Origin of the sequence: Streptomyces sp. NPDC003300, assembly GCF_040610915.1 — a bacterium.
GTDB lineage: Bacteria > Actinomycetota > Actinomycetes > Streptomycetales > Streptomycetaceae > Actinacidiphila.
On sequence record NZ_JBEXNE010000023.1, the window covers coordinates 1 to 57,671 of the forward strand.

Sequence of the window (57,671 nt, forward strand, 5' to 3'; positions counted from 1 at the left end):
GACCTGCTCGGCGAGTTCGCCGTAGCTGACGGTGCGGTCCTTGAAGGTCAGCGCCGGGCGGTGGGTCGCGCCGCGCGCGATCAGCCGGTCCAGGCTACCGCGAGGACCCGTCGGGCGTGAACGTCCCCGTCGCCGAGCGGTTCGACGGCGCCCGGTGGAACGCCACCGGCCCGCTCGCCCACCGGCCGTCCGGCGGCGCGGCGGCGAACGGCAAGCTCGACGCCGTACTGCCGCTGTCCGCCCGTGACGTCTGGGCTGTCGGCTCCTGGAACGACGCCGCGGCGTTCCAGGACCGCTCGCTGGCCGAGCACTTCGACGGCCGCCGCTGGCAGGAGGTCCCGCTGCCCGCGGAGGCCGCCGACCGGTCGGCGTACCCGTCGGCGCTAGCGGGCACCGGCCCGGACGACCTCTGGACGGTCGGCGTCACCGCGCAGGACCGGATCGGCGCGCCGCGCCCGCTGGCGTACCACTGGAACGGGCGCGCCTGGTCGTCAGTCGCCACCACGGAGCCGGGCGGCGACGCGCTGCTGTCGGGTGCGGCGGCCGACGGCGACGGTCGTGTCTGGGCCGTCGGCGTCGTCTACGACGCGTGGGGTGAGGGCCGCCCGCTCGTCGAGCGCTGGGACGGCGCGGCCTGGCGGATCGTGCCGACGCCGCACACCGCCGGCCGCGGCGAGTCGCTGGAGAGCGTCGCCGTGCTCGGCCCCGACGACGTGTGGGCGGTCGGCGGGAGCAGCACGCCGGACGGCACGAACTCCCCGCTGACCCTGCACTGGGACGGGCGTACGTGGACGGAGGTCGCGGCGCCCGCGGTCCACGCGGACCTGCACGGCGTCACCGCGTACGGCGAGCACGGCCTGATCGCCGTCGGCGAGCAACAGGGCGTGGCCACACCGGCGTTCACCATGCGCTGGGACGGGGCGGCCTGGCACGCCGAGCCCGCGGCGACCGACGCGGCGGGCCAGGGTGCCTCGCTCTTCGGCGTGGCCGCCGTGCCGCACCCGCTGCCCGGCACACCCACCGCGTGGGCGGTCGGCTCGACCCTTCCCCAGTTCCAGCCGACCTGGCGGCCGATCGTCCAGGGCTACGGCGGGGTGCCGGTGCGCTGAGCGGCAGGGGCCGCCTCCGGCGCGGGACGGCCCCCTTGCTGGCCGGCTCCTCAGGTACGGCCCGTGGTCCAGGCGCCGGTTGATCGAGGCCCGGGTGTGATTGAGGTCCGAGGTGGTCGAGGTCCGAGGTGGTCGAAGCCTGGGCTGGTCGCGGCCCGGGTGTGTTCGAGGCCCGAGCCCTGGCTGGTCGAGGTCCGAGGCGGTCGGGGTCCGGGTTAATCGAGTGGTCCGGCAGACGGCCTGCGGCGATGATGCCGGGATGGAACGTGACTTCGACGCGCTGGTGGCGGAGGCCGACTCGGTGTCGGTCGACGGGTGGGACTTCTCCTGGCTGGACGGGCGGGCCACCGAGCAGCGGCCGTCGTGGGGGTATCAGCGGCGGATGGGCGAGCGTCTCGGCCGGGCGTCGGCCGCGCTCGACATCCAGACCGGCGGCGGCGAAGTGCTCGCCGGGGTGCCCGCGCTGCCGCCGCTGATGGCCGCGACCGAGTCGTGGCCGCCGAATGTGGCCAAGGCGACCGCGCTGCTGCACCCGCGCGGCGCGGTCGTCGTCGCGGACACGGACGAGCCCCCGCTGCCCTTCGCCGACGAGACGTTCGACCTGGTGACCAGCCGCCACCCCGTGACGGTGTGGTGGGACGAGATCGCGCGCGTCCTGCGCCCCGGCGGCACGTACTTCTCCCAGCAGGTCGGCCCGGCCAGCGCGTTCGAACTCGTGGAGTTCTTCCTCGGAGAGCAGCCCGACGCGGTGCGCGGCGCGCGCCACCCCGACCTGGCGCGCGCGGGCGCCGCCGCGGCCGGACTCGAGGTGGTCGACCTGCGCGCCGAGTCGCTGCGGATGGAATTCCACGACATCGGCGCGGTCGTCTACTACCTGCGCAAGGTCATCTGGATGGTCCCCGGCTTCACGGTCGCCGAGCACCGCGACACCCTGCGCGCCCTGCACGAACACATCACGTCCGAGGGGTCGTTCACGGCCACGGTGACCCGCTTCCTCATCGAGGCGCGGAAGGCGGCCTGACGCCGGGACCGCCCCCCGCGACGCCCGTCGCGGTTACGCGCGGGGCCGGTCGGTGTGGAAGGTGCCGAACGCCCCGTCGTGGTGGACCAGCGGCGAGTCCGCGCCGGGACCGCCCGCGTCCTCCACATGGCCGACCACGAGGAAGTGGTCGCCGACATCGTGGACGTGCACGGTACGGGCGGTCAGCCAGGCCGGCACCCCGGACAGCAGCGGCAGCCCGCCCGTGTCCGGTGTCCAGTCCACCCCGGCGAACCGGTCCACTCCACTGCGCGCGAAGCCCCGCGCCAGGTCCTCCTGGTCGGACCCGAGCAGATGCACCGCGAAACGGTCGGCCGACCTGACGGCGCCCGCCGTGGACGCCGTGGTGGACAAGTAGAAGGACACCAGGGCCGGTTCGAGGGACGCCGAGGTGAAGGACGTCGCGGTGAATCCCGCGGGACCCGGCACGGTCACGACGGTCACCGCCGTCGCCTGCCGCCGCAGCGTACGCCGCAGCAGATCGGCCGGACGTACCGCTCCGGCGGCGGAACGGGTGTGATCCACGGGTGAGTTGGTGGCAGCGGCGAGCGACGGGGTCGCGGTCATGACGGGCGGTCCTTCCGGGTCGGATGCCAGGGGAGTGGCCGGACCCCTTACGGGGCCCGGCACATGGCGGGGCGTCAGGGCGCGGCGACCGGGGTCACCGTGAGGATCGGCGGGAGCGAGGGAGCGATACGCAGCCGCTCCAGCCACTGGACGACGAGGGCGGCGACACTGCGATGCTGGATGTCGTTGAGCACGTCGTGCCTGCCGTCCGTCACCGTGGCCAGGGTCGCCGCGGGCAGCCGCGCGGCCAGGGAGTGGGCGACGGACGGCGCGGAGACCGGATCGGCCGCGCCGTGCAGCACGAGGGCCGGGAACGGGAGCCCGGCTGTGAGCGCCGCGTCGGCGGCCTCGGCCAGCGCGCCGGGGACGGGGGCGGCGAGGGCGCCGGCGACGAACAGCGGATCGGCGTCCAGCCGCCCCCGGTGCGTCGGGCACGCCGTGCGTACGGCCAGCTCGTCGTCCCACCCGGCCGCCGCGCCCGGTTCCGGCGCCCCGGCGAGCAGCAGCGCGTCCGGTGCGACGCCCGTACGCCCCGCGGCTGCCAGCGCGTGCAGGGCCCCGCTGTCGGAACCGGCCAGCACCAGCGGCCTGGCCGCGCCCGCCGCGATCGCTTCGACGGCGCCCGCGACCGGCTCGGGATCGCCGTCCTCGGGCACGTCGAGGACGTGGACGACATACGCGTCGGCCGCCAGCCGTCGGCCGAACCGCTCGTACACGCCCGGATGTTCACCGCGCCCGGGGAGCAGGACGACGGTGCCGCGGTGCGCCAGGCCCGCGGCCGGGTACCAGTCCGCGACCGGCGCGGCCTCCTCCGCCGGGCTCGGGACTCGCGGGTGCACCGGGTCGCCGGTGGCCTCGGCGAGGCCGACCGGGGCGCTCATCGGGCACCGCTCACGGCGGCGACCGCGGGAGCGGAGCCGGACACGCCCGTCGCGTCCGCGTCGCGCCGGGCCACCTCGGCCCGGACCAGCGGCAGCAGGTCGCGGCCGTAGTCGATCACGTCGTCCAGCGGGTCGTAGCCGCGGATCAGCAGCGTGGTGACGCCGATGTCCACGTAGTCCAGCAGCGCCTGGGCGACGGTCTCCGGCGTGCCGACCAGGGCGGTCGAATTGCCCGCCGCCCCGGTCGCCTTGGCGGTGGGGGTCCACAGCGCGCGGTCGTGCAGCTCCCCCTTGGCCGCGGCGGCGAGCAGCCGCTGCGAGCCGGTGTTCTGGGGCTGGGCGTCCGGGCCGACCGGCAGGGTCGTGCGGCGGCTGCCGACGAACGACCCTGCCGCGCCTCGGGAGTTGATGGTGTCCAGGATGCGGTGCGCGCGGTCCCACGCCTCCTCCTCGGTACGGCCGAGGATCGGCCGGAAGGAGACGCTGATCCGCGGCGGCTCGGTGCGGCCCGCCGCCTCGGCCGCGGCCCGCACGGACGCGATCTGCTCCGCCGTCTCCGCCAGCGGTTCGCCCCACAGCGCGAAGACGTCGGCGTGCTTGCCGCCGACCCGGTAGGCCGCCTCGGACGAGCCGCCGAAGTACAGCGGGATGCGGGGCTCGGTGACCGGGCGCACCTCGGAGAGGTAGTCCTCGTAGTGGTAGAAGCGGCCCTCGTGGCTGACCGGTTCCGTGCTGGTCCAGGCGGACTTGAGGATGTCGAGGTATTCGTCGGTCCGCGCGTAGCGGTCGTCCTTGCCGAGGTGGTCGCCGTCCCTGCGCTGCTCGGCGTCGTGCCCGCCGGTGATGATGTGCACCGCGGTGCGCCCGCCGGAGAACTGGTCGAGAGTGGCGAAGGTCCTGGCCGCAAGGGTCGGGGCGACGAAGCCGGGGCGGTGCGCCACCAGCAGGCCCAACCGCTCGGTGTGCGCGGCGACATGGGCGGCGACCTGCGTACCGTCGGGGCTGCCGGAGCCGTAGCCGATCAGGACGCGGTCGAAGCCCGCCTCCTCGTGGGCGAGGGCGAACCGCCGCGTGTAGTCGGGGTCGACGACCGGCCCGGACGGAGGACGGACCTCGGAGACGTCGCGGGTGCCGATCATGCCGATGAACTCAACAGGCATGGCTGCTGGGGCCTTTCGTGAGAGGGAGCGGAAGAGAAAGCGAAAAGGGGGTCAGCGGGCGGACCCGCCGAGATCGAGGGCGGCGCGCCCGGTGCCGAGCAGCACCGAGTCGTCCTGCGGGGTGTGGACGCGGGAGCACAGCACGTCCCGCAGATGGCGTTGCAGCGGGTTGTCGTTGGTCAGGCCGTTGTTGCCGATCAGCGCGACGGCCTGCTCGACCGAACCGATCGCGGCCCGGGTGCCGAGCACCTTCGCGCCGCCCGCCTCCGCGGCGGCGAGCGGATCGCCGCTGTCGACGGCCTCGGCCAGCGCCGCCACCAGCCTCTCCGCACCGGCCAGTTGGACCTCGATCTCGCCGACCGCGCTCTGGAAGCGCGGCAGCGTGGCCAATGGAGCGCCGAGCGCGCTGGGCACGCGCTCGTGCAGGAAACCGGTCAGCCACCGCTGGGCGGCGCGCGCCACGCCGAGGTAGAGCGCGGTCAGGCCCAGCGAGTTCCAGGCACCGCCCACGACGTCCCGGCCGCCGTCCTGGCCGGGCTCCGCGAGCCCGGCGGTGCGGCCGAGCGGCACACGGACCGAGTCGAACAGCACGTCGTCGCTGCGGCTGGCGCGCAGCCCCAAGTGGTTCCAGGTGGGCCGCACTTCGATGCCCGGCGAGTCGGTGCGCACCAGGAACGAACCGGTCCGCACCGGCTCCTCGTCGGTGCGCGCCCACACCATCATCCAGCGCAGCGCCACCGCGCCGGTCGAGAAGATCTTGTGCCCGGTCAGCTCCCAGTGGTCCTCGCGCCGCCGCGCGGTGGCCGCCGGAAGCCCGCCGCGTACCGGACTGCCCAGATCGGGCTCCACCCGCAGGGCGTTCACCAGCGCCGGGCGTCGCGCCGACTCGGCCAGCAGCTCGCCGTAGGTGTCCTGCGGCCAGTGGGGGGCGCGGGCCTGCGCCGCGTGCGCGAACAGCGTCATCGACGTGACCAGCGCGACCGCCGGATCGCCGCCGCCGAGCGCCCGCAGGATGCGTACGGTGTCGGCGAGACCGGCCCCCGCGCCGCCGTGGCCGCGGTCGACGGTCGCGGTGAGCAGTCCGGCGGCGTGCACGGCGGCCACGCCCTCGTGCGGGAAGCTCGCGTCCCGGTCGTGCTCACCGGCCCGCGCGGCCAGCGCCGCCGCGACCTCGGGCAGCCGGTCGTAGTCGGGTGCGGGCAGGCCGGTGGCGGCGGCGTCCGCGGGCGCGGCAGAGCCGGTGCCGGTGCCGGACGAGGACGCGAGGTCGGTGGTCACGGTGTGGCCTTCCTGTGGTGGGGCCGTTCGAAGTGGGGATCGCCGGGCTCGGGTGGTCCGAGGCGGCCGTACGGGCCGGGCGCGTACGTGTCAGCGGTGGCCGGTCCCGCGGCGGCCGTCGAGGGTGTCGCGTGCGCCGTACGGCCCGCGCGCGGATCGTCGGCGAAGGCGGGCGGCCGGCGGACGGTCACCTCGGGCGGCGGCCCTCCGGCCCACAACTCGACCTCGACCAGCGCGTGTTGGCCGGTGCAGCCCTGGGAGAGCCGGGAGCTGGGGATGTCGGCGGTCAGCACGTTCGGATTGCCGTGCGCGCACAGCGGCGGCTCGTGACCGGGTACCGGGTCGAACCACGCGCCGGTCGGCAGCCGTACGACACCGGGCCGTACCCGGTCGGTGAGCACCGCGCCCGCCAGGCAGGCGCCCCGGTCGTTGAAGATCCGCACCAGATCGCCGTCGTGGACCGAACGGGCCGCCGCGTCAGCCGGATGGATCCGCAGCGCCTCGCGCCCGGCGACCTTGGCGTCCAGGCTCGCGGCCCCGGTGTCGAGCTGACTGTGCAGCCGGTTGGCGGGCTGGTTCGCGATCAGCAGCAGCGGCAGCCGGTCCGCGGCCGGGGCGCCCGGCCACTCGTCGGGTTCGAGCCAGGCCGGGTGGCCGGGGCAGTCGGGCAGCCCGAGGGCGGCCACCGTCGCGCTGGTCAGCTCGATCCGGCCGCTGGGGGTGGCCAGGGGCGCGCCCAGCGGGTCGGCCCTGAAGTCGGCGAAGAGCGTGCGCTCGGCGGGCTGCGGCGGCAGTTCCCACTCGCCCGCCGACCAGAAGTCCGCGAAGGCGGGCGGCTCGCCGCCCCCGGTCGCCGCCAACTCCTCGGCCCACCGGGTGTACAGGTGCTCCAGCCATCCCGCCGGGTCCCGTCCCTCGGTGAACCGCTCGCCGAATCCGAGGCGTTCGGCCAGACCGGCCAGGATCGCGTGGTCGTCGCGGGCCTCGCCGACCGGCTCGACCGCGCGGTGCATGGCGATCAGATGGGTGTCGCGCCGCCCGCCGCCGATGTCCTCACGCTCCAGGGACGTGGTGGCGGGGAACACCAGATCGGCGTGGCGGGCGGTCGCCGTCCAGTGCGTCTCGTGCACCAGCACGGTGTCCGGCCGCCCGAAGGCGCGCCGCAGCCTGCCCAGGTCCTGATGGTGGTGGAAGGGGTTGCCGCCGGCCCAGTGCACCAGCCTGATGTCCGGGTAGCGGCGGCGTGTGCCGTCGTAGTCGTACTCCTCGCCGGGACGCAGCAGCAGGTCCGCGATCCGGGCGCAGGGGATGAACTCCGCGACGGGATTGGGCCCTTGGGGCAGATACGGCAGCCGGACCTGCGGACCGGTGTCGCCCACGTCGCCCATCGAGCCGTAGCCGTGGCCGAATCCGCCGCCCGGAAGTCCGATCTGGCCAAGCAGCGCGGCCAGCGCGAGCGCCGCCCACACCGGCTGCTCGCCGTGCTGGATGCGCTGCAACGACCAGGTGACGGTGACCAGGGTGCGCTGCCGCGCGGCGCTGCGGGCCAGGTCGCGGATTCGGTCGGCCGGGATGCCGGTGAGCGCCGCGGCCCACCGCGCGTCCTTCACCGTGCCGTCGTCGGCGCCGCGCAGATAGCGCAGGAAGGTGTCGGCCCCGGCGCAGTAGCGGGCGACGAACTCCCGGTCGTACAGGCCCTCGTCGACCAGGGTGTGGGCGAGCGCCAGCATCAGCGCGGTGTCGGTCGCCGGGCGGATCGGGTACCAGTCGGCGTCCAGGCCGTCCGGCAGGTCGTCGCGCAGTGGGCTGACCAGCGCGACCCGGGCACCGGCCGCGGCCAGCGCCGACAGATGGCCGGGCGTGCCGTGCCGGGTCACCCCGCCGGGGGTGACATGCACGTTCTTCGCGGGGATTCCGCCGAAGGCGATGATCAGTTCGGTGTGCCCGGTGATCGTCGGCCAGGTGGACGAGGACCGCAGCACCGACTCCGCGTCGCCGACCAGATACGGCAGCAGCACCAGCGAGGTGCCCAGGCTGTACGAGTTGCGCGAGCCCGTGTAGCCGCCGAACTGCGCCAGGAACCGGTGGAGTTGGCTCTGCGCGTGGTGGAAGCGCCCCGCGCTCGCCCAGCCGTACGAGCCGCCGAACACCGCCGTGTTGCCGAACTCGTCGCGGACCCGAGCCAGTTCGGCGGCGGCCAGGTCAAGCGCCTCGTCCCAGCCGAGTTCCACGAAGGGCTCGTCGCCGCGCCCGGAGGTGGGACCGGGGCCGTGCTCCAGCCAGCCGCGCCGGGCGGCGGGCCGCCGGATCCGGGTGGCGTGCCGGAGCGATCCCGGCACACCGCGCAGCAGCGGTGACGGCGAGGGGTCGGCGGGGTGCGGGACGGCGGTGACCGTGCCGTCCGCGTTCCGCCGTACCCCGAACGCCCCCCAGTGGGAGGTCGTCGGGGTGACCGCCCCGGCCCTCCTCCCCACCGGGGGCGCGCTCCCGGTCCCGGCGGTCATACGGCAGCCGCTCCGGTCAGCGCGGCGCCGTCGGTCTGCTCGCGGACCAGCCGCACCAGGGCGCCGTAGTCGCGGGCGTCCTCCAGCGGGCTGAAGCCGCGGATCAGGAGGGTGGACACGCCCAGGCCCACGTAGTCCAGCAGCGACTCGGCGACCTGCTCGTAACTGCCCACCAGCGCGGTGGAGTTGCCCGCGGCCCCGGTGACCTTGGCGACCGCGGTCCACAGCCGCTTGTCGTGCACGTCGCCCTTGGCGGCGTATTCGAGCAGCCTGCGCGAGCCCTCCTGCGCGGTGTGGTCGAGGTTGAACGCCTTGCGCACCTCGCCCGCCTTCTCCTTCGTCAGCCGCAGGACGTCCTCGGCGCGGCGCCACGCCTCGGCCTCCGTGGCGGCCGGTATCGGGCGCAGGCTGACGCTGAACCGCGGGTCGCGGCCGTACGGCGACGCCGCCGCGCGGACCTGCCGGATGCGCTCGGCGATCCCCGCGAGCGGCTCGCCCCAGAAGGCGTACACATCCGCGTGCTTGCCGCCGACCCGCACCGCGTCACCGGACGCGCCGCCGAAGTACACCGGGATCGGATCGGCCGGGCGGACCGACGAGTAGCCGCCACGCACGGTGTAGAACTCGCCCTCGTAGTCGAAGGGTTCGGCCGACTCCCACTCCTTGCGCACCACGTCGAGGAACTCGTCGGTGCGCCGGTAGCGGGTCGGCTTGTCGCTGAGGTCGCCGTCTCGCGCCTGGTCGGCGTCGTCGCCTCCGGTGATGACGTGCAGCGCGACCCGGCCAGGGTGGAAGGCGTCGAGCGTGGCGTACTTGCGGGCCGTGAGCGTCGGGGCGACGAAACCGGGACGGTGGGCGAGCAGCACACCGAGCCGGGTCGTACGGTTCAGGATCTGGTCGGCGACGGTGAAGCCGTCGGGGCTCGCGGAGGAGTGCGCGACCAGCACACGGTCGAAGCCGGACTCCTCGTGCGCCAGGGCCAGTTCGGTCAGGTAGCCGGGGTCGACGACAGGCCCGGACGCGGCGCCGGTCTCACTGAACTGCTGGGTGCTGGCGATGCCGATGAATTCGATGGGCACGGGGTCTCTCCCGAAGATCGTGGGGTTGCTGGTGGTGTGCGCGGGTCAGCGGGCGGCGGCGACCGGGTGGTGACAGGCGGCGGCCCGCTCGCCCGAGTGCGGAGAACTGCCCGGTTGCGCACGGCAGTCGGCGTCCGCCAGCGGGCAGCGGTGGGCGAAGACGCAGGCGCCGGGGTCGGCCGCCCAGACCGGCACCTCACCGGGCGGCCCCGGCCGTTCGCGCCGCTTCGACGGATCGCGGTCCACGCGGGGCGCGGACGCGGTGAGCAGCGCGGTGTACGGGTGCAGCGGGCGGGCCAGCACATCGGCGGTCGGGCCCTGTTCGACCAGTCGCCCCCGGTACAGCACCGCGATCCGGTCGGCGATCCCGGCCAGCGAGCTGAGGTCGTGCGAGATGACGACGACGGCCACGCCCAGGTCGCGGCGCAATTCGTCCAGCAGCCGCAGCACATGGTTGCGGTTCGAGGCGTCCAGCGCGCTGACCGGCTCGTCCGCCAGCAGCAACGCGGGCCGCGTGACGATCGCCCGCGCCAGGGACACGCGCTGACGCTGGCCGCCGGAGAGCTGGGCCGGAATCCGGCCGCCCAGGGTGCCCGCGTCGAGCCCCACCCGGTGCAGCGCCTCCGCCACCCGGCCGCGCCGCTCGGCGCGCTCCACCCCGGCGACCGCCAACGGCTCGCCCACCAGGTCGTTCACCGTCAGATCCGGGTCCAGCGACCGCAGCGGGTCCTGGAACATGTACTGCACCAGCCCGGACCGCCGGTGGTCGCGCAACTCCCGTCCGCGCAGCGCGCCGACCTCGACGCCCGCCACGCCGATCCGCCCGGCCACCACCGGCGCCAGCCCGACCACGGCCCGCGCCAGCGTCGTCTTTCCCGACCCGGTCTCGCCGATCACCCCGAGGATCTGACCGGCCGTCACCTCCAGGTCCACACCGCTCAGCACGGGGGCGCTGTGGCTGTGGCCGGGGCGCCGCTGGTAGGTGACACCGAGCCCTTCGACCTGGAGCGCGGGCGCGGACGCCCGCGTCTCGCGTTCGGCGGCGGGCACCGCGGACGGCGCGACCGGCCGCTCGATGTCCGCCGTGGGCGGGGAGACGTCGGAGACCGGCGCCGTGCGGGCCGCGGGGGTGGTGGTCATGCGGGCACCTCCTGGAGGGGCGGCGGGGACAGGGCGAGTTCCGCGGCGCGCACGCAGCGGACACGGCGGCCGTCGGCGGTCGCGGTGAGCGGCACCGGCCGCGTACGGCAGCGGTCCTCGGCGAAGGCGCAGCGGTCGGCGAACCGGCAGCCGACCGGGGCCTCGCCCGCCTCGGGCGGACGGCCGGGGATGACGGCCAGCTCGCGGCGGTTCCAGTCGCCGAGGGAGGCGACGCGCAGCAGCGCGGCGGTGTAGGGGTGCGCGGGGCGGTGGACGACGTCCTGGGTGGGGCCGTCCTCGACGATCTCGCCCGCGTAGAAGACCAGCACCCGGTCGGTGACCTCGGCGACGACGGCCAGGTCGTGGGTGACCAGCAGCAGGGCGAGACCGCGCTCGTCGCGCAACTGGGCCAGCAGATCGAGGACTTCGGCCTGCACGACGGTGTCGAGCGCCGTCGTCGCCTCGTCCGCGACGAGCAGCCGCGGATCGCAGGCGACCGCGATGGCGATCAGGACGCGTTGCAGCATGCCGCCCGACAGCTCGTGCGGGTACCGGTGGTAGACGTCGGCGGGATCGCGCAGGCCGACCGAGGCGAAGAGTTCCACGGCCCGCTCGTGCGCCCGCGCCCGCTTCAGACCGAGGCGTACGCGCAGCGGCTCCGCGAGCTGGCGGCCCACGGTCAGCGCCGGGTTGAGATACGAGGCCGGGTCCTGGAAGACCGCGCCCAGCTCCACCCCGCGCAGCCGCTCCCACTGCCGCTTGTCGAGCGCGGTCAGATCGGTACCGGACGACGGGGCGGCGCCCGACGACTTCCTGGCCGAGGACTTCGCGGCGGACGCCTTGCCGAACGACCGGCTTGCGGGCGACGGGCTTGCGGGCGACGCCTTTCCGGCCGCCGACCCACCCGCCGCCGACCCACCCGCGTCCGAGGCACCGGCCGTCGCCGTACCGACCGCTTCCGTACCGTCGGGATCCGCACCGGCCAGCACCGCGCTGCCCGCCGACACCTGGCAGCCGGGCGGCAGCACGCCGAGCAGCGAGCGGCAGGTCAGCGTCTTGCCGCTGCCCGACTCGCCGACGACGCCGACGGCCTCGCCCGCGTGGACGGTGAAGGACACGTCGCGGACGGCCTCGGCGCGACCGCCGGAGACGGTGATGTGCAGCCCGTCCACGGTGAGTACGGGTCCGGTCGCACCGACGGTGCGGGCACGGCCCGGCTCAGACAGCGACGACACGGTCATCGGCCTTCCTCCCCTGGGGTTCGCGGGCGGCTCGCGGCTCGGCCCCGACATCGGCGCCGCTGTCCCGTACGGCGTCCGCGAGCAGATTGAGCGCGCCGACGGTGATCATGATCAGGACGCCGGGCAGGGCGGGCGCCCACGGCTGCTGGGCGAGATAGCCCAGGTCGCTGGCGAGCATGCCGCCCCAGGTCGGGGCGGGCGGCTGGACGCCGACGCCGAGGAAGGTCAGCGAGGCGACGGTCAGCAGCGCCGTCGCCAGCGCGTGGGCCGTGGTCACGGCGATCGTCGGCAGCACCTTCGCGGCGATGTGGGTCCGCAGGATCCGGCCGCGCGAGGCGCCCATCAGCTCCGCGGCCTCCACGTACTGGGCCTGCTTCAGGCCCAGCGCGGCGGCGCGGGACACCCGGAAGAACAGCGGGGCCAGCAGCACGCCGAGCGCGAGCATCGCCTGGTTGAGGCCGTTGCCGAAGACGCCGATCGCGGCGATGGCGAAGAGCGTGAACGGCAGCGTCATCAGCGCGTCCACCGCGCGCAGCGCGGCCCACTCGAAGCCGCGGCCGAGCCACAGCGACGCGAGGCCCGGCACGACGCCGAGGACCATCGCCGCACCGACCGACTCGACCGCGCCGAGCACGGAGCGGCCGGTGCCCGCCAGCAGCCTGCTCAGGACGTCCCTGCCGAGGTAGTCCGTCCCCAACAGGTGCGATCCGCTGGGCCCTTGGAGCACCCGCGCGGTGTCCTGCGCGAGCGGGTCCTGCGGGGCGATCACCCCGCCGAGCACCGCGAACAGGGCGACGACGGCGAGTACGGCCAGTGCGAAACGGGCGGCGGGCACCCGTCCGGTGCGGCGCAGCGTCCTCATGAGGCACCGCCACGTGACGCGCCGTCAGCGAGCGCGGCGTCTCCCGATGCCGCGTTCGCCTTGGAACGGCCCCTGCGGGCGGCCGGGTTGAGCGCCAGCAGACCGGCGTTGATCGCGATGTTGGCGAGCAGGACCACCGCCACCGTGACCAGCAGCGTGCCCTGGATGACCGGCACATCGTGCTGTTGGGCCGCCTGGAGGGAGAGCTGCGCGATACCGGGCAGGTTGAAGATCCGCTCGGTGACGACCGCGCCGCCGATCAGCATCGGCACGCTCATACCGAGGACGGTGAGCGCGGGTCCCGCCGCGTTGCGCAGCACGTGCCCGAAGAGCACCCGCCGGGCCGACAGACCGCGCATCATCGCGCCCGTCACGTAATTCGCCCGCAACTCCCCGACCAGCGAGGCCCGTAGCTGCCGGGCCACGTTCGCGGCGGCGTCCAGGCTGAGCGCGAAGGCGGGCAGCGCCGCGAAGCGCAGCCACTGCGCCGGATCGTCGCCGAAGGCGGTGTAGCCGCCGGACGGCAGCCACCCGAGCTTCACCGACACCACCGCGATCAGACCGATCGCGACGACGAAGGCCGGCAGCGTACCGAGCACCGAGCAGGCCGCCGTGATCGCGCGGTCCAGCCGCCCGCCGTTGCTGTACGCGGCGGCGATCCCGCCCGCCGCGCCGAGCAGCACGGCGATCACCAGGGCGAGACCGGCGATCGACAGGTCCACCGGCAGCGCCCGGAAGACGCTGTCGGAGACCGGGAGCGTGGTGAACCAGGAGCGCCCGAGATCCCCGGTCAGGGCGTGGCCGAGCCAGCTCACGTACTGCACCGGCAGCGGCCGGTCCAGGCCGAAGGCGTGGTTCATCCGGTCGATGTCGGCGGGCGTGGCGGTCTCGCCGAGCACCGCCGCGCCGGGGTTGGCGTTCGACAGCGCGCCGAGCCCGAAGGTCAGCAGCGACGACAGCAGGAACACGGTGGCGGTGGTGAGCACCGCGGAACCGATCGGCCGCGGCGCGATCAGCGCCCGGCGGGCCCGTGCCGACCGCCGCCGGGGCAGCGCGGCGGCAAGCGCCGTCATCCGACGGTCACCCCTTCGAAGCGCTGCACCACCGTGGTCTCGGGCAGCGCCGACACCCCGCGGGCCCTGGCGAGGATGCGCGGCACCGTGAACAGGAAGACGTTCGGCGTGGTGCGCACCGCGGTGGCGCTCGCGGCCTGGAGGACCTTCGGGTAGTCGGGGGAGTCGAGCGGAGTGCGGGTCACCTTGTCGATGGCGGCGGCCAGCTCCGGCGGGGTGGTGCGGCCCGGATTCATCAACCCCTGCTCACCGAAGAGCACTTGGAACGCCTGCACGGCGGAGTCGCGGCCCGCGAACTGGTCGACGGCCAACTGCCGGTCGTGCTGGATGTAGATGATCTGGGTGAACTGCGCCTCGGGGATGACCTCGATCTTCGCGTTGATCCCGACCTTCTTGAGCTGCGCCTGGATCTGCTCGGGCTCGCCCTGCGCGGCGCCCGTGGTCAGCGTGAGGTCCAGGCCGCCCGCGTGCCCGGCCTCCGCGAGCAACCGCTTGGCCTTCTCCGGGTCGTACGGGAAGAGATTCGCGCTGGCCGGGTCGTACCCCGCGTAACCCTTCGGGAAGGGCTGGTAGCTGACCTCGCCGTGGCCGAACGCCTGGGTCTTCAGCAGCGCCTCACGGTCGATCGCGTACTTCAGCGCCTCGACCACCTTGGGGTCGTCGAACGGCGCCTTGCTGCTGTTCACATCCAGGGTGGCGACCACCATCGAGGGAATGACCTGCACTTCGAGCCCGGCGGCCTTGGCCGCCTCGACCTGGCTGCCCGGGATCTGCGCCACGTTGTACTGCCCCGACTGGAGCGCCGCGACGACCGTGGAGGCGTCGGGCAGCGGGTACAGCTCGAAGTTGTTCAGCTTGATTGACGCCGCGTCCCAGTACGTGGGGTTGCGCCGCAGGACGGCCTTGGCGTTCTGGGTGTACGAGGTCAGCGTGAAGGGTCCCGAGCCGGCCGGTTTGGAGGCGATGCCCGCGGCGTCCGAGGTGAAGGCGGCCGGATTGACGACCATCCCGGTCTTGCCCGCCAGCAGGTTGGGGAGCTGGTAATCAGCGTGCGTCAGGTCGATCACGACAGTCGTGGCGTTCGGCGCGGACACCGCCTTGACCGACGTGAGCTGCGGTGCGACCAGCGACTTGGGGTCGGTACGGCCGCGGTCGAGGCTCTTCTTGACGGCGGTGGCGTCCAGCGCGGAGCCGTCGGAGAAGGTCAGTCCGGGACGCAGGGTGAAGGTCACCTGCGTGCCCAGGGCGTTGTACTTCCACGCGCTGGCGAGCGCCGGTACGGCCGCGCCGTGCGGGTCGAGCTTCGTGAGGCCCGCGTAGACCAGGGAGAGCGAGTGCACGTCCCATCCGGCGGAGGAGAAGACCGGGTCCCACGAAGTGGGCAGCGCCCAGCCCCACTTGAGGACGGAGGAGCCCGCGCTGCTCCCCGAGGTACCGCTGCCACTGCCGCAGGCCGCGAGCGCCAGGGCGGCGCCCGCGCCGAGGCCGAGCCCGAGGAAGGAACGTCTGCTCGGGGAGGAGGGAAGAGAACTGGACACGGCGGCACGATTCATGACGAGGCGTCACCTTTCGAGGGTGCGTTTCGAGGGGGTGCCCTCGACGGTGAGGGCGGCGCGACGGGGGCGGCGTACAGCGTGCCGTTCCGCTCGGCGACGGCCAGGAGACCGGCGCGCCGAGGACGGAGGCGGCACGGATCGCGGTGCGGCGCCATGGCGGCGGCACTGGGCGGTGGGCGTGACGGGGGAGTGCCGCGCCGGGGGCGGGTGCCTCAGGCGGTTACGGCGGGGGTCATGGCGTGGACGTCACGGGACGACGGGGCCACGGAAAGACGAGCGGGAGGACGCGTGGGCGGGGCGCACGGGCCTGGACACAGGCCGGCCGATCGGGGGCCTGGGGCCTGGGGTCTGCGGGGCGGTCAGGCGCCGCGCGAGGGCCACGGGCGTACGGTCAGCGACAGAGAGCGCTGCTGGTACGCAGGAAGTCCACGTAGCGGCACACCACACCGGGGTGCGTCGTAAGCATGTGCCCATCCTGACTGCCGGGGTGAGCCGATGTCAATGGACACCAAAAGGTGTCTCATTCGGTGGAACGGTGACCGCGTGCGAAAGACCCGCTGGTCAACGCGGCAGCGGGGGTACGGATACGGGGGCCGGGTATGCCGCGGCCTCGGCCGGGTGGAGCCACAGCGGGCCGTTCCCGGTGGCCACCGGGACGGCAGACGCGGGCGGCGCGACCCCCGGCGCCAGCAGCTCCCACTCCGGCCCGGTCAGGCTGCGGTGGTACGCCAACAGGGCCTCGGCGGACGGCTGTTCGGCCGACACGGACACCCCGGGTGCGACCGCGAGCGCCGCCTCCAGATAGCTCGCCGCCGGGCGCCTGCCGGGCACCACGCGACGCCCGAGCGGCCCGGTCAGCACGACGGTGGGCAGCGCGTACCGCAGCTCTCCCGACGGGGTCTCCTTGGCGGTGCCCGGATGCGGCCCCGCCGCTGTGACGGTCAGCACATCGGCCAGCGGGGCGCGCGTCTCGCGGTGGTCGGCCGTCACAGCGGCGAGCACCCGGGGGGACGCGGCGTCGGCGGCCAGGCGTACGGGGTCGAGACCGGGCACGCCGTCGGCGGCGGCCAGCGCCAGGTCCAGTGTGTCGGCGGGCTCGCCGGTCACGAACATCGTCTCGCGCAGCCGCCGCAGCACCCGGTCGGCCACCTGCCCGCCCTGCGCCTCGGCCGCCTTGGCGACCAGCGAGGCGGGCCAGCTCGTCGCCGCCACCCGGCTCAGCCGCACCGCGTGCGGAGCCCCGGTGTGCCCGCTGATCTCCCGGACGAAGCCCTCGTACCACCGGGTCTCGGCCGCCGGATCGGGCGCCGGGTCGTCGTCGGTGTCGAAGAGGATGCCGAACACCCGCCGCCATGACGCCTGTTCGCCGAGCGCGGCCCGCAGCGCGCGGAAGACGGGCTCGGAGCCCCACGCCCACGGACAGAGCGGATCGGTGTACTCGGTGACCTGGAGGCGGTCGGTGCCACCGGGCGGCGGGGGACCGGTCATGCCACGCCCGCCAGGCGGTCCTCGCCCGCCGAAGGGGCGGCCGGAGCGGCGATCGGAGCGGTGTCCGGCGCGGCGGCCTGTGCGCCGCCGGCCGCGGCCGACCCGGACGGCAGCAGTGCGGCGATTGTCACCCCGGCCAGCACGGCGGCGGCGCCCTCCTCGATCGTGCGCCACACACTCGGCAGGCCCGTGGCGGGCGTCGGATAGGCCAGCTCGGCCAACGGCTCGCCGCGCAGTGTGATCACCTCGCCGTCCACGGCGCGCACCACGTCGAGCAGCGTGATCTCGGCGGCGGGTCTGGTCAGCCAGTAGCCGCCCTCACAGCCGCGCTGGCTGCGCACCAGCCCCGCCCGCCGCAGCTCGCCGACCACGGACTTCAGGAATCGGAACGGAATCTCCTGCGAGGAGGCGATGGCCTCGCAGGTCAGCGGGCGGTCGATGTCGCAGGCCAGCTCCATGAGGGCCCGCGCGGCGTAGTCCGCCTTCGCGGAGATATGCATGGCTCCAGTATGGCGCGCCGGACGGCGGAAGTCGGCACCGCGGGCGGCTCCACCGGCCACGGAAGGGTGCGTCTGTGCAGGTGAGCCGTAATGGACACCTCTTGACATCTTTTCCGGACGCCCTCTAGCGTCGTCTGCCATGAGCGATCAGCCGACCATCGCCGGTGAGGGATTCCATCCGCATCTCCCGGCCGGTTCCGACCCTTCGCACGGCTCGCTGCGCAGCCGACTGCACCACATCAAGGCCGACGGCCTCGACGGCGACACCGCGCAGACCGGCGGCATGCGGCGGTTCGCGGCGATCAGCGGAGGGACCGTCGGGTCCGAGCGGCTGTGGATGGGCCAGACCCATGTCGCCCCCGCCACCGCCTCCTCCGACCACCACCACGGCGAGTCGGAGACCGCGATCTATGTCGTCAGCGGACGCCCGGAGTTCGTCTTCGTGGACGACTCCGGCGGCGAGCCCGAGGAGGTACGGCTGCGCGCCGCGCCCGGCGACTACATCTTCGTACCCCCCTTCGTGCCGCACCGCGAGGAGAACCCGGACGACTCCGAGGAGGCCGTGGTCGTCATCGCCCGCAGCACCCAGGAGGCGATCGTGGTGAACCTCCCGAGCCTGTACGCGCTTCCGGGCGACGGCTCCTGACGAGCCGTCACCCGGAAGGCCACGCGAAGCGGTCACCGAGACCGGTCACGGAGACCGGTCACCGGGGACGGTGCCGTCACGCGTGCCCGAGACCGGCGGCCGGGGTCAGTCGTTGACCAGGTCGAACTCCTCCCAGGGGCCGATCGCCGCACGGTTGGCGATCAGGGCGGCGGCGCCCGCGTTCTCCGCCGTCACGTACTGATGGTTGGAGTGGGCGCGCAGCGTCACCGCGCCGTCCGGGTCGTGGATCAGGTCGAAGGTCTCGGCGGCGCCGATGGTACTGCTGCTCGCGATCAGCGCACCGGCCCCGGAGTTGGGGGTGGTCACGTACTTGTTGTTGGCGTGCGCCCGCAACGCGACCGTCCCTGAACCGAGGTCGATCGCGTCGAAGGTCTCCCAGGGGCCGATCGCCGTACGGTTGGCGATGAGCGCCGCCGCGCCCGCGCTTTCCGCCGTCACGTACTGGCTGTTGGCGTGCGCCTTGAGGCTGACCGTGGTGCTCTGGCCCGGATTCCCCGTCCCGCCGCCGTTGCCCGCGGGGATGGTGGTCTGGCCGGTGAGGCGGATGTCGCGGGAGGAGGAGCCGACGTAGACGGCGTTGGTGCCGGCCGCGTTGGTCCAGGTGGTGGTCCAGTACTGGAAGCTGCGGGCGTCCAGGGTGACCGTGACGTGCTGGCTCTGGCCGGGGTTGAGGCTGACCCGCTGGAAGCCGCGCAGGTTCTTGGGCGGTTCGCCGGTGGTGGCGGGCTGTCCGACGTAGACCTGGGCGACCTCGGCGCCCGCTCGTGTGCCGGTGTTGGTGACGTCGAAGCCGACGGCCACGTTGCCGTTCGCGTCGGGCGCGCCGACCGTCAGGCCCGAGTAGCCGAAGGTCGTGTAGGACAGGCCGAAGCCGAACGGGTACGCGGGCGTCTTGTTCTGCGAGTCGTACCAGCGGTAGCCGACGTTGATGCCTTCGCTGTACTGCACGGTGTTGTTCTGGCCGGGCCATTGGGCCGGGGTGTGGGCGGGGACGTCCGCGAGGGAGGCGGGGAAGGTCACCGGCAGCTTGCCGGAGAAGTTGACGTCGCCGTAGAGGAGCCGGGCGATGGCGTTGCCGTCCTCCTGGCCCGGATACCAGTTCTCGATGATGCCCCGGACGGAGTTGGCCCACGGCATGGCGATCGCCGAGCCGCTGTTGACGACCACGATGGTGTTGGGGTTGGCCGCCGCCACATCGGTGACGAGCTGGTTCTGGTCGCCGGACAGCGAGATGTCGTTGATGTCGGCGCCTTCGCCCTCGCCCTTGTTCACGAAGACGATCGCGGTGTCCGCGTTGCGCGCCGCCGTGACGGCCTCGCCGTGCAGGTCCTGGTTGGGGATCTGCCAGCCCAGTTCCAGCTCGCTGCCGCCGCCGTCCTGGAAGTAGTCGATCTCGACGCTGACCGGCTGGCCCGCGGTGAGCGTCACCGTGCCCGTCTTCGTGGTGGTCGGCTGATTCGCCCAGTTGTTGATGATCTGCTGGCCGTTGACGAACAGCCTGCTGCCGTCGTCACTGGTCAGGGCGAAGGTGTACGTGCCGGTGGTCGGCGGGGTCAGCGTGCCGGTCCACTTCGCCGACCAGCCGGTCGCCGGGACACCGGACGCCGGAGAGGCGCCGCCCCACAGGAAGTTCAGCGTCGGGTCGACCCGCGAGAGGACCGGCGTGCCGCCCATCGACGTCCCGTTGTAGAACTGCCCGTACAGGCCGTGGCCGCTGCCCGAAGAGGGCGTCAGATACGGGCTGTCGACGATCTCGCCGCTCGGGGAGGCGTACCCCTGGGCGTAGTTGACGCTCGCGCCGCTGCCCGCGCGGGTGACCAGCGCCGAGTACGGGGTCACGACCGAGGACGAGCCGACGTGCGTGCTGCCGCCGCCCGCCGTCATGGCGTTGGGACCCGCGTCGTCGCCGATCACGGCGATCTTCTTGTTCGCGGAGCCCAGCGGCAGCGCGGCGGAGGCGTTCTTCAGCAGGACGCTACCCTCCTCGGCGACCTGCCGGGCCGTGGTCCGGTGCGCGTCCGTGCTGACCGGCGTCGTGATGGTGCCGGTCTGCGTGGTGTCGAAGAGCCCGGAGGCGAACATCGCGGTGAGGATGCGGCGGACGTGCCCGTCGAGCGTGGCCTGCGAGACCTGGCCGGAGGCCACCGCGTTGGTGAGCGCCGTGCCGTAGAAGTCGCTGCCGTTCATCTCCATGTCCAGGCCGTTGTTGGCCGAGGCGACCGTGGAGTGGGTGCCGCCCCAGTCGGAGGTGACGAAGCCGGTGAAGCCGAGGTCGCCCTCCAGCACCTGCTGGATCAACTGGGCGTTCTCGCAGGCGAAGGTGCCCGCGACCGAGGCGTAGGAACACATCACCGAGTACGCCTGGCCCTGCTTGACGGCGGCTTCGAAGGCGGGCAGGTAGATCTCCCGCTGGGTACGGTCGGACATGATGACGTTGTCCGAGGCGTTGTTGCGGTTGGTCTCCTGGTTGTAGTCCGCGTAGTGCTTGACCTGGGCCATCGGGCCCTGGCTCTGGATGCCCTGGATGTCGGCTGCGCCCAACTGGCCTGTCAGATACGGGTCTTCGCCCAGTGACTCGAAGGCGCGGCCCCAGCGCGGGTCGCGCACGATGTTGATCGTCGGGCCGAGCACCACGTTGGCGCCCTTGCCCCACTCCTCGTTGCCGATCACTTGGCCGTAGCTCTTGGCCAGATCGCGGTCCCAGGAGGCCGCGGCGGCCACCGGGGCCGGGAGCTGTGTGACACCGCCCGCGCCGTCCGCGACGCCCGCCGGGCCGTCCTGGAGGCGTAACTGGGGTATGCCGAGACGGGTGTTGGCGTCCACGCAGGCGCCCCATGAGCACTGCGCGCCGCCGTGCATCATCGTGATCTTCTCGGCGTTGGTCATCTGCGCCAGCAGAGCGTCGGCGCGCTGCGCGGGGGTGTCGGCCGCGCTCATCCACGGCCGGGCGTCGACCGCCGACGCGGACTGCGCGGGCAGGGGTCCGGCGGTCAGCGCGGCCAGCGCGGCGACCGCGATGGCGAGCACGCTGGAGAGCAGGGGGCGTCGTCTCATCGCCACTCCGTTCGGGTTCGGCGGGCGGTGTGGGGTGCCGCCCGTGCCAGGGGGATGGAGCCCAAGAGTGCTCACCGAGGATTGTGCTCAACTTGCGCACAGGTCAAGGGTTATTGCAGATTCGACGCCGCCATATTGCGTGAAGTCGGCCGCTACGACCGCCTGTTGCGTCCGCGACTGACCTGATTAGGTGCGATCCCGAACACCCGGAGTCGGCCCGAGACGGCGCGCGCGAGCGGCCCGAGACGGCACGCGCCGAGCGGCCCGGGCCCGCGCGCGCCGAGCGGCCCGGACCCGTACGGCCCGCTCCCGGACATGCGGAAGGGCCGCCGCCCTGAACAGGGCGGCGGCCCCTCGCACTCGGTGGTGCCCGTAGGCGCGCCTGTGGGGCGACGCGCCTACGGGGTCTCAGGCGCCATGACGGCCTTCGTCATGGGGTTACGGGTACGACGTCACCGTGGACGGTACGGTCGAGGTGCCCGACGTGCCCGGCCCGGTGTTGTTGATGACGTGGGCGTATTGGCCCATGCCGCCGAGCGAGACGACCAACAGGTCGTGGAACTTCACGCCCGCCGTGGTCGGTGCCTCGAAGCCGTGGTCCTGGATGATCGACGGATCGGCCGTGTAGTTGCAGTAGCTGCCGAGACCCCAGCCCTCGTGGGTGGTGACGTTGTCGTCCACCTTGTAGGCCGCGAACCCGCGGATACTGCCGTTCTGGACCGCCGCCTGGTTCGGGGCGTCGTAGGCCTTCTCGTTCTGGAAGAAGATCGTCCTGCCGTTCTGACCGGACCACTCCACGTCGTACTTCTTGAAGTGCTCCACGAACAGGCCGGTCGCCAGCACGTTGTTGCCGTTGACCTTCAGACCGATGTCGGCCGGGTTGACGTTCCAGCCGGTCGGCGCGCTGCCGTGGTCGGCACGCCAGATCCAGGTGTGGTCGATGATGACGTCATTGCTGTTGATCTCGAACGCGGTCTGGGCCTGAGCGGCGCGCGCGCCGCCGACCCGGGCGAACACGTCCTGGACCGTGGTCGGGTTGGCCGAGTGGTTCGCGGACGAACCGGGCGCGCCGACCTGGAGGAGCTGCGGCGAGTTGCCCGCACCGGCGTCGATCAGGAAGCTCGCCAGCCGGACGCCGTCCACGTCGGCGACCTTCACCGCGTCCACGCCGTTGTCCGGGACGACCGTGGCGTAGCCGAGGCCAAGGACGACGGTGTTGGCGCGCGTGACGTTGATCGGCTGGTCCACGTGGTAGATGCCCGGAGTGAGCAGCAGGTTCAGCCCCTGTGCGAGCGCCGCGTTGATGGTCGCCGCGGAGTCGCCGGGGTGCGCCACGTAGAACTGCGTCAGCGGGATCGACGTACCCGGCGTGTTGGGCCAGGAGGTGCCGCTCGCGTTCTGCCGCAGGCTCGGCACGAACACCGAGTAGTTGTTGCCGTCCAGGTACATGTACGGCTTCTCACGCGACTCCGGCGTCGTGGCCAGCGTCGTGTAGACCGGGTTCGGGAAGCCCTGCGCCGGAGCGCCCTTCACACCCGAGAACACCATGTTCCACACGCCGTTGGTCCAGCCGCCGATGGAGCTGTCGCGGGTGTACCACTGCTGCTGCGAGTACGGGCCCACGGTGCCGTCGATCTTGCTGTCGGCGATGTAGCCGCCACTCGCCCAGCCGTAACCGGCCGGGGCCAGGTTCAGACCGCCCTGGACGTGGATCCGGCGGAACGGCGCGGCCTGCGCGACGGCCCAGCGGTCGTCGCCGCTGACCGGCTTGATGGCCAGGTTCTCCACCGAGCGCCAGAAGTTCTGCGTCGCGTTGCCGTTGAACCAGCCCGCGTCGACGGTGATGTCACCGTTGATCTGGACGTCGTCCGGGTTCTTGCCCAGGCCGGAGACCGAGGTGTAGAAGCCGACCTGGTCGTTGATGCCGTTGTACGTACCCGGCTTGAAGAAGACCTGGTAGCGGGCGTCACCGAACTGGTTGGACTCCTGCTGGGCGAAGATCTGGTCGAGCTGGCCCTGGAGGTTGGGCGTGGACGGGTCGAAGACCTTGACGTTGGGGCCGAGGTCGCCGCCGCCCTGGATCGGGCCGGTGCCGCCACCGCCGCTGCCCGCGGTGCCGAACACCTGGAACTCCCACAGGGAGTAGCCGTATCCGGTGGCGCGGACCGTGCCGTACACCCGGACGTAGCGCCCGGTGCCGGTCACGGTGAGCGTCTGGTTGCCGCCCGTGCCGGTGGTGGTGGAGTAGATGTCGGTCCAGTTCGTGCCGTCGGCCGAGGTCTGGATCTTGAAGGACTTGGCGTACGCCGCCTCCCAGTTGAGCGCGACCGAGCTGATGGTCGCGGACGCGCCCAGGTCGACCTGGAGCCACTGCGGGTCGCTGGCCGCGCTGGACCAGCGGGTGCCGGCGTTGCCGTCGACCGCGGCCGAGGCGGGCGTGCCCGCGTTCTCGGTCGAGGACGCGGTGGCGGTCTTGCCCTGCGAGAGCAGCGTCCCGGTGGCCGGCGGGTTGCCCCCGCCGCCCGTGCTGCCGTAGACCTGGAACTCCCAGAGCGAGTAACCGTAACCGGTCGCGCGCGCCGTACCGTACATACGGACATAACGCCCGGAAGCGTTTACGGCGACTGTCTGGACACCACCGGTCGCGGTGGTGGTGGAGTAGGCGTCGGTCCAGTTCGTGCCGTCGGCCGAGGTCTGGATCTTGAACGCCTTGGCGTACGCCGCCTCCCAGTTGAGGGTGACGGAGCTGATGGTCGCCGTGGCGCCGAGGTCGACCTGGAGCCACTGCGGGTCGGAGGCGGCGCTGGACCAGCGGGTGCCGGTGTTGCCGTCGACCGCGGCCGAGGCGGGCGTGCCCGCGTTCTCGGTCGACGACGCCGTCGCGGTCTTGCCCTGGGAGAGCAGTGTGTCCGCCGCGCGGGCGGAGTGCGAGGGTACGAAGAGGAGCAACGAGGCGATCAGGGCCGTGATGATCGCCGCGGCGGTGTTACGCCGATTCGCCGGTGCTGATGGTCTCAGCGCCGTCGAGCCGGAGGGGGGAGCGAGCATGAGCAACTCTCCTGGTTCCACACGTGGGGGGGGCAGGGGTCGGTGATCGTCCGGCCGAACTGCGGTGGCCGGACGACAGGATGCTGCTGAAACGGTGAAGTCCGGGCGGGCGCCCACCTGTTGAGGTGAGAGCGCTCTCCCGGGTGCACACCGCGATGGTTCTCCCTGTGTTTCATCCATGTCAAGAGTTGTGCACAGAGTGCGTCCTCCCGAATGGGGAAGCTCCAGAAATCCGGGCAAAGCCGTCGTAGCTGGTGACACAAGTTGAACGCACTGCGGTGACCAGCGGGTATGTCAGGACGTCTCCGCGCGGCAGGCCGCTTGACGCGCCGTCGCACCTCGCCCGCACCCCGGTCCGACCCGGAAACGCTTCCGTATACCTTCAGAGCATGAAGCCGCAGTGGACTGCGGTGGTATGTGCGGCGGATGGCGAAAAGGGCCGTTCCCGGCGCGCGCGAGGCGCACCGGGAACGGCCCTGGGGCAGAGCGTCGGATCAGACCGCGGTGGTCGACCGGCGACGGCCGCGGCGGGCGTAGTAGAGCGCCCCGCCGCCGACGAGCAGTACGCCCGCGGTGATGCCCAGCGGCAGGACCGGAGAGGTGCCGCCGGTCTCCGCGAGGGTCTGCGTGGAGGCGTCGTTGTGACCGCCGGACGAGCCGCCCGAGTGCGAACCGCCGTTGGAGCCACCGGAGTTCGCGCCGCCGGAGTTCGCGCCGCCCGAGGAAGAGCCGCCGGAGGTGCCGTGGCCGCCCCCGCCGTGGGTGTCGATGTCCTTGACCGACTTCACGGAGCCGTCGGCGTTCAGCAGCACCTGCTTGTTGTTCGGGTGCTTGAAGTCGAACGCGCCGGTCAGCGAGTTGGCGCGGCTGTCGAAGGACGCGTCACCGACCCGGCCGGTCTTCCAGTTGTCCTCGATGAACCTGGTGATCGACGCCTGCTCGGTGCGGGTGTGGTCGACCGAATTCACCTTGCTGTACGGGGAGATGACCAGCAGCGGCTGCCGGGTGCCGGGGCCGCAGCGGTCCGCGTAGCCACCGGCCGACGCGGGACCGGCCTGGCACGCCGGGCTTTCGACGGCCTTGCCGTTGGAGCCGACCGTGCTGTCCTTCGAGCCGTTCTGCGGCTTGGCGTACGCGTGGTCGTACCAGCCGTCGGAGTCGTCGTAAGCGACGACGACCGCGGTGTCCTTCCAGGAGGACGACGCCTGGACCGCGTTGATCTCCTTGACGAGGAAGTTCTGCTCGTCGGTCGGGTCGGAGTAGGCGGCGTGGCCGTCCTGGTACTCGGCGGCCTTGAGGAAGCTGACGGCGGGCAGGCTGCCCGCCTTGAGCGCGGAGTCGAAGTCGGTCAGGTCGTAGTTGTGGTTCGCCTGGCCGTTGTGCCCGATCTCGGCGGTGTTCTTCGGCGCGAGGTGGTGCGGATTCGACGTCGACGCGTAGTACTGGAACGGCGAGTGGTGCGGGCTGTAGTCGACCGAGGACGCGCCGGCGATGTTGGCGTGCGTGGAGTTGGCGCAGCTCGCGTAGTCGCCGCTCTTGCCGTCCCACGCGGTGGAGGGACGGAAGCCGCCCTGGAACCAGCCCCAGGTGACCTTCTTGGAGTTCAGCAGGTCGCCGACGTTCTTGCCGCGCATGACCGCCAGCGCGTTGGTGCCGGTGTGGCTGTTGTCCGAGCAGTCGTCGAACGCCGGGTCGGGGTCGTTGATGACCGTGCCGACGCCCTTGGCGTCGGGGGAGACCACCGTGTACGCGTCCGGCTTCGCCGTCTGCTTCGGGTGCTCGGTGCCCGAGGCCGGGTCGACCGAGATGACACCGTGCGTCTGACCGGAGATCAGATTGAGCGCGCCCGGCGTGGACGGACCGTACGTGGAACTGTACGAGTTGTCGCCCAGCGAGTAGTGCTGCGCGTAGTTCCACAGACCCGTGACGGTGTTGCCGTCGTAGTAGTCCATCACCAGACCGGGCTCGCCGAACAGGCCGCCAGAACACTTGCTGGTCTCGGTGTTCTGGACGTACGCGTCGGCCTTGCCGCCGTTGGCCGCGTACTGCTCGGGGCCGTAGTTGTGGTTCTGGTCGCAGGTCACGGCCTGGTCGGGGGAGAGCCGCTTGGGCGCGTACTGGTTCGGGTTGGTCTTGAGCAGACCGGCGTGCGCGAGGGTGTCGATGTTCTTCGGCGTGTTCCCGGCCGCCGTGAACTTCGTGCCGTCGGTGTTCGCCGCGGCCGGGTAGCTGCCGAAGTAGTGGTCGAAGGAGACGTTCTCCTGGAAGATCACCACCAGGTGCTTGATCGGCGTCTCGGTGCCGCCACCGCCGTTGTGCGACGGGGAGTCGGCGAGGGCCGGCGCCGCCGTCCCGCCCATCAGCACGAGCGCCGCAGCTCCGGCGAACGCCCCCCACCGGGCGGCCCGTACGCGCGGGCCCGCCCCTCTGCTCGTGCCAGAACCGCTTGTGGTGCTCATACTTTCTCAGCCTCCGCTAAGTGCCGCGTCGCGCGTGCCGCTGTCATTCGTGCACGGTGTCGAACGCGATCGTCATGGCGGTCCGCGACATGACAAAGGCACAGCGGTGGAGGCCGGGTGAACAGCGGGTCAGTAAAATCTTAGGAAGCCTTGACCCCACTTTTACACTCTGAGCTGCGGTTTCAGGCGAGCAGCCCGCTGCCGAGCCAGTCGGACCGGTCGCGCACCCCCGGCAGGACGAAGAAATAGCCGCCGCCGAACGGGGTGATGTAGTCCACCAGCGGCTCACCCGCGAGGCGCTTTTGCACCGTCGCGAACTGCCGCTCGATGTCCTGCTGATAACAGACGAAGATCAGCCCCATGTCGAGGTTGCCATTACTGTCCATACCCCGGTCGTAGTTGTAACCACGGCGCAGAATACGGGAGTTGTCGGTGCGCGCGGTGCGCGGATTGGCGACCCGGATATGGCTGTCCAACGGGATCACATCGCCGGTCGGATCCTGCGCGAATCGCGGTGTGTCAAATTCCCTGGTCCCGTCAAGCGGCGCGCCGGTGTCCCGGCTGCGGCCGAACATCCGCTCCTGTTCGGTGATCGAGACCCGGTCCCAGAACTCCACCAGCATCCGGATCGTCCGCACCACCTGGTACGTGCCTCCAGTCGTCCAGGCGGGCTCGCCGCCGCCCCCGGCGCCCCGCACCCAGAGCAGCTCGTTCGCGGTGGCCGGATCGCTGATGTCCGGATTGGAGGTGCCGTCCTTGAAACCCATGTGGTTGCGCGGTGTGCCGCTGGGCCGCGGCGGGCTGGTGAAACCGTCCAGCCGCCAGCGCACCTGCATCCCGCCGCGGGTGTGCCGGGCGATGTCGCGCAGCGCGTGCAGCGCCGTGTCCGGGTGCGGCGCGGAGAGCTGGAGGCTCAGGTCCCCGTGGCACCAGTCGGGTTGGAGATCGTCGTCCTCGAACGCGGGCATCGTGCTCAGCCGCAGCGGCTTGCGGTCCTTGAGCCCGAACCGCTCGTCGAAGAGCGACGCGCCCACCCCGACGGTGACGGTCAGACCGTCGCCCGGCACCTTCGGGCCCAGCGTGCCGCTGTCCGACGGCGAGTCCGTGATGCCGAGCGCCGCGGGTGTGCCGCCGCCGGTCAGGAACCTCGCCCGGTCGGTGACGATGTGCAGCAACTCGGTCAGTTCACGCCGGTCGGCGGCGGTGACGTCGAAGGACAGGAAGAGCGAGGACTGCTGCACCGGCCGCGTGACGCCCGCCTGGTGCGGGCCGTGGAAGTCGGCGTTCGCGCGTGCCGCCGGGGCCGGGGCCGGGGCCGGGCCGGCGGCGGAAGCGGTCGCGCCCGTCAGCGCGGCGGCGCCACCGGCCACCGCGCCGACGGCGCCCACACCGAGCGCCGCGCCGCGCAGAAAGCCGCGCCGCCGCAGGTCGCCCGCGCCCGCCACGGGCCCGTGCGTGTCCGTCATGCCGTCCTCCGTACATCGAAGATCGTCGCCACCGGGGCGAGTTGTTCGAGCAGATCGCCGAAGTCGGCGTTGATCCGCTGGCGCTGATCGTGTGTCAGCTTGTCGAGCGGCGTCCACGTCCCACCGTGGTGCGCGGCGTCCAGGTCGCGCTCCGCGCGCTTGAGCGACGCGTCGAGCTCGGCGGTCCGCGGGTCGCGCGGGGCGAGCAGGGCGTGCAGCCGGCCGAGCAGTTCCTTCGTACCGTCGAGATTCGCGCGGGCCGCGGCCAGATTCGTACCGCTGCCGTAGTCCGTACGGCCGGTCAGCTCGAACTGCTCGGCGTTCTCCACGATCTCGTGCGCGCGCAGTCCCAGGTCGGCCGGGTCCATCCGCTCCTGCGACCAGCCGTCGCGCAGCGTCGCCACGTCCTTGACCAGCGCGGCGGCCGGGCCGCGCAACGAGTCGGCGGAGGCGCCGTGCCACAGCCCGTACTCGATCCGGTGGAAGCCGGTGAAGTCCGCGGAGGCGACCGAGCCAGGCGTGAGCGAGGCCGTGCCGTTGATCGCGCCGTCCGCGTCGCCGAAGGTGCCGTACGCGGCGCCCATCCGCTCGTAGACCAGGTGCGCGCTCAGCCAGTCGCGGCGGGCCGCGGTCAGATCGCCGCCGTCGATGTCCGACCTGAGGGCGCCGACGCCGCGGGCGAGGTCGTCGATCCGGGCGCCGACCCACCGCTGGTACGCCAGCGTCGGCGGGATCAAATCGTGCTGGGTGACCGGCACGGCGGCCGGACCCCGGGGAGCCTTGCCCGGTACTACGACGGTCGGCCCGGTGACCGCGTCGGTGTCCTCCTGGAGGCACTTGAACGCGTACGAGCCGCTGCCCAGGTCCACCGCCATCGGCCGGGTGATGCCCGGCGCCAGGCCCTCCACCTCGCCGTAGACCTTCCCGCTGCGCGGGTCGGTCAGATAGACCTCGGTGGCGCTCGCACCGGTGTTGCGCAGGTCGAAGACCTGCGTGCCCGGCTTCGGCGTGATCCAGCCCCGGCCGCAGCCGCCCGTGGACGCGTCCACCGCCGTGTGCCGCAGACCGTCCGACGCGGCGGCGGGAGCGGCGTGCTTGTCGGTGTGACCGCCACCGCCGCCGACGGTGAGCACCGCCGCGGTGACCGCTCCGGCGACGGCGAGCCCGGCCGCGGCCACCTGCCACATCGGCACGCGGCGGAGTCGGTGCGGTGGCGGCGGAGCTATGCCGTCTGGTTCGGCGGACACACCGGACCTCCAGATGTCGGTGCAGTGGAACGGGGCGCCGTTCATGCTAAGCACCTCACGACCGCGCACCCACCTGCGCCAAGGTCAGGAATCCACAATTCCCCGGCAGTTCACCCTTGGGTCACATAAGGGCACCCTACTGGGGCCTTCGGCCGGGTCCCGGCCGGTGAAGTGCCGGTTCGCGCCCGGAGCACCGTAGCGCTTTAGCAGCACCGTCACGCGTAGCGCCTCAGCAGCTCAGCAGGCCCGCGTTGACCTTGGCGGTCAGGATGCGGTGCAGACTGTCGTCGACCGCGGCGCGCAGCGTCGCGTCCTTCGGGAGCCGGTCGATGACGGCGGCGGTCATCGGCGCGATGTCGCTCGGCCGGACCGTCAGCAGCATGTTGCCGCCCGCGGCGAAGAAGTCCAGCGCGCGCTGCGCGGGGGTACGGTCGCTGACGGCGACGGCCGCGCCGATGTCGTCGGAGATGACCGCGCCCTTGAAGCCGAGCTGGGTGCGCAGCAGGTCGTGCAGGACGATGCGCGAGAAGACCGCCTGGTTGTCGGGGTCGATCTTCGTATAGGTCGCCGACGAGACCATGATGAACGGCGTGCCCGCCTGGATGGCGCTGCGGAACGGCTGGAGGTAGGAGTCGTTACGGGTGGTCACCGTGTCCGTGACGCCCGCCGTCAGGTCGGTGTTGCCGCGGACCCGGCCGAGGCCGGGAAAGTGCTTGGCCGTGGGAACGACCCCGGACTGCCGCATGCCGAGCAGAAACGCGTCGCTGTGCGTGGCGACGGTCGCGGGATCGTTTCCGTACTCCCGGTGCAGCTCGCCGATCGGCGCGTTGACGCCCACCAGATCCGCCGGGACCGTGTCCGCGACCGGGGCCAGGTTCATGTTCACCCCGGCCGCCTTGAGCTGGCCCGCCCACGTCGCCGCCTCCTGCCGGAGCCGCGACGCGGACCACTGACCCTGCGTGACCGCGTTCGGCATGCTGGAGAAGCCGGGGCCGTTGAGCACCTGGACCTCGCCGCCCTCCTGGTCGGTGGAGACCAGCAACCGCAGATTCGAGCCCTTGACGGAGGTGGCGAGCGTCCGCACCCGGTCGGTGACCCCCTTGACCGCCTGTGTGCCCGCCGAGGTGTGGCCCATCAGAATGACCGCGCCCACCTTGCCCTGCGTGATCGCCGACGCCTCGGAGCCGGTCATCCCGGTGGACGTCACGGCCGACATGAAGAGCTGCCCGACGCGCTGGGCGGTCGACATCGCTCCCGCCGTCCGGTCCACGCAGCTCGCCTGCGCCTTGGTCGTGCTCGCCGCGGGCGGCGGTACGGGAGTGGCGTGCGTCGTGCTGGGCGACGGTGACGCCGACGGACGGGCCGACGTGGCCGTGGTCGTCGGCGCCGCGCTGGGCGACGCCGACGTCGTACCGGGCGCCACGGACGTGGCCGACGTGTCACCGCTCCCGCCCCCGTTGGAACAGGCCGCGACAGTGACCATCAGCCCCACCGCGAGCCCCACCCCACGCCGTCGCGAGCGGGACGTTCGGCTGGCGGCACCAGGAGCAGTCGGCAGACGCACGGGAAGACCTCACACCTTTTCGATCACACGGAAACGGAACGTATGCACTCATCCCCTTCCCCCTGAGGTACCAGTTGTCTCATGTGACGTGGAGAAACCCCCGCGATGGGTGTGACACGCCGCGGCAAGGCCCTTACCCGGGGAAGGCGTCGGAGCGGCCGTCAGCCGTCGGCCGGGTCCGGGGCGGTGGGAGGCGTCGAGCCGGACGTTCCGGTGCCGGATTCGACCTCGGCCAGGCGGCGGAGGAGGAAACGGCGTTCCGGCGGGGTGGGGGAGAGGGCGATGGCCTCCCGGTAGGCGTCGGCGGCGGCGTCGGAGCGGCCGAGACGGCGCAGCAGGTCGGCGCGGGTGGCGGGGAGCAGGTGGTAGCCGTCGAGTCGGCCGCTCGCGGTGAGGGCGTCGACCAGGGCGAGGCCCGCGGCGGGCCCGCGGGCCATGGCGACGGCGACCGCGCGGTTGAGCTCGACCACGGGGCCCGGCGTCATGCGCGCCAGTTCGCCGTAGAGGAGCGCGATCTGCGGCCAGTCGGTGGCGGCGGCCTCGGCGGCGCTCGCGTGACAGGCGGCGATGGCCGCCTGGACCTGGTACGGCCCCGGGCGGCGGGCGAGCAGGGCGTCCTCCACGACGGCGAGCCCCTCGGCGATCTCGTCCCGGTCCCAGGCCGTACGGTCCTGCTCGTCGAGCGGCACCAGGTCACCGGCCGCGTCGGTACGGGCGGCGGCGCGCGCGTCGTGCAGCAGCATCAGCGCGAGCAGGCCGCGCGCCTCCGGCTCGTACGGCAGCAGCGCGGCCAGCAGCCGGGCCAGCCGGATCGCCTCGGCCGTGACGCGCCGCTGGTCAGCGCTGTCCGCCGGGTCGGCGCCGGGCGCGTAACCGGCGTTGAACAGCAGGTACAGCACGGCGAGTACGGCGGAGGTCCGCTCCGGGAGCAGGTCGCGCGGCGGCACGCGGAAGGGGATGCCCGCGTGCCGGATCTTGCCCTTGGCGCGGGTGAGCCGCTGTCCCATCGTGCCCTCGGGCACCAGGAAGGCCCGCGCGATCTCCGCCGTGCTCAGCCCGGTCAGGGTGCGCAGGGTCAGCGCGACGCGGGACGGCAGCGGCAGCGCGGGGTGGCAGCAGGTGAAGATCAGCCGCAGCCGGTCGTCCGGTACGGGATCGTCGTCGTTCCCGGACGGCGGGAGGGCGTCGTCCACCGGGGTCAGCACGGCCGCCTCCCGCAGCTTGCGTTTCTCGTTCGCCGCCCTGCGCAGCCGGTCCAGGGCGCGGTTGCGGGCGGCGGTGGTCAGCCAGGCACCGGGCCTGCGCGGCACGCCGTCGACCGGCCAGCGCTCCAGCGCCCGCGCGAAGGCGTCCTGCGCGCACTCCTCCGCGAGGTCCCAGTCGCCGGTCATGCCGATCACCGCGGCCACGACCCGGCCCCACTCCTCGGACCAGGCCGCGGCGACGGCTTCCTTGACGGGGTCGGGGCGGCGCGGCCCCGACGGGGGACGCGCCTGTCCGCGGCCGGAGTCCCCGTGTGCCCCGGTCACCGCCCAGGACTCCGCGTCCCGACCCGTCATCGCCTCACTCCGCCCCGCCACCTCGTCAGCCCGCGGCTCGCGTCACTCCGTCCAGAACGGCCGCACCTCGACCATCCCGTACCGCGCCACCGGATGCTTCGCGGCGATCGCGATCGCCGCGTCCAGATCGGCGCAGTCGATGATGTCGAAGCCGCAGATCTGCTCCTTCGTCTCGGCGAAGGGCCCGTCCGTGATCAGCGGCGCGCCGTCCTTGAACCGTACGGTGGTCGCGTCCTGCGCCGGACGGATGCGGCTGCCCAGCAGCCGGGTGCCGTTGCGGGTCGTCTCGGCGACCCACGGCATCGCGTCCATCTCCTCCTCGGGCGCGTCGGCCAGCGATCCGTCGTCGCAGATGAGCAGCAGATACTTCATGGTCCTTCTCCTTCTCCGGTCACTCCGGAGGTCGCGATGCCTCCGGCGGCCACGGGCCTCTTCTTCCTCCCGTGCGTCCACCCCTACGACGATCGGGAACCGCCGGAAACTACACCGGGCGGAAAGAACTTCGGCACGAGCCGCGTCCGCGTCACGCCGCCGCCGTCCAGCCGAGCGCCGAGCGCCGGTGCGGGAACAGCGCCACCGCCACCGCGACCAGCGCCGCACCGGCGATGAGCAGCGGCAGCGCCCGGTGCCCGTGCCCGATCAGCGCGGCACCGGCCAAGGCCCCGAGGAACATCGCCGCCGCCGAGAGCAGCCTGCGCCCCGCCTTGCTCGTCTCGCCGCCCGCCAGGCGGCTGTCCGAGGCCACGCCGGTGATGGTCAGGGTCAGCACCGTGGTCGTCAGGTCGGGCACGGCCAGCCGCCGTACCACCGCGTTCTGCCCGCCCATCGCGAAGCCCAGCAGCACGACCAGGCACCAGCGGCTCCACCCGGCGGCCGGCAGGTCGACCAGCTCGCCGACCACGTAACAGACCAGGACGAGCAGCGCCTGCCCGGCCGTCACCGCGAGCAGCAGCCGCGCCCGGTGCCGCACGACACGGTTGGCCAGCCGCCCCGCGGCCAGCGCGCCCACGGCGAAGGAGAGCAGCGACAGGACGGAGGCGGTCAGCGAGAAGCCGCTGGAACCGGCGAGCGAGAAGGCCATGAAGACGACGTTGCCCGTCATGTTCGCGACGAAGACCCGGCCCAGCGCCAGATAGCTGAAGGCGTCGACCAGCCCGGTCACGACAGTGAGCCCGAGCAGCAGCGGCGGCAGCGGCCCGTGCCGCCCGCCGAAGTCGGGTACGAGCGTGTCGCGGGCCTCGCGGAGCGTGGAGTTCACGGCGGCCGTCCTCCGATCATGCGTTCCCTGGGCGACCCATGGTCCCGCCCCGCAGCCCGTCAGACCCCCCGCCGCGCGGGACCTTCCGGCGTAAGCGGGCCGTTGCCCGTACGAACGCCGTGCATCCGCGCCCGTATGAAGTCGGTCCGCGCCGGTCCGAAAGCCGGGCCGCGCCGGTCTGAAGATCGGTCCGCGCCCGTACCGAAAAGCGGACCGCCCACAGCCGTGCCGGCGCCCGCTCCCGCGCCCGAACGGGCACGTCAGCCGTGCCGCGCGTGGCATACGGGGGACGCGCGGGCTGTCGGCGCCGTACGGGCCCGCGCCGGTGTGAGACTGGCCCGCGACGTGGCGATCCTGGAGCGCGCGAGCAGCGGCGCGGCATGACGGCACGTCAAGGGGGCAGCCGCGCAAGGGTCGGGCCGTCGGCCCGGCTCGGACCGGGCTGTCGGACCGGCTCACGTCGAGCCGTCGGTACGGCTCATGAAGGAGGGACCCATGGCGTCAGCGCCGGAAGCCGCGTCCGGCGGCACGATCACCACCGACGTCCCCGCGCGCCTCGACCGGCTGCCGTGGTCGCGCTGGCACTGGATGATCGTGATCGGCCTGGGCACCGTGTGGATCCTCGACGGCCTCGAGGTGACCACCGTCGGCAACATCGCCGGGCGGATCTCCGAACAGGGCAGCGGGCTGTCGATCACATCCGCCCAGATCACGGGCATCGCCGCCGCGCTCTACGTGGCGGGTTCCTGCGCGGGCGCGCTGTTCTTCGGCTGGCTGACCGACCGCTTCGGCCGCAAGAAGCTCTTCATGGTCACCCTCGCGGTCTACCTCACCGCGACCGCGATGACCGCGCTGTCCTTCCAGCCCTGGTGGTTCTTCACCTTCCGCTTCCTGACCGGCTTCGGCATCGGCGGCGAGTACGCGGCGATCAACTCGGCCATCGACGAACTGATCCCGTCCCGATTTCGCGGCCGGGTCGACCTGATCATCAACGGCAGTTACTGGCTCGGCGCCATCGGCGGCTCGCTGCTGTCGATCGTCGCGCTGAACACCGACATCTTCCCCAAGGACGTCGGCTGGCGGCTCACCTTCGCCCTCGGCGTCGTCCTCGGTCTGGTGATCCTGGTGGTACGGCGGCACGTGCCGGAGAGCCCGCGCTGGCAGTTCATCCACGGTTACGGCGACGAGGCGGACCAACTGGTCGGCACGGTCGAGCGGGAGATCGAGGAGGAGAAGGGCGAGCGGCTGCCGCGCGCCAAGAACTCGATCACCATCCACCAGCGCAAGAGCATCGGGTTCGGGCTGATCGCCAAGACCGTCTTCCACAAGTACCCCAAGCGCGCTGTGCTCGGCCTGTCGCTCTTCATCGGCCAGGCGTTCCTCTACAACGCCATCACCTTCGGGTTCGGCTCCATCCTCACCACCTTCTTCGGCGTCTCGACCGGCAAGACCGGCTACTACTTCGCGGTCATCGCGGCGGGCAACTTCCTCGGCCCGCTGCTGCTCGGCAAGCTCTTCGACACCGTCGGCCGCCGGATCATGATCTCCTCGACGTATCTGATCTCCGGCATCCTGCTGTTCGGCACGGCGTGGCTCTTCCACCGCGGCTCGCTGGACGCCACGACGATGACCGCGTGCTGGTGCGTCGTGCTGTTCTTCGCCTCCGCCGGTGCCAGCAGCGCGTATCTGACCGTCTCGGAGATCTTCCCGATGGAGACCCGCGCGATGGCCATCGCCTTCTTCTACGCGATCGGTACGGCCGCCGGCGGCATCAGCGGTCCGCTGGTCTTCGCCGACCTCACCAAGTCCGGTGTCGTGGACGACACTGTGCTGGCCTTCGTGATCGGCGCGTCCCTGATGTGCGCGGCGGGCCTGGTCGCGGCGGTGCTCGCGGTCAAGGCCGAGGGCCGCTCGCTCGAGGACATCGCCACCCCGCTGTCGTCCGCCGAACCGGCGTCCGCCTCCGCCTAGCGGCGGGCCCCGCGGGGCGAATCGAGTGGACGCGGCCGGATTCCGGTCGCGTCCACTGTCTTGTCCGGGGCCCGGAGCCGGTGCTACGTTCACCGCCAATCGAACGAATCGAATCAGTTCGACAGTCGAGGGACTCGGAGTCGGTCATGACGGTGACGATCGCGGATGTGGCGCGGCACGCGGGCGTTTCGCGCAGCACGGTGTCGTACGTCCTGAGCGGCAACCGGACCATCTCGCCCGAGACCATCAGGCGCGTCGAACTGAGCATCGAGACGCTGGGGTTCAGGCCGCACGCCGGGGCGCGGTCCATCCGCACCCGCCGCACCGGTGTGATCGCGATGGCCCTGCCGATGGTCTACGGCCCGCACAACCAGGTGCAGATGCCGTACGTCTGGGCCGCACTCACCGCGGCCCAGGACAGCGGGCTCAAGGTGCTGATGCTGACCGACGACGACGGTGAGGCGGCCATCAGGGACGCGGTCGCCAGCGCGCTCGTCGACGGCGTGATGCTGATGGAGGTGCAGCGGCAGGACCCCAGGATTCCGCTGCTCACCGAGTTGAAGTGCCCCGCGGTGCTGGTCGGCACGCCGGACGACCCGCACGGACTGCCGCGCGTCGACTTCGACTTCGCGCTGGCCGCGCGGGCCTGCGCGGAGCATCTGCACGAGTCGGGCCACACCCGGGTCGGCTACCTCGGGCAGGCGCCCGAGGCGTTCGGCCGTGACGTGGCCTACGCGGTGCACGCCCGCGAGTCGGTGCTGGCCGCGCTGGAGAACGGGGGCAGGACCGCGGTCTGGGCCGCGTGCGAGCCCGCTCCCGGCGGGGTGGTCCGCGCGCTGGACGACCTGCTGACCCGCGAGCCCGAACTGACCGCGCTGATCGTCTACAACGAGCGCGTGCTGCCGCTGGTGATGGACCGGCTCGCCGGTATGGGGTGCGCGGTCCCGCGCGACATCTCCGTCATCGCGATCTGTCCCGACGACGAGGCCGAGCGGTGCACCCCGCCGCTGACCTCGGTGTCGCTGCCCGCCGAGGAACTGGCCAGGGCGGCCGTACGCAGCCTGGCCCGGCGGATCAAGGGCGAGGAGCTGCCCGCGAGCACGCTGCTCGCCCCGACGCTGAAGGTGCGCGGCAGTACGGGTCCAGCCCGCTGAGGCGCGTCCACCGGCGCTTACCGCCTCCGCTCTGACCGGGCGTCACCGCTCTGACCCGGTGTCACCGCACCGACCCGGTGTCACACCGCACCATCCTCTGCGTTTCCTTGCCCACACTCCCTCACGCACGGCGCGGACCGGTGGGCGGTCCCGTGCCCGCGGCGCCACTGTCGAATCAATTCGAAAGGCACGTCGATGAGCCGCTCCCTCCCCTTCCCCCGCCTCTCCCGCACCGCCGCCCGACCCGGCACGCTGGCGGCGCTGGCCGCCGCCGGGGTGCTCGCGCTGGCCGCCTGCGGCACCGGCTCCGGCAGTTCGGGCTCCGGCTCCGACACGCTGACGGAGATCGACTACTACGACGCGGCACCGCAGAACACCCAACTGCCGCGGATACTCGACGAGTGCGCCGCCAAGTCCGGCGTGCACATCAAGCACCAGCAGGTGCCGCGCGCCCAGTTCATGCCGAAACTGCTCCAGCAGGCATCGGCCCGCACCCTCCCCGACCTGGCGCTGATCGACAACCCCGACCTCCAGCAACTGGCCGCCACCGGGGGCCTGGTGTCGCTGTCGAAGGCCGGACTGACCACCGAGGGCCTGTACCCGTCGATCGTCGCCGCGGGGCAGTACGACGGCCAGACGTACGGGATCGCGCCGGGCGTCAACGGCCTGGCGCTCTACTACAACAAGGACCTGTTCACCCGGGCGGGGCTCACGCCGCCGAAGACCTGGGACGAACTGACCGCCGCGGCGGAGAAGTTGACCAAGGGCTCCCGCTACGGCGTCGCGTTCAGCGCGGTCGGCACCGAGGAGGGCAGCTTCCAGTTCGAGCCCTTCTTCTGGACCGCGGGCGCCAGCCTGAAGGCGCTGGACTCGCCGCAGGCCGTCAAGGCGCTCACGCTGTGGAAGGACCTGGTCGGTACGGGCTCGGCCTCCAAATCGGTGGTCACCTGGACGCAGGCGGACGTCAACGACCAGTTCCTCGCCGGGAACGCGGCGATGATGGTGAACGGCCCCTGGCAGCTCCCCACGCTCAACGCGGCCAAGGACCTGCGCTTCGGCGTGGTGCCCATACCGGTGCCCGATCCCTCCGCGAAGCCGGTCGTACCGCTGGGCGGCGAGGTCTGGACGGTCGGGCACAGCAACGCGGCGCGCGAGGCCAAGGCCGTCTCCGTGGTGAAGTGCCTGCTCGGCCAGGAGGAGAGCCTGAAGTGGTCCAAGGACGCGGGCTACATCCCCAGCAACCAGCAGGCCGCCGCGCAACTGGCGACCAGTCAGCCGCAGTTGGCGGCCTTCGTGGCGGAGGTCGGCACCGCGCGGGCCAGGACCACCGAACTGGGCACCGACTACCCCAAGGTCAGCCAGGCGCTCGCCGACGCGATCCAGGCCGCGCTCGCGGGCGGCACCAGCCCGCAGTCCGCGCTCGCCCAGGCGCAGCGCTCCGCCCGGAACTAGGCGGGGCCGACCGATGTCCACCACTGTCCGCAGCGCCCCGGTGGCACGGGCGAAGCCCGTCGCCGCCCGGCAGGACGGCCACGGCCGCCGCCCCCGGCGCCGCACCGGCCGCTGGGCGGCCTTCGCCTTCATCGCCCCCGCCTGGCTCTACGTCCTCGGCTTCTATCTGTACCCGCTGGCCGGCAACGTCCGGATGGGCTTCCAGAACTACACCGTCTCCTCCTTCTACACCGGCGTCGCGCCGTACGTCGGCTGGGACAACTACACGGCCGTCCTCCACGACAGCCACTTCTCCCGCACCGTCGTCAACACCGTGCTGTTCACGGCCGGTTCGCTGGCCTTCCAGTTCGCCATCGGTCTGGCCCTCGCGGTCTTCTTCAACCGGTCCTTCCCGCTGGGCGGCCCGCTGCGCTCACTGCTGCTGATCCCCTGGCTGCTCCCGCTGGTGGTCTCGGGCACCGCCTGGCGCTGGATCCTCGACACCGACTCGGGCGTGCTCAACCACGCGCTGCTGAGCCTGGGTCTGACGGGCCATCCGATCCCGTGGCTCGCCAGCACCCACGACTCGCTGATCGCCGTGACGCTGGTCAACATCTGGGTCGGCATCCCCTTCAACATGGTGATCCTCTACGGCGGACTCCAGAGCATTCCGGGGGAGCTGTACGAGGCCGCGTCGCTGGACGGCGCGAACGCCTGGCGCCGCTTCCGGCACATCACGCTCCCGCTGCTGCGGCCGGTCACCGCCGTGGTGCTGACGCTGGGGCTGATCTACACCATCAAGGTCTTCGACGTGATCATGATCCTCACCCAGGGCGGCCCCGCCGGGTCCTCGCAGACGCTGACCACCTACGCGTACAACCTCTCCTTCCAGCAACTGCTGTTCGGGCGGGGCGCGGCGGTGGGCAACCTGCTCATCGTGGTCGCGGTGGTCTTCGCCGCGGTCTATCTGCGCAGCACCCGTGAGCAGCGGCGGGCGGGACGGTGAGCGCCCCCGCCACCGGCGCGCGCCGGTTCACCCGCCCGCTGAACACCGTGATCGCGCTGCTGATCCTCGCGGTGATGCTCTTCCCGCTGTACTGGATGCTCAACGCGTCGCTGCTGCCCTCGACCGATCTGGTGAAGAGCTCCCCGACCTGGTTCCCGCTGCACGGCACGCTCCAGGGCTACCGCAGGGCGCTGTCCAGCCAGGGCGGCCACCTCCTGGTCAGCCTCGGGGTGTCGGCCGGGACCGTGCTGGTGGTGCTGCTGATCGCGGTGCCCGCCGCGTACGGTATGGCCCAACTGCGGGCGCCCGGCGGCCGGATGCTCACCTTCGCCTTCCTGGTGGCGCAGATGATCCCCGGCGTGGTGATGGCCAACTCGTTCTACACGATGGCCAACAAGCTCCAGTTGCTGAATTCGCCGCTGGCGCTGATCCTGGCCGACTCCACACTGTGCGTGCCCTTCGCGGCACTCATCCTGAGCACCGCCATGCGCGGTGTGCCCGCGGAACTGAGCGAGGCGGCGGAACTCGACGGCGCGTCACGGCTGCGCACCCTGCTGTCGGTGATCCTGCCGGTCAGCAGGAACGCCGTGGTCACCGCGAGCCTGTTCTCCTTCCTCTTCGCGTGGGCCGACTTCCTGTTCGCCGTCACCCTCACCACCCAGGACGACCGGGCGCCCGTCACCGTCGGCATCTACCGCTTCATCGGCGCCCATCTCAGCGACTGGAACAGCGTGATGGCCACCGGGATCATCGCCTCGCTCCCGGCCGCGGTGCTGCTCGTCATCGCCCAGCGCTACGTGGCGGCGGGCGTGACCAGCGGCGCCGTCAAGGACTGACCCCCAACAGCCCTGCCCCGCCCGGCCCCGCGACCACGACCGGACCCTGCGACCCCGCCCGGCCCCGCGACCCCGACCACCGAGGAGAGACCTTGCCGTCCGCGTTCACCCGCTCCCCGAACCGCCTGCGGTGGCGTCACGGCCACCACGTGCTGGAGATCCAGCCGTGGGGACCCGACAGCGTCCGCGTGCGGGCCGGTGTCCACCGCGTCACCGACGGCCTGCCCGGCGCGCTGGAGACCGCGCCCGCACCCTCCGCGTGCGAGATCGACGTCCACGACACGCACGCCACCTTGACCAACGGCCTGCTGCGGATCACCGTCGCCGCCTCCGACGGACTGCTCACGGCCGTACGCGCCGACACCGGCGCGGAGTTGCTGCGCGAGGAGCCGCCGCACTTCTGGTGGCCGGGAGCACGGCACTTCGAGTCGGCGGGCGGCGGCAAGTACCGGATCGAGCAGCGCTTCGCAGCGTACGACGACGAACGGATCCACGGCCTCGGCCAGCACGGCCACGGCCGCTTCGACCAGAAGGGCACGGTCCTCGAACTCCAGCAGCGCAACGGCGAGGTGACCGTCCCCTTCGCCGTGTCCAGCCGAGGCTACGGCTTCCTGTGGAACAGCCCGGCGGTCGGCCGGGTGGAATTCGCCGCCAACGGCACCCGCTGGGTCGCCGACCGCGCCCAGCAGCTCGACTACTGGCTCACCGCGGGCCGCACCCCCGCCGACGTCCTCGGCCACTACGCCGCCGCCACCGGACACGCCCCCGCCTTCCCGCGCTGGGCCTCCGGACTGTGGCAGAGCAAGCTCCGCTACCGCGACCAGGACGAACTCCTCGCCGTCGCCCGCGAATACGCCCGCCGCGGCCTGCCCCTGTCGGTGATCGTCGTCGACTACCTGCACTGGCGCAATCTCGGCGACTGGGACTTCGACCGCCGCGACTGGCCCGACCCGCGCGCCATGGTCGAGGAACTGCGCGCGCTCGGCGTCGAGTTGGCCGTCTCCGTCTGGCCGTCGGTCAGCCCGCTGTCCACCGGCTACGCGGCGCTGCGGGACGCGGGCCAGCTCGTCGCCACGTACAACGGCGTGACCTCGCACGGCGACTGGCCGGACACCGAGGACGCGGCCGAGGGCATCGGCGTCGCCTTCTACGACGCCACCGACCCCGCCGCCCGCGCCGCCCTGTGGGACCGGCTCCAGGAGCACTACTACAAGCTCGGCGTCCGCGCCTTCTGGCTGGACGCCTGCGAACCGGAGATGCGCCCCGGACACCCGCACAATCTCAGCTACGCGGCGGGCCCCGGCAGCGAGGTCGCCAACCTCTACCCGCGCGAACACGCCCGCGGTGTCTACGAACACCTCGCCGAGCAGGGCGAGACGGAGATCCTGTCGCTGGTCAGATCCGCGTGGGCGGGCTCGCAGCGGTACGGCGTCGCGCTCTGGTCCGGCGACATCCCCGCGACCTTCGACGCGCTCGCCGACTCCATCAGGGCCGGGCTCAACGTCGCCATGAGCGGCATCCCGTGGTGGACCACCGACATCGGCGGCTTCCACGGCGGCGACCCGGACGACGAGGACTACCGCGAGCTGATGGTCCGCTGGTTCCAATTCGCCGTGTTCTGCCCGCTGCTGCGGCTGCACGGCCACCGCGAGCCGCGCGTCTTCCACGGCCCGATCGGCACCGGCGGCGGGCCCAACGAGATCTGGTCCTACGGCGCGGTCGCCGAGCGCGCGATGACCGGCGCGCTGGCCCTGCGCGAGCGGCTGCGCCCCTACCTGCACGCCCACTTGGACGCGGGCCGCGAGGACGGGCTGCCGCTGCTCCGCCCGCTGCTGCTCGCATTCCCCGACGACGCCACCGCCTGGTCGGTGGACGACCAATTCCTGTGCGGACACGACCTGTTGGTGGCCCCGGTCACACGCCCCGGCGCCCGTGAGCGCCGCGTCTACCTCCCCGCGGGCGCCGACTGGACCCACCTCGAAGGCGCCGGGGCCCCGGACCACCCCACAACGCCGACACCGACGCGGTACGCGGGCGGCCGGTGGGTCACCGTCCCCGCCCCGCTCGACGCCGTACCGCTGTTCGTGCGCGACCGCGCCGAACCGCTCGGCCCACCTGCTGACGTACCCCCCACCCCACCTGTCAAGGAGGACAGATGAACCCGTCCACGGCACGACCCCGGTGGCGCGCCACCGCACTGGCGGCGGCGGCGCTGGGCGCCGCCGTCCTGGCCTGCGCCACCCTCGGCCCGTCCCCGGCCGCCGCGGCCGACACCACCGTCTCCGTCGACCTCGGCAACCAGGGCGCGGTGCCCAACCAGGCCGGCTCCGGCTTCCTCTACGGCCTCAGCCAGGACGGCTCGGGGCCCGCCGACAGCCTGCTCCAACCCCTCAAGCCCACCCTCTTCCGCGGCGGCGGCGCCCGGATCGCGGGCGGCGGCTGGCTGGGCGACGGCTACACCGCGGGCTCCGGCTACCGGATACGCGTCGACTCCGCGCTGTCCCAGGCCCGCCGCGTCACCGCCGCGCCCTACCGCGCCACCTACCACCTGCTGGTCTCCGACGTCTGGGGCGCCGACACCACCCAGCCGTCGAACACCGTCTACCCCTGCGACAACGGCGACTGCTCCAACTGGGCGGCCTTCATCGACCGGCTCGTCGCCGACGTCCAGGCGTCCGGGGTGCCCGTCAGCTACGACATCTGGAACGAGCCGGACGGCACCGGCTTCTGGCAGCGCGGTGTCAACAGCGCGCAGTACTACCAGATGTGGGACACGGCGGTGCGCGAGATCCGCCGCCTGGCGCCCTCCGCGCAGATCGTCGGCCCCTCCTACAGCGGCTACAACCACGGCTGGCTCGACGACTTCCTCGGCCGTACCAAGACCGACAACACCCTGCCGACCGTCGTCAACTGGCATTTCGGCAACGACCCCGCGGCCGACGCCGCCGACGCCCGCGCCCTGCTGTCCGCGCACGGCATCGCCCCGCTCCCGCTGACCATCAACGAGTACCTGTTCTCGCAGCAGCAGAACGCCGCCTACACCGCCTGGTTCCTCGACCGGCTCTCCGCCTCGGGCGTCGCGTCCGCCGCGCACGCGATCTGGACCGACTGCTGCGGGGCCGGGACGCTCGACTCCCTGCTCGTCGGCGGCCAGCCGACCGGCCAGTGGTGGGTCTACCAGGCGTACGCGCGGATCGGCGGCCACCTGCTGGGCACCACGGGCAGCGGCGGTATCGCCGTCGCCGCGGGCGCGGACACCACCGCCCACCAGGTCCTCGCGCTGATCGGCAACAACTCGGGCCAGGGCGGCACCACCACGGTCACCTTCCAGAATCTGTCCGCCGCCTCCTGGCTGCGCGGCGGCAACGGCAAGGTGCACGCCAAGATCCAACGCATCCCCGACCAGTCCCCGCTCGGCGCGCCCGCCACCGTCCTGGACTCCGACCTCACCCCAGACGGCAACACCCTGCGCGTCCCCGTCACCCTCACCAGCGGCACCGACGCCTACACGGTCACCCTGACCGCGGGCAACGGCTCCACCGGACCCGTCGACCCGGTGACGACCGTCGTGGACGGCACCGCCACCAACTCCGGCGACGCCAACTACTTCCAGTACGGCGCCAACTGGGGCGTCGCCAACGGCATCACCGACATGTACCAGCAGACCGCCAACTGGACGTTCACCGCGGGCGCCTCGGCGACCTTCCACTTCCACGGGAGCACCGTCGCCCTGCACGCCGTCCGCGACACCGACCAGGGCATCATGTCGCTCTCGGTCGACGGCGGTTCACCCGTCAGCGTCGACAACTACGCGGCCGCCCGCAACGCCTCGGGCACCGTGTGGACCAGCCCCGCGCTCCCGTCCGGCAGCCACACCCTGACCATCACCAACACCGGCGCGCGCAACGCGCACAGCACCGGGAACAACATCGCCGTCGACCGCGCGGACGTCTCGTAGTCCCGGACGCCCCCGCGGCGCACACCGGCCCGTCCGCGACCCCCGGCCTTCCGGCCACGGGGCCGCGGACGGGCACCGATCACACGGCCTCGCCGCCCACCGGCTGCCGAAGGACCAGTCGCAACGCGTAAGCGGGCTCCGTCTCCTGGCGCGCCCAGCCGACCGAGGCGACCGTGTAGGAGGGCCCCTCGCGCAGCCAGTCCGTGGCGGCCTGGAAGAGCTCCGCGGCGTCGCCACCGGCGAGGATCAGCACCCCGTCGTCCTCCACCGTCACCCACATGTCGACATGGCTGTTCACGAACGCGCCCGCCCGGTCGCGCAGTTCGTCCGACACCGACTGGCTGTCACTGGCAATGGTCATGGACCGCACCCCTTCGTCATCCGTCATCCGGATCCCTCATCCCGCAATCGTCAACTACCCCTCGCATTCCCCGTTCACTGTCCGTCACACACTTCACGTGTCGCGCAATCGACGGGGGAGCGGTACGGGCGGGCGTGAACGGCTGAGGGGCCTCCCGGTCCGGGAGGCCCCTCAGCCGTTCGTCGTGCTCGCTGCCTGCTTCCGGCTGCCTACTTCTGCGTCATCAGGCCCGCGCGCAGGCCGGCGATGGTGCGGCTCAGCAGCCGCGACACGTGCATCTGCGAGTAGCCCAGCTCCTCGCCGATCTGCGCCTGCGTCATCTCCTCGCCGAAGCGCATCTGGAGGATCTGCCGGTCGCGCTCGGGGAGCTTGGCGATCAGCGGGGCCAGGCTCTGGAAGTTCTCGATGAGGTCCATCGCGTAGTCGCACTCGCCGAAGGTGTCGGCCAGCGTGCGGCCCTCGCCGTCACCGCCGCTCTCACCGTCGTTGTACGGCGTGTCCAGCGAGCCCGCGGTGTAGCCGTTGGCGGCGACCAGGCCCTCGATGACCTCTTCCTCGGTCAGGTCGAGGTGCGCGGCCAGCTCGGCCACCGTCGGGTCGCGGTCCAGCACCAGCGCGAGCGCTTCCTTGGCCTTGCTCAGCTCGACGCGCAGCTCCTGGAGGCGGCGCGGCACGTGGACGGCCCAGGAGGTGTCGCGGAAGAACCGCTTCATCTCGCCGACGATGTACGGGATGGCGAAGGTGGTGAACTCGTTCTCCCGCGACAGGTCGAACCGGTCGATGGCCTTGATCAGGCCGATCGTGCCGACCTGGACGATCTCCTCCATGTCGGTGGCCGGCCGGTTGCGGTAGCGCCCGGCGGCGAAGTGCACCAACGAGAGGTTCATCTCGATCAGCGTGTTGCGGGCGTACTGGTATTCACGGGTGCCCTCCTCGACGGCCTGGAGCCGGTCGAAGAAGAGCTTCGACAGCGCCCGCGCGTCCTTGGGGGCTACCGCCGTGGCGTCGTCGATCCGCGGAAGTTCACCAATCAAGCCGCCCTCGGATCGCGGTGATGCCTCAAGCGTCGCCGTTTCGTACGCGCTGTCCGACTGCTGAACCTGTGTGGTCACGTCATCGCCTCGCCTCGGTAAGACTGTCCACAAGCCGCTTGCCCGCTGTCGAACGTCCTATGCCAACTTTTTTTCGAGCAATTTTTCCGGGCCCCGAACGGGTCCGAGCGGCGGCCTGTTTCGCGTCCTCGTCCGTGTTCTGCCGGGTCCCGTCGCGCGTCCCGTCTCCGGCCGCGCGCCGCGACTACTGCCCCGCACGGTAGCGCAATCCGTCCATGAGCAGGTCCAGCAGGCGTCCCGCCTGCGCCCTGCGCTCCGGACCGGCCGCCGACAGCGCCACCCCGCCGAGCCCGACGAGCACGTCTTCGGGGTCGGCGTCCGCCCGCAGCGTCCCGGCCTCCGCGCCCGCCCGCAGCAGGGTGCCGACCGCGCCGAGCAGCGCCTCACGGCTGTGCGCGAAGGGGTCGCCGCCGGACGCGATCACGGCGCGCAGCGCGTCGGCCATGCCGCGCTTGGTCGTCATGTAGTCGATGAAGTGGTCCATCCAGGCGCGCGCCGCCACGTCGGGGGGAGCGGCGGTGAGCAGCCGGGGCGCGGCGTCGCACAGCCGGGTCAGCTCGTTGCGGTACGCGGCCTCGACCAGCGCCTCTCGGGTCGGGAAGTTCCGGTAGAGCGTGCCGATGCCGACCCCCGCGTCCTTGGCGATGGCCTCGAGCGTCACCTCGGGCCCGTCGTGGGCGAACGCGCGCACGGCGGCGGCCAGCAGCCGGTCGCGATTGCGCTGCGCGTCGGCGCGCAGGGGGCGGGGTGAGGTGCCCGGCACGGTGTCTCTCCTCGGTGGGACGCGGATCGTCGGGGTACGGGGGCCCGGCGAATTTGCAAGCGGAGGTTCCTCCACTTACGGTGGATCTGAGCGGAGGTTCCTCCGGTTTTTATCGTACCGGCAGTGCCATGCCCTCCGCGCTACCGAGGAGACGCACGGATCATGACGTCAAACCCCCTCATCACCACCCCCTTCACCAGGGAGTCCACTGCCGCCGACGTGCTGGCGGGCATCGATCTGGCCGGCCGCCGCGCCGTCGTGACCGGTGGCGCGTCCGGTATCGGTGTCGAGACCGCCCGCGCCTTGGCCGCCGCCGGGGCCGAGGTGACGCTGGCCGTACGGGACGCGGAGGCAGGCCGGCGGACCGCCGAGGACATCACGAGGACCACGGGGAACGAGCAGGTGCGGGTCGCTCCGCTCGACCTGGCCGACCAGGCGTCCGTCGCCGCCTTCGTCGCGGACTGGCAGGGCCCGCTGCACATGCTGGTCAACAACGCCGGAATTATGGCCTCGCCCGAGATGCGCACCCCGCAGGGCTGGGAGATGCAGTTCGCCACCAACCACCTGGGCCACTTCGCCCTGGCCACCGGCCTGCGCCCGGCGCTCGCCGCGGCGGGCGGCGCCCGCGTGGTCGCGGTCAGCTCCAGCGCCCATCTGCGCTCGCCCGTGGTCTTCGACGACATCCACTTCCGCGAGCGGCCGTACGAGCCCTGGTCCGCGTACGGCCAGTCCAAGACCGCCAACGTGCTGTTCGCCGTCGAGGCCACCAAGCGCTGGGCGAGTGACGGCATCACCGCCAACGCGCTGATGCCGGGCGGGATCAGGACCAAGCTCCAGCGCTACGTGTCCGACGAGGAGCTGAACCGGCTGCGCGCCGAGCGCGGCCCCGACCTCCCCCGGTGGAAGACCCCGGAGCAGGGCGCGGCGACCTCGGTGCTGGTCGCGGCCTCTCCGCTGCTCGACGGCGTCGGCGGCCGGTACTTCGAGGACTGCGACGAGGCGGCGGAGAACCGGCCCGGCGCCCCCGACGGCGTCGCGGCCTACGCCCTCGACCCGGAGGCGGCGCGGCGGCTGTGGGAGGTGTCCGTGGCGACCCTGGCCGCCGGATAGCGCGGCGGGGGCATCTCCGGGGACAACGGTGGGGACATCTCCGGTGGCATCGGCGGGACATCTCCGGGAACGCACGGAGACTTCCGTATATACGGTGGCGCCGCGGTACGTCACGCACCGCGGCGCCCGGCCGATGGCCGCTCACCCGCGCTTCTGACCGCCTTCGCGCCCGGTGCGGTCGGGGTCGGTGGTGCACCCGCCTTTACGGCAGTTCACGTCGGAGCATGACATCGTGGATCACCTCCTCTCGTCCGGCTCGGTCCCCGGCAGGTCGCCGGGGACGCAGTCCAGCAGGAGTTTGTCGACGCGCCTGCCCTGCCACAGCGCGGCGCTGCGCAGCCGCCCGGCGTCACGGAAACCGGCCTTGAGGTAGGCGTGCACCGCGGCGGTGTGCGGAGCGAGTACCTCCAGCCACACCGCGCTCAGCGACGCGATGGTGAAAGCCCAGTCGAGGGTGAGTGCGGTGGCCTCGGCGGCGTAGCCCAGGCCGCGGTGCTCCGGGGCGATGACAAGGGTGTACTCGGCGCTGTTGACCGCCTGGTCGACGCTCAGCGCGGTGGTCCCGACCGGAATGCCACTGTCCGTGGTGATCACTTCGAAGAGTTGGTAGTGGGTGGAGGTATGGCCACTGTGGAAACGAGCCTGGAAGACTTCCCAGGACACCGGCCAGCGGGCCCCGAATCCGACGACGGTCGCCGGATCGGTCTCCCACCGGTGGTAGTCCTGCATCATCTCTTCCCTCGCCAGTGCCAGCGCCAACCGTGCCCCGCTGCGCAGCGGAACGGGTGCGGCGGAGCGGCTGTTGGTCATCACGCGCGGTCTCTCCTCCGTGTGCCCTGTCCGGCTCCGGACAGCCGTCCGTAAAGCGTCATTCCACTTTCCGCGTCACCTGGGCAGATCCGCTGTATTGGCCATCGCCCGGTGGGCCGTGTGCTTGCGCCCCCGGCACGCGGGCGGCCCGGCCGGCCCCGGCGCACGTCGGCCGGGCGGCTCGCCGGATCTGGCGGGAAAACGATGCACCTGTTCCGCGCACGCCCGCCTGCGCGTGCCCCTGCGTCGTACGCGGTGTGGGTGACCGGTGTGACGCGTGGTCCAGTGCGATCCGGACGATTTCCCGCAGAACGGCCGCACCGCCGTCCGAGGCCCGCGCGACGCACGCCCGTTCGGGGGAATGCCGGGCCAGGGGCTCGCGTTCGCGGATACGGAGAACGGGCCGGCCGCTTGGCTAAGGTGACCGGTGGGACCCGTATTGACCACATCTGTCAGGAGCGGTGAATGAGCGACGGCGACGACTTCAATGCCCGGATCACGGCCGAGTTCCGGGCCAACCACGGGAAGGTCGGCGGCCCCTTCGAGGGCGCGCCGATGGTGCTGCTGCACACCCGCGGCGCCCGTACTGGCATCGAGCGCGTCAACCCGCTGATGTACATGGCCGACGGGGACCGCTATCTGGTGTTCGCCTCGAAGGGCGGCGCCGACACCCACCCCGCCTGGTACCTCAACCTCCTCGCGCACCCCGACATCGACATCGAGATCGGCGACGAGACCATCCCCGTGCACGCCGAGGAGCTCAAGGGCGCCGAGCGCGACGAGAAGTACGCCGAGCAGGCGTCCCGCTTCCCCGGCTTCGCCGACTACCAGAAGAAGACCAGCCGGGTCATCCCGGTGATCGCGCTCAGCCGCCGCTAGGACCGCGCGCGGCGGGTGCGACCTGCCGTCGGACCGCGCGGGCGGCGGAATTACGTCAGGCTCCCGCGCGGTAGGCCGCGTCCAACCGGGGAAGGCAACAGGGGCACACGGTTGTCGACGGCAGGAGGTCTCGGTGAAGGTGGGTCTGTTGACCCGGGAATATCCGCCGGATGTATACGGCGGAGCCGGGGTCCACGTGGAGTTCCTGGCCCGTGAACTGCGCTCATTGGTGGATGTCGCCGTGCACTGCTGGGGCGAAGGGGCGGACAGCCCCGACACGGGGGTGACCCGGCACCACGCCCCGTCCACGCTCGACGGCGCCAACGACGCGCTGCGCACCTTCTCCGTCGACCTGGCCATGGCCGCCGGTCTTCAGGGCCGCGACCTCGTCCACTCGCACACCTGGTACGCCAACCTCGCGGGCCATCTGAGCAAGCTGCTCTACGGCATACCGCACGTGCTCACCGCCCACTCGCTGGAGCCGCTGCGGCCCTGGAAGGCGGAGCAGCTCGGCGGCGGCTACGCCCTGTCGAGCTGGGCCGAGCGCACGGCGATGGAGTCGGCCGACGCGGTGGTCGCGGTCTCCGACGGCATGCGCGGCGACATCCTGGGCTGCTATCCGGCGCTCGACCCCGACCGGGTGCACGTCATCCGCAACGGGATCGACACCGCCACTTACCGCCCCGACCCGCGCACCGACGTGCTCAGCCGGATCGGCATCGATCCGCAGCGCCCCTACGTGCTCTTCGTCGGCCGGATCACCCGGCAGAAGGGCGTGCCCCATCTTCTGCGGGCCGCCCGCGAACTCGACCCGTCCGCGCAGCTCGTGCTGTGCGCGGGAGCGCCGGACACCCCCGCGCTCGACCGCGAATTCCGCGCGCTCTTCGACGAGCTGAACGCGGTACGCGACGGCGTGCACTGGATCCCGGCGATGCTGCCACGCCCCGCCGTGGTCCAACTCCTCACCCACGCCGCGGTGTTCGCGTGTCCTTCGGTGTACGAGCCGCTGGGCATCGTGAATCTGGAGGCGATGGGCTGCGGCACACCTGTGGTCGCCTCCGCGGTCGGCGGCATCCCCGAGGTCGTCGAGGACGGCGTCACCGGGCTGCTCGTGCCCTACCGCGAGGAGGACCCCGCCGCGTTCGAGGCGGGACTCGCGCGGGCGCTCAACCGGGTGATCGGCGACCGCGCCGAGGCGGAGCGGATGGGGGCGGCGGGCCGGGACCGCGCGGTGCGCGAATTCGGCTGGGACACCGTGGCACGGCGTACGGCGGAGCTGTACGCGTCGGTGCTGGCGCAGGGCCGGTAGGCGGAGTGAGCCGGTGAACGCCGGAACACGGGACCGGGATCAGGCACGAGAACGGCACGAGGAGCAGATATGAGCGGCAGAGACGACAAGGGGGGGTCTCGATGCGTGGAGGACCTTCGGTACTGGGCATAGTGCTGGCCGGTGGCGCGGGAAAGCGGCTGATGCCGCTGACCGCCGACCGGGCCAAACCAGCGGTGACCTTCGGCGGCACGTACCGCCTGGTCGATTTCGTCCTGTCGAACCTGGTGAACGCGGACATCCTGCGGATCTGCGTGCTGACGCAGTACAAGTCCCACTCGCTCGACCGCCATGTGACCACCACCTGGCGGATGTCCAGCCTGCTGGGCAACTACGTGACGCCGGTACCGGCACAGCAGCGGCTCGGCCCGCGCTGGTACCTCGGCAGCGCGGACGCGATCCTTCAGTCCCTCAATCTCGTGCACGACGAACAGCCGGACTACATCGCGGTGTTCGGCGCCGACCATGTGTACCGGATGGACCCCCGGCAGATGCTGGCGCAGCACATCGAGCACGGCGCGGGCGTCACCGTCGCGGGAATCAAGGTGCCCAGAGCCGACGCGGCGGGCTTTGGCGTGATCTCGCCCGCCGCCGACGGCATACAAGTGGAACGCTTCCTGGAGAAACCCCTCGACCCGCCGGGGCTGCCCGGCGACCCCCAGCATGTCTTCGCCTCGATGGGCAACTACCTGTTCAGTACGAAGACCCTGATCGACGCCCTGCACGAGGACGCGGAGGACCCGCAGTCCGTGCACGACATGGGCGGCAGCATCCTGCCCCGGCTCACCGACCAGGGCGTCGCCCAGGTCTACGACTTCGACAACAACCACGTGCCGGGCGAGACGGCCCGCGACCACGGCTACTGGCGCGACGTCGGCACGCTGGACGCGTACTACGACGCGCACATGGACCTGATCTCCGACCAGCCCGCCTTCAGCCTGCACAACCGGCGCTGGCCCATCTACACCCATTCCGGGCAGCTCCCGCCCGCCAAGATCGCCGCGGGCGGCATCGTGGGCGAGTCGGTGGTGAGCCCCGGCTGTGAGATCCGCGGGCAGGTCACCCGCTCGGTGCTGTCGCCCGGCGTGGTCGTGGACACCGGCGCCGTCGTCCAGGGCTCGGTACTGCACGACAACGTACGGGTCGGGCGCGGCGCCATCGTCAGGGGCGCGGTGCTCGACAAGAACGTCGACGTGCCGCCGGGCGCCACCATCGGCGTCAACCCGGACCGCGACCGCGAGCTGTACACGGTCTCCGCGGCGGGGGTGATCGCGCTGGGCAAGGCCCAGTTGGTGCTCTGACACGCACCGCCCGTCCGCGGAACGGCGGCCACCCCTCGCACCGAGGGGTGGCCGCCGTTCCCGTGCGGCCGGGGGAGCGCCGCCTAGCTGCCGTACACCTCCAACTCGTAGACCCGCGCCGCCGGATCGGTGTTCTGGGTCGGCGTGATCACGCTGAGCCGCACATAACGGGCCGTGGCGCTCACCGCGTTGGTCGTGGAGTCAGCGGTGTTGCCGCGGACCTGGGCGACGGTGGTCCAGGTGCTGCCGTCGGCGGAGACGGCGAGGTCGAAGTCCTTGGTGTTCCAGCTCGGGTCCTCACCGCCCGCCCCGGCGTGCCGGACGGTCAGCGAGGACAGGGCGTGCGAGGCGCCGAGGTCGACCTGGAGGGTCTTGGTGCCCGACACCTTCGAGCACCACTTGTCGCTGTTGCCGCCGGTGTAACTGCCGTTGACCGCCTTGTCGGGCGTCTCGGTGGTGCCGCACGCGTCGGAGCCGGTCGCGGTGCGGCCGAGCGCGAGATCGGCCTGGCCGCCGCCGTACACCTCCAGTTCGTAGAGCCTGGCGGCCACGGTCGAGCCGGCCGCGTCGTTGACCGGCGAGGAGATGGCGACCTTCACATAGCGGGCCTGGCGCGCCGAGACCGGGTGGTAGGTACGGCTGGAGCGCGAGCCCGTGACGGTGGCCGCGGTGGTCCAGTTGGCGCCGTCGGTACTGGTCTGGATGGTGAACGCGGCCGTGTTCCAGCCGGTGTTCTCCCCGCCGAGCCCGGCGTGCTTGAGCACGAACGACGACACGGTCTGCACCGAGCCGAGGTCCACCTGGAGGGACGGATTGGCCACCGTGGAGCACCACTTGCTGTTGTCCTTCAGCGTGCCGTCCACGGCCTTGTCACCGGACTCCGCGGTCGCGCACGGCGCCGAGGCCGTCACCGGCTTGCCCTTGGCCAGGTCCGTGCCCAGTTCGGGCGCGGCCGGCACCGGGGTCGCTCCGTCGGTGAAGGAGGGCGGGACGTCGCCCGCGCCCGTTCCCCAACTCGCGCTCGGCGTACCGCCCATGGTGAAGTTCAGTGTCCCGCCGCCCGCCACGTCCGGGTAGCGCAGGTAATTGTGGCTGGTGGCCGTCCCGTTGACGCTGACGCCCTGCACGTAGCCGCCGCTGCCCGAGGAGTTGATGGTGATGTTGCCGCCGGGCCGCTGGAGCAGCACGGACGGGAACTGCGGGCCGTGGATCGCCAGCGTGTCCGCGCCGGGCGTCGCCGGGTACACCCCGAGCGCGGCCCACACGTACCAGGCCGAGGTCGCGCCCAGGTCGTCGTTGCCCGGCAGGCCGCCGGGACCGGTGGTGTACGACTCGGTCATCACCTTGCGCACCGCGTCCGAGGCGCCCGCGGGGTCACGCGCGTAGTTGTACGCCCACGGCACACCGTGCTCCGGCTCGTTGCCGATGTAGTAGTACGGCAGGCTCTGGCCCGCGTTGACCTGCGTGAAGTGGTGGTCGAGGCGCTGCACCGCGGTCTGCCGGCCGCCCATGTCGTTGATCAGGTCGGAGAAGTCGTACGGCACCATCCAGGTGTACTGCGACGCGTTGCCCTCGGTGAAGTTGTTCTGGCTGGCCGGATTCAGCGGCCACGCCCAGCTCCCGTCGGAGTTGCGCGGCTGCGTGTAGCCGGACTCGGTGCTGTACGTGTTGCGCCACCACTGCGCGCGCGTCATGTGCGTGGAGTAACTGGACGTGTTCCCCAGCGCCTTGGCGAACTGCGCGACCGCGAAGTCCGACGCGGAGTATTCGAGGGAGTCCGAGGGCGCGCCGGGCAGATAGTGCAGGTTGGTGTACGTGCCCTGATTGCCGCGGATCGGCGAGCCCTGCATCGTGCCGCCGTTGGACGCCTTCTCCATCAGCGACAGCGCGCTCGCGGTGTCGAAGTCCCTGGCCCCGAAGGCGTAGAGACTGCTCACGATGATCGGACCCGGATCGCCCGTCATCACGAAGTCCTCGTTGGTCTGCTGCGACCACTTCGGCAGCAGACCGCCCTGCTGCCCGTCCAGGACCATCGACTTGGCGATGTCGCTCGCCTCGGTCGGCGCGATCAGCGCGACCAGCGCCGCCCAGGACCGGTAGATGTCCCAGCCCGAGTAGTTCTGGTAGACCGGCCGGGTCGAATTGTGCACCGCACCGTCGAAGCCCCGGTAGTCGCCGTTGACGTCACTGGAGACGTTGGGGCTCTGGAAGACGTGGTAGAGCGAGGTGTAGAACTTCTTCAGGTCGGCGGTCGCGCCGCCGGTGACCTGCGCCCGGTTGAGGATCTGGTTCCACGAGGTGTCGGCGGCCGTGCGCACCGCGCCGAAGTCCCAGCCGTTGTTCTCCGCCACCACGTTGGCCTGCGCGTTCGCCACGCTCACGTAGCTCAGCCCGACCTTGAACTGCACGGCCGCGTTGCCGGTCGTGTCGAAGGTGACGTACGCGCCGGTGTTGGTGCCGCTCGCGCCGGACGAGCCGTCGGTGACCGTGCCGCCCGACCAGGTGCCGTGCCCGGTCGGGGCGCGGTCGAAGCGGATGTCGAAGTAGATCTGGAAGGTCTTCGTGGAGCCGCAGAAGCCGCCCGCGGTGACGCTGCCGGTCACTTCGGAACCGTTGACGTTCACCGTGCCGTTGCGGTTGCCCGTCGCGCTGCGGCTGGTGTTGATCAGCAGCCGGGACGACGTGGACGAGGGGTAGGTCAGCTTCCCCATGCCGGTACGGGTGGTGGCCGTCAGCTCGACATTGGTCGCGTACTTGTCCAGCCGGTTCTTGTAGTAGCCGGGAGCGGCCGACTCGTTCGCCTTGGTGTAACCGGACGCGTAACTGGTCCAGTTGGTGCCCGGTGAGGTGCTGACCGCGCCGGTGACCGGCATCAGCGGCAGGTCCTCGTTGTTCGGGCAGCCCGCGCCGTCGAAGTGCGTGAGGCTGAAGTCCTCGATCGAGGTGTCGGAGTAGCGGTAGCCGGAGGGCGAGGCCGTCGGGGTGTCGGGGCTGAACTGCACACCGCCGAACGGCACCACCGCGCCCGGATACGTGCTGCCGCCCGCGCCGCCCGGCACGGGGTTGGGGGCCGAGCTGTCGTCGGTGCCGACGAACGGGTCGGCGTACTGCGTCAGCGGCAGCGTCGCGGCGTGCGCGGGGGCCGCGGCCAGGCCGCCGACGCCGAAGGCGGCCAGTAACAGGGCGCTCGCGGCGCCGACGGTTCTGATGCGGAACGGAGTGGGGGGCACGGAGGAGACCACCTTCTCGCGGAGGCGGCGCGCCGTCGTCCTTGCGGGCCGCCTCGGGGCACGGGGGGCTGCGCGAAGTGCATGTGAACGTTACCAAGCAGAACCGAATTGTTGAGGTGTACCTGACTGGATGTCAAGGGTGCGGACCAGGCCGGGACATCGGGTGTTTCCGGCCGTACGAGGCCCGTGCGGAGCCGCCGACGAGGTCCACGCGAAAGCGGCGTGACGATGCGTCGGGTCGAACGCGCGAGGGCCTGACATTTTGTGAACGTTACCAAGCACTCCACCACGGACGATGGTTGTCCGCGCCGTGGCCTGACATCATCGACACCAGCCCGTACGGCGGTCGGCCCGAAGCACGCCGAGGAGGAGGCCCGTGAAGCGCCCGACGATGAAGGACGTGGCCCGGACCGCGGGGGTGAGCCCCATGACGGTCTCCCGCGTCGTCTCGGGCGAGCCGGGCGTCTCGCCGGACACCGCCGCCAGGGTCGAGCGGGCGGTCAGGAAGCTCGGTTACCAGCGCAACGACAACGCGCGCAATCTGCGCCAGAAGAACCTCGGCACCTCCACCATCGCGCTCGTCGTCGACGACCTCGCCAACCCCTTCTACGCGCTGATGGCCCGCTCGGTCGAGGACGAGGCGCACCGCCGCGGCTACGTCGTGCTCGTCGGCAGCACCAACGACGAACCGCGGCGTGAACGCGAGGTCATCGCCGCCTTCACCGCCCGTCAGGTGGACGGCTTGATCATCGTGCCGACCAGCGGCGGCCACGGTTTCCTCAAGCAGCCCATGGAGGGCGGCACCCAGGTGGTCTGCGTGGACCGGCCCGCCAAGGGCCTCGCCGTGGACACCGTCACCGTCGACAACCGCGCGGGCGCCGAACGCGCGGTCAGCCACCTGCTCGGCCACGGCCACACCCGTATCGCCTACCTGGGCGACCGCTACGGCATCTGGACCCAGCGGGAGCGCCACCTCGGCTACCTCGACGCGCTGGCCGCGCACGGCATACCCGAGGACCCCGACCTCGTCCGGCACGAACTGCGCTCGCACCGCGAGGCGCGCGGCGCGCTCGCCGGGCTGCGCGCCCTGCCGGACCCGCCGACCGCGCTGTTCGCCAGCAACGACCTGATCACCATGGGCGTGCTCGACGGCCTCGACCACCCGGCCCCGGTGGCCATCGTCGGCTTCGACGATCTGCCGCTCGCCGAACGGCTCAGCCCGCCGCTGACCGTGGTCAGCCAGGACCCGGTGGCCATCGGCGGCACGGCGGCCAATCTGCTCTTCGCCCGGATCGGCGGCGACCGCTCCGCACCCCGCTCCGTGGTGCTGCTGACCCGTCTCGTGATCCGCGGCTCCGGCGAATTCCGCGGCCTCCGGTCTCCCCAACCCGCCCCGGATCAGCGGTGATTACCGTCAGCAGCGGAAGTCCACTGTCGCGTCATTGACATGCACACCATTCCCCATCAGGGTGAGAGCGCTCTCAGAACCGCTGCGGAGGAACGGATTCCGCGATGTCCGGCGACGTCTGTCCTCCGCGGTGCCCCAACTGATGAGGAGTACAGAGCGTGTACATCACCAAACGGAAGCTGTTCGCACCGCTGGCCGCGGCCACGCTGATCGGCGGCGGACTGACCGCCGCGGGGCTCGCGTCGACCGCCTCGGCCTCGGTGCCGGACACCATTCCGCTCACCTTCACCAACAACTCCGGCCGCGGCGACCAGGTCTACGTCTACGACATCGGTACCAACCTCGCCACCGGAGAACAGGGCTGGGCCGACGCGGACGGCGCCTTCCACGCGTGGCCGGCCGGCGGCAATCCCCCCACCGAGGCGCCCGACGCGTCCATCGCGGGCCCCGCCGACGGCCAGTCGCTCACCCTGAAGCTCCCCAAGTTCTCCGGCCGGGTGTACTTCTCCTACGGCCAGAAGCTGGTCTTCAAGCTGACCACCGGCGGCCTCGTCCAGCCCGCCGTGCAGAATCCGGACGACCCGAACCACGACATCCTGTTCAACTGGACCGAGTACACGCTCAACGACTCGGGTCTGTGGATCAACAGCACGCAGGTCGACATGTTCTCCGCCCCCTACGCGGTCGGCGTGAAGACCGCGGACGGGACGACGAAGACCACGGGACACCTCAAGCCCGGCGGCTACAACGGGTTCTTCGACGGCCTCAAGGCGCGGCCCGGCGGCTGGGCGGGCCTGGTCGAGACCGCGCCCGACGGCAGCGTCCTGCGCGCGCTCGCGCCCGGCCACGGCATCGGGTCCGGCGCGCTGCCCGCCTCGGTGATGGACGACTACATCAACCGGGTCTGGGACAAGTACAGTTCCTCGACCCTGACGGTCACGCCCTTCGGCGACCAGCCGGACACCAAGTACTTCGGCCGGGTCTCCGGTGACGTCATGAACTTCACCGACTCCTCGGGCGCGGTCGTCACCAGCTTCCAGAAGCCGGACTCCGACAGCGTCTTCGGCTGCTACAAGCTGCTGGACGCGCCGAACGACCAGGTGCGCGGCCCCATCTCCCGTACGCTGTGCGCCGGTTACAACCGCACGACGCTGCTGACCAACTCCGAGCAGCCCGACGCGGACGCGTCCGGCTTCTACCAGGACGCGGACACCA

General features: G+C 72.0%; 43 protein-coding genes (1 of these 43 running past the window's edge). 16 read left to right on the forward strand and 27 right to left on the reverse strand.

The annotated features are described in order from the left end of the window. The first annotated feature begins 116 nt into the window (after positions 1 to 116). Together ABZX65_RS28085 and ABZX65_RS28090 are read left to right on the forward strand one after the other, a co-directional pair. The gene (locus ABZX65_RS28085) at positions 117 to 1,109 is read left to right on the forward strand and encodes a hypothetical protein (RefSeq protein ID WP_355345791.1); all 993 of its coding nucleotides are present in this window, start codon (positions 117 to 119) and stop codon (positions 1,107 to 1,109) included. 259 nt (positions 1,110 to 1,368) lie between these two features. Next, positions 1,369 to 2,130, forward strand: a complete 762-nt coding sequence (locus ABZX65_RS28090) for a class I SAM-dependent methyltransferase (RefSeq protein ID WP_355345794.1) — start codon at positions 1,369 to 1,371, stop codon at positions 2,128 to 2,130. Positions 2,131 to 2,163: 33 nt separating this feature from the next. On the opposite strand, the gene ABZX65_RS28095 is transcribed toward ABZX65_RS28090, so the two are convergent. The 13 genes from ABZX65_RS28095 to ABZX65_RS28155 form a co-directional block, all read right to left on the reverse strand. After that, entirely contained in the window at positions 2,164 to 2,715 is a 552-nt protein-coding gene (locus ABZX65_RS28095; protein ID WP_355345797.1) for a flavin reductase family protein, read from the reverse strand. Positions 2,716 to 2,789: 74 nt separating this feature from the next. Next, positions 2,790 to 3,596 carry an alpha/beta hydrolase gene (locus ABZX65_RS28100; protein WP_355345800.1) on the reverse strand — a complete coding sequence of 269 codons (807 nt, stop codon included), beginning with the start codon at positions 3,594 to 3,596 and terminating at the stop codon, positions 2,790 to 2,792. Beyond that, the gene (locus ABZX65_RS28105) at positions 3,593 to 4,756 is read right to left on the reverse strand and encodes an LLM class flavin-dependent oxidoreductase (RefSeq protein WP_355345803.1); all 1,164 of its coding nucleotides are present in this window, start codon (positions 4,754 to 4,756) and stop codon (positions 3,593 to 3,595) included. Before ABZX65_RS28105 ends, ABZX65_RS28100 begins: the two co-directional genes overlap by 4 nt. Positions 4,757 to 4,807: 51 nt before the next feature. Next, entirely contained in the window at positions 4,808 to 6,034 is a 1,227-nt protein-coding gene (locus tag ABZX65_RS28110) for an acyl-CoA dehydrogenase family protein (protein WP_355345806.1), read from the reverse strand. After that, complete coding sequence (locus tag ABZX65_RS28115; RefSeq protein WP_355345809.1) at positions 6,031 to 8,538, reverse strand: molybdopterin-dependent oxidoreductase; 2,508 nt, start codon at positions 8,536 to 8,538, stop codon at positions 6,031 to 6,033. The genes ABZX65_RS28110 and ABZX65_RS28115 overlap by 4 nt, the downstream gene beginning before the upstream one ends. Next, positions 8,535 to 9,617: an LLM class flavin-dependent oxidoreductase gene (locus ABZX65_RS28120; RefSeq protein ID WP_355345812.1), complete on the reverse strand. Its 1,083-nt coding sequence runs from the start codon at positions 9,615 to 9,617 to the stop codon at positions 8,535 to 8,537. Before ABZX65_RS28120 ends, ABZX65_RS28115 begins: the two co-directional genes overlap by 4 nt. Before the next feature lie 45 nt (positions 9,618 to 9,662). Beyond that, entirely contained in the window at positions 9,663 to 10,757 is a 1,095-nt protein-coding gene (locus ABZX65_RS28125; RefSeq protein WP_355345815.1) for an ABC transporter ATP-binding protein, read from the reverse strand. After that, positions 10,754 to 11,992: an ABC transporter ATP-binding protein gene (locus tag ABZX65_RS28130; RefSeq protein ID WP_355345818.1), complete on the reverse strand. Its 1,239-nt coding sequence runs from the start codon at positions 11,990 to 11,992 to the stop codon at positions 10,754 to 10,756. The genes ABZX65_RS28125 and ABZX65_RS28130 overlap by 4 nt, the downstream gene beginning before the upstream one ends. Next, on the reverse strand, positions 11,976 to 12,860 hold the full coding sequence (locus tag ABZX65_RS28135; protein WP_355345821.1) for an ABC transporter permease: 885 nt from the start codon (positions 12,858 to 12,860) through the stop codon (positions 11,976 to 11,978). Before ABZX65_RS28135 ends, ABZX65_RS28130 begins: the two co-directional genes overlap by 17 nt. Further along, complete coding sequence (locus ABZX65_RS28140; RefSeq protein WP_355345824.1) at positions 12,857 to 13,933, reverse strand: ABC transporter permease; 1,077 nt, start codon at positions 13,931 to 13,933, stop codon at positions 12,857 to 12,859. Before ABZX65_RS28140 ends, ABZX65_RS28135 begins: the two co-directional genes overlap by 4 nt. Beyond that, on the reverse strand, positions 13,930 to 15,486 hold the full coding sequence (locus ABZX65_RS28145) for an ABC transporter substrate-binding protein (RefSeq protein ID WP_355345827.1): 1,557 nt from the start codon (positions 15,484 to 15,486) through the stop codon (positions 13,930 to 13,932). Before ABZX65_RS28145 ends, ABZX65_RS28140 begins: the two co-directional genes overlap by 4 nt. Before the next feature lie 564 nt (positions 15,487 to 16,050). Continuing rightward, positions 16,051 to 16,977 (reverse strand): DsbA family protein, encoded by a 927-nt coding sequence (locus tag ABZX65_RS28150; RefSeq protein ID WP_355345830.1) that lies wholly within the window; start codon positions 16,975 to 16,977, stop codon positions 16,051 to 16,053. Continuing rightward, positions 16,974 to 17,477 carry an Rrf2 family transcriptional regulator gene (locus tag ABZX65_RS28155; protein WP_355345833.1) on the reverse strand — a complete coding sequence of 168 codons (504 nt, stop codon included), beginning with the start codon at positions 17,475 to 17,477 and terminating at the stop codon, positions 16,974 to 16,976. The genes ABZX65_RS28150 and ABZX65_RS28155 overlap by 4 nt, the downstream gene beginning before the upstream one ends. 139 nt (positions 17,478 to 17,616) lie before the next feature. Between ABZX65_RS28155 and ABZX65_RS28160 the strand changes: the two genes are divergently transcribed. Continuing rightward, positions 17,617 to 18,123: a cupin domain-containing protein gene (locus tag ABZX65_RS28160; protein ID WP_355345836.1), complete on the forward strand. Its 507-nt coding sequence runs from the start codon at positions 17,617 to 17,619 to the stop codon at positions 18,121 to 18,123. 105 nt (positions 18,124 to 18,228) lie between these two features. Here ABZX65_RS28160 and ABZX65_RS28165 read toward each other — a convergent pair whose 3' ends face one another. The 9 genes from ABZX65_RS28165 to ABZX65_RS28205 form a co-directional block, all read right to left on the reverse strand. After that, a complete protein-coding gene (locus ABZX65_RS28165; protein ID WP_355345839.1) occupies positions 18,229 to 21,198 on the reverse strand; it encodes a glycoside hydrolase family 3 C-terminal domain-containing protein in 2,970 nt (989 codons plus the stop codon). A gap of 438 nt (positions 21,199 to 21,636) precedes the next feature. Then, positions 21,637 to 24,246 (reverse strand): discoidin domain-containing protein, encoded by a 2,610-nt coding sequence (locus ABZX65_RS28170; RefSeq protein WP_355345842.1) that lies wholly within the window; start codon positions 24,244 to 24,246, stop codon positions 21,637 to 21,639. Positions 24,247 to 24,740: 494 nt separating this feature from the next. Beyond that, positions 24,741 to 26,705 carry an alkaline phosphatase family protein gene (locus ABZX65_RS28175; protein ID WP_355345845.1) on the reverse strand — a complete coding sequence of 655 codons (1,965 nt, stop codon included), beginning with the start codon at positions 26,703 to 26,705 and terminating at the stop codon, positions 24,741 to 24,743. Positions 26,706 to 26,887: 182 nt separating this feature from the next. Next, positions 26,888 to 28,171 (reverse strand): iron uptake transporter deferrochelatase/peroxidase subunit, encoded by a 1,284-nt coding sequence (efeB, locus tag ABZX65_RS28180; RefSeq protein WP_355345848.1) that lies wholly within the window; start codon positions 28,169 to 28,171, stop codon positions 26,888 to 26,890. Beyond that, entirely contained in the window at positions 28,168 to 29,463 is a 1,296-nt protein-coding gene (locus ABZX65_RS28185) for an EfeM/EfeO family lipoprotein (RefSeq protein WP_355345850.1), read from the reverse strand. Before ABZX65_RS28185 ends, efeB begins: the two co-directional genes overlap by 4 nt. A gap of 184 nt (positions 29,464 to 29,647) precedes the next feature. Further along, complete coding sequence (locus ABZX65_RS28190; RefSeq protein ID WP_355345853.1) at positions 29,648 to 30,901, reverse strand: glycoside hydrolase family 3 N-terminal domain-containing protein; 1,254 nt, start codon at positions 30,899 to 30,901, stop codon at positions 29,648 to 29,650. A 242-nt stretch (positions 30,902 to 31,143) separates the two neighbouring features. Beyond that, entirely contained in the window at positions 31,144 to 32,541 is a 1,398-nt protein-coding gene (locus tag ABZX65_RS28195) for an RNA polymerase sigma factor (protein ID WP_355345856.1), read from the reverse strand. A 42-nt stretch (positions 32,542 to 32,583) separates the two neighbouring features. Then, positions 32,584 to 32,913 carry a YciI family protein gene (locus ABZX65_RS28200; protein WP_355345859.1) on the reverse strand — a complete coding sequence of 110 codons (330 nt, stop codon included), beginning with the start codon at positions 32,911 to 32,913 and terminating at the stop codon, positions 32,584 to 32,586. Positions 32,914 to 33,064: 151 nt separating this feature from the next. After that, positions 33,065 to 33,799 (reverse strand): YoaK family protein, encoded by a 735-nt coding sequence (locus tag ABZX65_RS28205; RefSeq protein ID WP_355345862.1) that lies wholly within the window; start codon positions 33,797 to 33,799, stop codon positions 33,065 to 33,067. 495 nt (positions 33,800 to 34,294) lie between these two features. Between ABZX65_RS28205 and ABZX65_RS28210 the strand changes: the two genes are divergently transcribed. The 7 genes from ABZX65_RS28210 (at position 34,295) to ABZX65_RS28240 (ending at position 44,155) form a co-directional block, all read left to right on the forward strand. Next, positions 34,295 to 35,770 (forward strand): MFS transporter, encoded by a 1,476-nt coding sequence (locus ABZX65_RS28210; protein WP_355345865.1) that lies wholly within the window; start codon positions 34,295 to 34,297, stop codon positions 35,768 to 35,770. A gap of 146 nt (positions 35,771 to 35,916) precedes the next feature. After that, a complete protein-coding gene (locus ABZX65_RS28215) occupies positions 35,917 to 36,924 on the forward strand; it encodes a LacI family DNA-binding transcriptional regulator (RefSeq protein ID WP_355345868.1) in 1,008 nt (335 codons plus the stop codon). A 195-nt stretch (positions 36,925 to 37,119) separates the two neighbouring features. Continuing rightward, complete coding sequence (locus ABZX65_RS28220; protein WP_355345871.1) at positions 37,120 to 38,376, forward strand: ABC transporter substrate-binding protein; 1,257 nt, start codon at positions 37,120 to 37,122, stop codon at positions 38,374 to 38,376. A gap of 13 nt (positions 38,377 to 38,389) precedes the next feature. Beyond that, positions 38,390 to 39,361 (forward strand): sugar ABC transporter permease, encoded by a 972-nt coding sequence (locus tag ABZX65_RS28225; protein WP_355345874.1) that lies wholly within the window; start codon positions 38,390 to 38,392, stop codon positions 39,359 to 39,361. A 74-nt stretch (positions 39,362 to 39,435) separates the two neighbouring features. Further along, a complete protein-coding gene (locus ABZX65_RS28230) occupies positions 39,436 to 40,197 on the forward strand; it encodes a carbohydrate ABC transporter permease (protein ID WP_355346068.1) in 762 nt (253 codons plus the stop codon). A 92-nt stretch (positions 40,198 to 40,289) separates the two neighbouring features. Further along, positions 40,290 to 42,356 (forward strand): TIM-barrel domain-containing protein, encoded by a 2,067-nt coding sequence (locus ABZX65_RS28235; protein ID WP_355345877.1) that lies wholly within the window; start codon positions 40,290 to 40,292, stop codon positions 42,354 to 42,356. Beyond that, the gene (locus ABZX65_RS28240) at positions 42,353 to 44,155 is read left to right on the forward strand and encodes a beta-xylosidase (protein ID WP_355345880.1); all 1,803 of its coding nucleotides are present in this window, start codon (positions 42,353 to 42,355) and stop codon (positions 44,153 to 44,155) included. Before ABZX65_RS28235 ends, ABZX65_RS28240 begins: the two co-directional genes overlap by 4 nt. A 79-nt stretch (positions 44,156 to 44,234) precedes the next feature. On the opposite strand, the gene ABZX65_RS28245 is transcribed toward ABZX65_RS28240, so the two are convergent. The 3 genes from ABZX65_RS28245 to ABZX65_RS28255 form a co-directional block, all read right to left on the reverse strand. Further along, positions 44,235 to 44,516 carry a hypothetical protein gene (locus ABZX65_RS28245; protein ID WP_355345883.1) on the reverse strand — a complete coding sequence of 94 codons (282 nt, stop codon included), beginning with the start codon at positions 44,514 to 44,516 and terminating at the stop codon, positions 44,235 to 44,237. 209 nt (positions 44,517 to 44,725) lie between these two features. Beyond that, positions 44,726 to 45,550, reverse strand: a complete 825-nt coding sequence (locus ABZX65_RS28250) for a SigB/SigF/SigG family RNA polymerase sigma factor (RefSeq protein WP_355346071.1) — start codon at positions 45,548 to 45,550, stop codon at positions 44,726 to 44,728. Between the two features lie 262 nt (positions 45,551 to 45,812). Next, a complete protein-coding gene (locus ABZX65_RS28255; RefSeq protein ID WP_355345886.1) occupies positions 45,813 to 46,391 on the reverse strand; it encodes a helix-turn-helix domain-containing protein in 579 nt (192 codons plus the stop codon). A 162-nt stretch (positions 46,392 to 46,553) separates the two neighbouring features. On the opposite strand from ABZX65_RS28255, the gene ABZX65_RS28260 reads away from it, so the two are divergent. Next, entirely contained in the window at positions 46,554 to 47,501 is a 948-nt protein-coding gene (locus tag ABZX65_RS28260) for an SDR family NAD(P)-dependent oxidoreductase (protein ID WP_355345889.1), read from the forward strand. A 237-nt stretch (positions 47,502 to 47,738) separates the two neighbouring features. Here the strand turns inward: ABZX65_RS28260 and ABZX65_RS28265 are convergent, their stop codons facing one another. After that, on the reverse strand, positions 47,739 to 48,311 hold the full coding sequence (locus ABZX65_RS28265; RefSeq protein ID WP_355345892.1) for a GNAT family protein: 573 nt from the start codon (positions 48,309 to 48,311) through the stop codon (positions 47,739 to 47,741). A 465-nt stretch (positions 48,312 to 48,776) separates the two neighbouring features. Here ABZX65_RS28265 and ABZX65_RS28270 point away from each other — a divergent pair, with 465 nt between their 5' ends. The 3 genes from ABZX65_RS28270 to glgC all read left to right on the forward strand — a co-directional run bounded on the left by ABZX65_RS28270 (position 48,777) and on the right by glgC (position 51,818). Beyond that, positions 48,777 to 49,190 carry a nitroreductase family deazaflavin-dependent oxidoreductase gene (locus tag ABZX65_RS28270; RefSeq protein WP_355345895.1) on the forward strand — a complete coding sequence of 138 codons (414 nt, stop codon included), beginning with the start codon at positions 48,777 to 48,779 and terminating at the stop codon, positions 49,188 to 49,190. A gap of 133 nt (positions 49,191 to 49,323) precedes the next feature. Next, complete coding sequence (glgA, locus tag ABZX65_RS28275) at positions 49,324 to 50,499, forward strand: glycogen synthase (protein ID WP_355345898.1); 1,176 nt, start codon at positions 49,324 to 49,326, stop codon at positions 50,497 to 50,499. A gap of 101 nt (positions 50,500 to 50,600) precedes the next feature. Then, entirely contained in the window at positions 50,601 to 51,818 is a 1,218-nt protein-coding gene (glgC, locus tag ABZX65_RS28280; RefSeq protein WP_355345901.1) for a glucose-1-phosphate adenylyltransferase, read from the forward strand. A gap of 83 nt (positions 51,819 to 51,901) precedes the next feature. Here the strand turns inward: glgC and ABZX65_RS28285 are convergent, their stop codons facing one another. Next, positions 51,902 to 55,048, reverse strand: coding sequence for a GH92 family glycosyl hydrolase (locus tag ABZX65_RS28285; RefSeq protein WP_355345904.1), 3,147 nt, complete (start codon positions 55,046 to 55,048; stop codon positions 51,902 to 51,904). A 376-nt stretch (positions 55,049 to 55,424) separates the two neighbouring features. Between ABZX65_RS28285 and ABZX65_RS28290 the strand changes: the two genes are divergently transcribed. Together ABZX65_RS28290 and ABZX65_RS28295 are read left to right on the forward strand one after the other, a co-directional pair. After that, on the forward strand, positions 55,425 to 56,456 hold the full coding sequence (locus ABZX65_RS28290) for a LacI family DNA-binding transcriptional regulator (RefSeq protein ID WP_355345907.1): 1,032 nt from the start codon (positions 55,425 to 55,427) through the stop codon (positions 56,454 to 56,456). A gap of 191 nt (positions 56,457 to 56,647) precedes the next feature. Then, positions 56,648 to 57,671, forward strand: the 5' portion of a protein-coding gene (locus tag ABZX65_RS28295) for a glycoside hydrolase family 64 protein (RefSeq protein ID WP_355346074.1). The gene runs 143 nt beyond the window's last position; 1,024 of the gene's 1,167 nt are visible here — the first part of the coding sequence; its start codon is at positions 56,648 to 56,650; its stop codon lies beyond the right edge, outside the window.

What these genes read in the sequence shown, in the direction of transcription:
- efeB (WP_355345848.1), bottom strand. Translation starts at nt 28,171, where the DNA reads ATGACGGACACGCACGGGCCCGTGGCGGGCGCGGGCGACCTGCGGCGG.
- ABZX65_RS28100 (WP_355345800.1), bottom strand. Translation starts at nt 3,596, where the DNA reads ATGAGCGCCCCGGTCGGCCTCGCCGAGGCCACCGGCGACCCGGTGCAC.
- ABZX65_RS28220 (WP_355345871.1), top strand. Translation starts at nt 37,120, where the DNA reads ATGAGCCGCTCCCTCCCCTTCCCCCGCCTCTCCCGCACCGCCGCCCGA.
- ABZX65_RS28115 (WP_355345809.1), bottom strand. Translation starts at nt 8,538, where the DNA reads ATGACCGCCGGGACCGGGAGCGCGCCCCCGGTGGGGAGGAGGGCCGGG.
- ABZX65_RS28200 (WP_355345859.1), bottom strand. Translation starts at nt 32,913, where the DNA reads ATGAAGTATCTGCTGCTCATCTGCGACGACGGATCGCTGGCCGACGCG.
- ABZX65_RS28190 (WP_355345853.1), bottom strand. Translation starts at nt 30,901, where the DNA reads ATGGTCACTGTCGCGGCCTGTTCCAACGGGGGCGGGAGCGGTGACACG.
- ABZX65_RS28155 (WP_355345833.1), bottom strand. Translation starts at nt 17,477, where the DNA reads ATGCATATCTCCGCGAAGGCGGACTACGCCGCGCGGGCCCTCATGGAG.
- ABZX65_RS28095 (WP_355345797.1), bottom strand. Translation starts at nt 2,715, where the DNA reads ATGACCGCGACCCCGTCGCTCGCCGCTGCCACCAACTCACCCGTGGAT.
- ABZX65_RS28270 (WP_355345895.1), top strand. Translation starts at nt 48,777, where the DNA reads ATGAGCGACGGCGACGACTTCAATGCCCGGATCACGGCCGAGTTCCGG.
- ABZX65_RS28245 (WP_355345883.1), bottom strand. Translation starts at nt 44,516, where the DNA reads ATGACCATTGCCAGTGACAGCCAGTCGGTGTCGGACGAACTGCGCGAC.
- ABZX65_RS28265 (WP_355345892.1), bottom strand. Translation starts at nt 48,311, where the DNA reads ATGACCAACAGCCGCTCCGCCGCACCCGTTCCGCTGCGCAGCGGGGCA.
- ABZX65_RS28105 (WP_355345803.1), bottom strand. Translation starts at nt 4,756, where the DNA reads ATGCCTGTTGAGTTCATCGGCATGATCGGCACCCGCGACGTCTCCGAG.
- ABZX65_RS28185 (WP_355345850.1), bottom strand. Translation starts at nt 29,463, where the DNA reads ATGAACGGCGCCCCGTTCCACTGCACCGACATCTGGAGGTCCGGTGTG.
- ABZX65_RS28240 (WP_355345880.1), top strand. Translation starts at nt 42,353, where the DNA reads ATGAACCCGTCCACGGCACGACCCCGGTGGCGCGCCACCGCACTGGCG.
- ABZX65_RS28090 (WP_355345794.1), top strand. Translation starts at nt 1,369, where the DNA reads ATGGAACGTGACTTCGACGCGCTGGTGGCGGAGGCCGACTCGGTGTCG.
- glgC (WP_355345901.1), top strand. Translation starts at nt 50,601, where the DNA reads ATGCGTGGAGGACCTTCGGTACTGGGCATAGTGCTGGCCGGTGGCGCG.
- ABZX65_RS28170 (WP_355345842.1), bottom strand. Translation starts at nt 24,246, where the DNA reads ATGCTCGCTCCCCCCTCCGGCTCGACGGCGCTGAGACCATCAGCACCG.
- ABZX65_RS28215 (WP_355345868.1), top strand. Translation starts at nt 35,917, where the DNA reads ATGACGGTGACGATCGCGGATGTGGCGCGGCACGCGGGCGTTTCGCGC.
- ABZX65_RS28135 (WP_355345821.1), bottom strand. Translation starts at nt 12,860, where the DNA reads ATGAGGACGCTGCGCCGCACCGGACGGGTGCCCGCCGCCCGTTTCGCA.
- ABZX65_RS28195 (WP_355345856.1), bottom strand. Translation starts at nt 32,541, where the DNA reads ATGACGGGTCGGGACGCGGAGTCCTGGGCGGTGACCGGGGCACACGGG.
- ABZX65_RS28225 (WP_355345874.1), top strand. Translation starts at nt 38,390, where the DNA reads ATGTCCACCACTGTCCGCAGCGCCCCGGTGGCACGGGCGAAGCCCGTC.
- ABZX65_RS28125 (WP_355345815.1), bottom strand. Translation starts at nt 10,757, where the DNA reads ATGACCACCACCCCCGCGGCCCGCACGGCGCCGGTCTCCGACGTCTCC.
- ABZX65_RS28175 (WP_355345845.1), bottom strand. Translation starts at nt 26,705, where the DNA reads ATGAGCACCACAAGCGGTTCTGGCACGAGCAGAGGGGCGGGCCCGCGC.
- ABZX65_RS28230 (WP_355346068.1), top strand. Translation starts at nt 39,436, where the DNA reads ATGCTCTTCCCGCTGTACTGGATGCTCAACGCGTCGCTGCTGCCCTCG.
- ABZX65_RS28160 (WP_355345836.1), top strand. Translation starts at nt 17,617, where the DNA reads ATGAGCGATCAGCCGACCATCGCCGGTGAGGGATTCCATCCGCATCTC.
- ABZX65_RS28140 (WP_355345824.1), bottom strand. Translation starts at nt 13,933, where the DNA reads ATGACGGCGCTTGCCGCCGCGCTGCCCCGGCGGCGGTCGGCACGGGCC.
- ABZX65_RS28165 (WP_355345839.1), bottom strand. Translation starts at nt 21,198, where the DNA reads ATGAGACGACGCCCCCTGCTCTCCAGCGTGCTCGCCATCGCGGTCGCC.
- ABZX65_RS28210 (WP_355345865.1), top strand. Translation starts at nt 34,295, where the DNA reads ATGGCGTCAGCGCCGGAAGCCGCGTCCGGCGGCACGATCACCACCGAC.
- ABZX65_RS28145 (WP_355345827.1), bottom strand. Translation starts at nt 15,486, where the DNA reads ATGAATCGTGCCGCCGTGTCCAGTTCTCTTCCCTCCTCCCCGAGCAGA.
- ABZX65_RS28260 (WP_355345889.1), top strand. Translation starts at nt 46,554, where the DNA reads ATGACGTCAAACCCCCTCATCACCACCCCCTTCACCAGGGAGTCCACT.
- ABZX65_RS28150 (WP_355345830.1), bottom strand. Translation starts at nt 16,977, where the DNA reads ATGACCGGTCCCCCGCCGCCCGGTGGCACCGACCGCCTCCAGGTCACC.